Raw genomic sequence first — 43,648 nt, forward strand, 5'->3', positions numbered from 1 at the left:
GATATTAAAAAAGAAAAGTAAAATATATAAAAATATTAAAAAATGAAATAAAATTTCTATTATAAAAACTAAAAATTAAAAAATAAAGAAAATTTGAAAAAAAGACTTTTAAATTGCAGGTTTTGTTGAAAATTTATTAACATATTGCTATAATTTAGTAAAAATACAATTAGATAGGGTGGGTATATATATGGATAATATAGACAAAGTAAGAGCAAAAATAAGTATGTATGATGATGAAATTATAAAAATTTTGTCAAAAAGAATGGATTGTATAGATGAAATAATGGAATACAAAAAAGAAAAAGGTATGCCTATACTACAACCAGAATATGAAGGTAAAAAAGAAATAGCACTATGTAAAAAATTAAAAGATAATAAATATCAAGATGAAATTATGAACATATTTAGATATGTTGTAAAGAATGCAAAAAAATATCAAGCTAAAAATTTATTTCCATATAATATAATGTTGATTGGATTTATGGGATCTGGGAAATCTACTATAGCAAAATATTTAAGCCATATACTTGAAATGCAGGACTTAGAAACTGATGAGTTTATAGTTAAAAGAGAAGATATGACTATAAATGAAATATTCCAAAGAAAAGGAGAAGAGTATTTTAGAAGATGTGAAAATAATGCATTGAGAGAATTAGAAACTAGACAGGGAATTATAATTTCTTGTGGAGGTGGAATGCCTATGAAAGATGAAAATGTCGAATTAATGAAAAAAAACGGAAAAATAGTACTACTTACAGCATCACCAGAGACTATATATGAAAGAGTAAAATATAGTAATGAAAGACCCCTATTAAATGGGAATATGAATGTTGAATATATAAAAGATTTAATGGAAAAACGCAAAGATAGATATGAATCTATAGCAGATATAGTAGTAGATACAAATAATAAGCCTATACATGTTATAGCAGAAGAAGTAGTAAGCAAATTGACGACTTTATAAAAAGAAAAAATAAATAATTAATACAAAAAATCCTTCCTTTTATATATATAATTTGGGAAGGATTTTATTTATTGTAAATTTTAAGGAAATATGTGTTTTGAAAGAATTTTGACTAAAGATTTTATTGTAAACGTTGAATAAATATTATATAGAAAGTCAAAATTATAATATAGAAACAAAATATAATAAACTAAAGACAGTTAAAACCTTGTTTACTCGAGATAATTTATGATATTATAGTATATGAGATTGTTAATTTATATAAAAACTTGACAATCTGAATAACATATATATAATAAAACTGATAAAACATTAGAAATTTATTTAGATGGAGGAATAACAATGGTAACAGCAGGAGATTTTAGAAAAGGTGTAACTTTCGAAAAGGATGGTCAACCATGTTTAGTAGTTGATTTCCAACACGTTAAACCAGGTAAAGGTGCAGCTTTCGTAAGAACTAAATACAAAAACTTAAAAACAGGAGCTATAAGAGAAGAAGCTTTCAACCCAAGTGATAAATTCCCAAAAGCAATAATAGAAACAAAACAAATGCAATATTTATACAATGATGGTGAATTATACTACTTCATGGACGAAGAAACTTTCGACCAAATACCACTAAACTATGAGCAAGTTGAAGATGCTATAAAATTCTTAAAAGAAAATGAAGCAGCTACAATAAGATTCTACCAAGGACAACCATTCCAAGTAGAAGCACCAAACTTTGCAGAATTAGAAGTAACTGAAACTGAACCAGGTATAAAAGGTGATACAGCAAGTAACGTTACTAAATCAGCTACAGTAGAAACTGGAGCAGTAGTTCAAGTACCTTTATTCATAAATGAAGGAGATAAAATAAAAATAGATACTAGAACTGGAGAATATTTATCAAGAGTTTAATATTTTAGCATAAAAAAAGCTTATATATCCAATATTAATGGTATATGAGCTTTTTTATAACACATACTAAAGATAAATAATGCTTAATAAATAAGAAAAATACAATTTACTTACTTTAATAAGCACAAAATAAAATTTTTTAAAGGAATTAAATTGTATTCCTTAGAAATTATAATACATACGATTTTTGGTAACGTGTTAAAAATCTATCTTAATGAAAATCTACTTTAAAAAATTTTAATAATGATTTTCTACAAGATATAAAAAATGCAAAAGGAGAGGTTTATCATGAAAAAACTAGGTGAAGAAGTTGCATATTTAAAAGGTTTAGCTGAAGGATTAGATATCGATGATAAGAGTAAAGAAGGCAAAATGATTAGCAAAATAGTAGAGATATTAGGAAGTTTTGCCGATACTGTAGAAGAATTAGAATATTCAGTAGTAGACTTAGAAGATCAAGTAGAAGAATTACAATACGAAGTAGAAGAATTACAACAAGACGTAGAAGATTTAGAAGAGTGGCTTTATGACGAAGATGAAGACTACGATGATGAAGACGACTACGATGAATACGATGACGAAGAAGAAGAGGACGACGAAGAATTAAGTTTCATAGAAATGGAGTGTCCAAATTGTTCTGAAATCGTAGAAATTGATGAAGAATTATTATTTGACGACTCAGTAGATGTTGTTTGCCCAAGTTGTCACGCAGTTATATTATCATCTGAAGATGATGAGTGTGGTGATTGTGATGATGAAGGTGGATGCTGTGGTTGTGGTGTAGAAATACACGAAGAAGATAATGAATAACAGTTGTAATTTTTAACAATGAATGTTTGGTTTAAAAAGCGCCTATGAAGTTTAAATCTTCATAGGTTTTTTAAAGTAAATATGTTTTAATTATATTGAGATTGATCTAACAAAACAATTAATTTGGAGGATGTTTAATGAAAATTAATAAAAGGATATTAAATAACATATCGTTATTTGAAGAAAATATAAATTATGAATTTACAAATAAAGAATATATATTAGAAGCTTTAACACATAGTTCTTATTCAAATGAAAATAAAAACTATGCTTTTAATGAAAGATTAGAGTTTTTAGGAGACTCTGTCTTAAGTATAGTAATAAGTGATTACTTATTCAAAAAAGAAACAAAACTTCCAGAAGGGGAGCTTACAAAAATAAGAGCCAATATAGTTTGTGAAGAATCTTTAAGTGAAGTATCTAAAGATATACACCTAGGTAAATATATGCTTTTAGGTAAAGGAGAAGAAGCTACAGGTGGTAGAGAGAGAATATCTATACTTGCAGATGCTCTAGAGGCAGTTATAGCAGCTATTTATTTAGATGGTGGATTAGATAAAGCTAGAGAATTCATATTAACTTATATGGATAAAATAATAAATGACTCTATAAAAGGAAAAATATTTAGAGATTATAAAACTTGCCTTCAAGAAGTACTTCAAAGCAACGGCGAAAATAATATCTGGTATAAATTAATCGAAGAAAAAGGACCAGATCACAACAAACGATTTGTTATGGAAGTCGGCATAAATGATACAGTATTAGGCGTAGGAGAAGGTAAAAGTAAAAAAGACGCAGAGCAAGTTGCTGCAAAATGCGCACTAGACAAAAAAATGTAAGGTGGTCTATTTAAATGAAAAAAAGAATAATACCTATATTTGTTCCACACAGAGGATGCCCTCATGATTGTATATTTTGCAATCAAAAGAAAATAACAGGAGTAAGTACTGAAGTTACAGCACAAGATGCTAGAAATATAATAGAAGAATGTCTAGAAACTATAGATAAAGATACAAATGTAGAGATAGCATTTTTCGGAGGAAGCTTTACTGCAATCGAAGAAGAATGTCAAAATGAATTATTATCAGTTGCAAAAGAATATGTAGATAAGGGGTTAGTCCACGAAATAAGAATGTCTACAAGACCTGACTGTATAAGTGACCCTATATTAGAAAGACTTAAAAAATATGATGCAAGCATTATAGAGCTAGGTGTTCAATCTATGGACGCTAAAGTACTTATAGACAGTGTAAGGGGACATGATATAGAATCAGTAATAAAAAGTGCAAAATTAATTAAAAAACACGATATAAAATTAGGTCTACAGATGATGGTAGGACTTCCTTCTGACACAGAAGAAAAATGTATAGAAACTGCGAGAAAGTTTATATCATTACAACCTGATTGTGTAAGAATATACCCTACATTAGTAGTTAAAGATACGGGGCTTGAAACTCTTTTAGAAAGAGGAGAATACACTCCATTTTCTTTAGAAGAATGTGTAAATATAGTTAAAAAATTATTAGTTTTATTTTATATTAACGATATAAACGTAATAAGAGTTGGTCTTCAAGCTACTGACGATATACAACTTGGAAAAGGTGTTGTCGCAGGGCCATACCATCCTGCATTTAGAGAGTTAGCAGAAGCTGAGATGATAAAAGACTACTTAGACTATATCGTAAAAGAAAATAATATAGAAAAAGAGCTTATAGTAAATACAAATAACAAAAATATTTCTAAAATAGTAGGAAATAAAAAATCAAATAAAATATATATGAAAGAAAAACACAATATAAACCTTAAAACAATGCCTACAGATTTACAAATAGATGAGTTAGTAATATCATCATCAAAAGGCAGCTTTAGTGTAAATATGAATGAAGTTTATGCTAAATTATTAGAGATATATAACCTTTAGTTTTGAAGGGAGATGAAACAGTGCATTTAAAGAGATTAGAATTAAAGGGATTTAAATCCTTTCCAACAAAGACAGAGATAAATTTTAACGAAGGAATAACAGCGATTGTAGGACCAAATGGTAGTGGAAAAAGTAATATATCTGATGCAGTTAGATGGGTTTTAGGAGAGCAAAGTATAAAAAGTCTTAGAGGAGATAAGCTAGAAGACGTTATATTTGCTGGTACAGTAGATAAAAAACCTATGAATTACTGTGAAGTAGCTTTAACTATAGATAATAGCGATCAAAAGTTAAATATCGACTTTAGTGAAGTTACTATAAAGAGAAGGGCCTATAGAAATGGAGAGAGTGGATTCTTTTTAAATGACAAAGCTTGTAGATTAAAAGATATAAAGGAATTACTACTAGATACAGGAATAGGTAAAGATGGATACTCTATTATAGAGCAGGGGAAAGTAGATGAAATATTAAGCAATAACCCAGCTAATAGAAGAAAAGTCTTTGATGAAGCATGCGGTATATCAAAATACAGATATAAAAAAATTGAAGCTGAAAAAAATCTAAAAAATACTAAAGAAAATTTAGAGAGAATAGAAGATATATATATAGAAATTGAAAATAGGATAAAACCTCTTTTCACTCAACAAAAAAAGGCTCTTAAATATTTAGAACTTAGAGAAAGTCTAAAAAAACTAGAAGTAAATAACTATATAAGAGAAATTAAAAAAATAGATTTAGAGTTATCAGAAATAACAAAGCAAAAGACAATACTTGCAAAAGAGTTAAATGAAAAAGAAGAATTAAGAGAAAAAATGGACAAAAATGTAGAACTAGCTAATGAGGAGATAGAAAAACTAGAACAAAATATATCAAAACTTGGCGAATACATAGACTCTATAAAAGATGTAATAAATCAAAATGATTCTCACATCTCTCTTATAAATGAAAGAATAATTAACTCAAAAGTTAATATAGAAAATAATAATAAGACTTTAGAAGAATTTGAACTTAAGTTAAAACAAGACAATGAAAAATTAGCTTCATTACAAAGTAAAAGACAAGTAGATAAAGAAGCTATATCTATATTAGAAAAAGATATTTACGATATAGAACAAAAGACTAGTCAAAAAGAAGCTAAATTAAATGACTTAACTAAAAATTTAGAGAACTTAAAAGATAATATAATAACTTATTTAAATGAAAAAAGAGATTTAAGTAATAGTTTATCTATGTTAGGTGCAAATATTGAAAATATAAATTCTAGAAATGAAGCAATAGAAAATAATATTTTAGATATAAATACTTCATTAGAAGAAAAGAAATCTATTTATATAGAAAAAGAAGAAAAAATAAGTGAGATTAGAAAAGATCTAAAAGATAAAACTATATCTTTAAATAATTTAAAAAATAATTTAGAAAATTATAGACTTAAAAATAAAGATATAGATTTAAAAATACAAAACAACAACTATTCTCACAAAGAATACTCTTCTAAACTACAAATATACATAGACATGGAAAAACACAATGAAGGCTTCAATAGAGGTGTTAAAGAAGTATTAAAAAATAAAAACTTATCCGGTATATGTGGAGCATTAGGACAAGTTATAACTACTGAAGAAGCTTATGAAAAGGCAATAGAAGCTGCCCTAGGAGCTTATATGCAAAATATTATAACTACAGATCAATATGCAGCGAAAAATGCAATAAATTATCTGAAGAAAAATAATATGGGTAGAGTAACTTTTCTTCCTATGAATGTTATAAAATCTAAGAGAATAGATGAAAAAACTATAAATGCAAAGACAAAATATATAAAAGTAGCAAGTGATTTAGTTTCTTTTGATGAAAAATATAGAGATATAATTGAAAGTATATTAGGTAGAACTATAGTAATTGATAATATGGATGAAGGTATAAAGTTTGCAAATGAAACTAACCATAGATTTAAAGTAGTCACTTTAGATGGAGATATATTAAATCCAGGTGGGTCTTTAACAGGAGGAAGTTTAAAAACTACTACAAACATATTATCTAGAAAAAGACTTATAAATGACTTTGAGGAAAAGATACAAAGTATAAAAATAGAAAATGAAAAACATCTAGAAAATAAACAAAGAGTTATTGAATCTATTTCAAATACTAAAAAAGAAATAGAAAAATATGAAATTGATATAAATAATTTAGAAAAAGAAATCGTAAGACAAAATACTAAATTAAAATCAATGGAATATGAAATAGACTCATTAAATCAAAATATTGAAAAGCTTCAAAAAGAAAAAAATGGTCTAAAATCAAATTTAGACTATACATCTAATAAAATAGAAAATATAGAACAAAATATAAAACAAATAGAATTAAAAGAAATTGAAAATAAAAAGCAAATTGAAGAACTTAGCAAAATGCAAGAGTCTCAAAATGAAGATTTCGATAAAGATAAAAAGCAAATTGAAAGTTTAAAATTAGATTTTGTTCAAAAAAGCGAAATATTTAAATCTACAGATGCTGAGATAAATAGAATTAAAGAAGAGGTAGATGATACTAATAAGAAAATTATCGAAAATAAAAATTCTATAGAAAATCTACAAAAAGATATAGAAAGTCTAGGCAATGAAGCTCAAATCCAAAAAAGAGAGAGCGAAAATTTAAATAAAGAACTTTTAAAGAAAAATAAAGAGATGGATAATGCTCAACAAGCTAAAAATAAATTTAAAGAAAATATAAATGATTTAAATAAAAAATTAAAGGCTTTTGAAAGAGAGAGCATGGAGCTTAGACAAAGTGAATTTAAAATAGAATCAAAAATGGAGAGATTATCGGCAAATAAAGAAAGTTATACAACTAGATTATTTGAAGATTATGACTTAAGCTATGTAAAAGCTTTAGAATTTAGAGATGATTCTATTGAAATAAATAAAAAAATACTTGAATCTATAAAAAGAGAAATTGCAAGTCTTGGAAATATAAATATAGATTCTATAAATGAATACAAAGAAACTAAAGAGAGATATGATTTCTATAGCGAGCAAAAAACAGATTTAGAAGAATCTATAAATGCAATAGAAAAAATCATAGAGGAGCTTGAAGTGAATATGAAAGTTCAATTTAAAGAACAATTTACTCAAGTAAACGAAAACTTCAAATACGTATATAAAAGACTATTTGGAGGTGGAGAAGGAGAGCTTACAATATTAGACGAAGATAATATACTTGAAAGTGATATTCAAATAACTGCTAAGCCACCAGGTAAAAAGATGAAAAATCTAAACTTACTATCAGGTGGAGAAAAGGCATTAACAGCTATAAGTATCTTATTTGCAATAATATTAGCTAAACCTACGCCGTTTTGTATCTTAGATGAAATTGAGGCGCCACTAGATGATGCCAATATATTTAGATTTGGAGAGTATTTAAAAGAATTATCAGAAGATACTCAGTTTATAGCAGTAACACATAGAAGAGGTACAATGGAAGCAGCCGATTATATTTATGGTGTTACAATGGAGCAAAAAGCTATATCAAAAGTAATTAGCTTAGACCTTCATGAAGCACATAAAATGACAGATATAGTATAAAATGGAGGAAATAGTATGTTTAAAAAACTTTTTGGTTTTGGGAAAAAGAAAAAAGAAGAAATACAAGAAGAATCAGTAGAAGAAATACAAGTTGAAGAAGATGATAATTCTGAATTAGAAGAAGCTCAAAATGACTCTGATGATTTAAAAGAAGAAATTGAAGAACAAGCAGAAGATATTGAAGTTCAAAGTGCAGATGAAGACGAAATATCTACAGAATATGAAAAACAAGAAGAAATAATTAATGAAAAATCACAAGATGAAGAAAAAGCTGTAGATGTTGTCGCAGAAGAAAAAGAATTAGAAACTTCAGATGAAGAAATTGAAGAAATAAAAGAAGAATTAGCTCAAGAAATAGAAGAATCTGAAGAAGTAGAAGAAGCTGAAGAAGCTCAACAATCTCAAGAAATAGAAGAAGATATAGAACAAGAAGATGAGTTTGTAGAGGAAATTGAAGAAACAGAAACAATAGAAGAAAAGCCTAAAAAAGTAAGTCTGTTTGACAGATTAAAACAAGGTTTAACAAAAGCTAAACAAGGTATAACAGATAGAGTAGATGAAGTATTAAAAGCATACACAAAAGTAGATGAAGAACTTTTAGAAGACTTAGAAGAAGTTTTAATAACTGCTGATGTTGGCGTTAATACTACTATGGATATAATCAAAAAATTAGAAGATGCTATAAGACGTAAGAAGATAACAGATCCACAAGACGTAAGAGAAGAATTAAAATTAATAATAGAAGATATTTTATCTAAAGATGATACTAAGTTAGATGCATCACACAGTCCAACTATAATATTAATGGTAGGGGTAAATGGTGTAGGAAAAACTACAACAATAGGTAAATTAGCTCATAGATATAAGTCAGAAGGTAAAAAAGTATTACTTGCTGCAGGAGATACATTCAGAGCAGCTGCTATAGACCAATTAGAAGTATGGGCAAATAGATGTAATGTAGATATAATAAAACATCAAGAAGGTGCAGACCCAGGAGCTGTAATATTTGATGCTATAAAAGCATCTAAATCAAGAGGGGTAGACGTATTAATCTGTGATACAGCAGGACGTCTTCACAATAAATCAAACTTAATGAATGAATTAGGTAAAGTATTTAAAATAGTAGATAGAGAATATCCAGAAGCTAAAAAAGAAGTTTTACTAGTAGTTGATGCGACTACTGGACAAAATGCAGTATCACAAGCTAAAAGCTTTAAAGAAGTATGTGATATAACAGGATTAGTTCTGACGAAACTAGACGGAACAGCAAAAGGTGGAGTTGTTTTAGCTGTTAAATCAGAAGTAGATGTACCTGTTAAATTGATAGGTGTAGGGGAACAAATGGAAGATTTACAAGATTTTGACTCTAAATCGTTTGTAGATGCTCTATTCGGTTAAACTTAGCATAAAATAAATGTTGACAAGAGTATTTATTTGATATAAAATACAATGTGTAAAGTAAAGAACCTTTACAGTAAGGTCTTGGAAGTGATTGTTATGAACATAGAAAAAATGGTTGAGATTGGATTGTTGTTTGAGCAATACAAAGAGCTATTGACTGACAAACAACGAGAAATGGTATCTCTTTACTATGAAGAAGATTATTCATTAGGAGAGATAAGTGAAAACTTAGGTGTATCACGACAAGGAGTTTACGACACATTGAAGCGTTCAGAGAAAATACTTAGAGAATACGAAAGTAAACTACATTTAGTAGCTAAGTTAAAAGACCAAGAAAAATTCCTTAAATCTATTAGGGAGAAAATTATTGACATAAAAGAAGATTTATTGCACAATAGAGATTGTGCTGATTTAATCCCTAAGCTAGAAAATATAGAAGAAATATGTAGGGAGTTGTTAAAATGATATTTGAAGGTTTATCTGATAAATTGCAAGGTGCCTTTAGTAAGTTAAAATCAAAAGGAAAACTTACTGAAAAAGATGTAAAGGCTGCTATGAGAGAAGTAAAACTTGCATTACTTGAAGCCGATGTAAACTTTAAAGTCGTAAAAGATTTTGTAAAAAAAGTGCAAGAAAGATGTGTTGGACAAGAAGTTATGGAAAGTTTAACTCCAGCACAACATGTTATAAAGATAGTAAATGAAGAACTTACTGCTTTAATGGGAGATGTTCAAAGTAAAATAACAATATCTTCAAAACCACCAACAATAATCATGATGGTAGGTTTACAAGGGGCAGGTAAGACGACAACATCAGGAAAGCTTGGCGGATATTTCAAGAAACAAGGAAAGAAACCATTACTTGTAGCTTGTGACGTTTATAGACCAGCAGCGATAAAACAATTAGAAGTTGTAGGTTCAAGCTTAGGCATAGAAGTATTTAACATGGGCGATAAAGAAAACCCAGTTAATATAGCAAAAGCAGGACTTAGTCATGCTATGAAAAACAACAACGATTTAGTTATAATAGATACAGCAGGTAGACTTCATATAGATGAAGAATTAATGGATGAATTAAAATCTATTAAATCAGAAGTCAAACCACATGAAATACTTTTAGTAGTCGACTCAATGACAGGTCAAGATGCAGTTAACGTAGCTGAAAGTTTTGACAATGCTTTAGGTATAGATGGAGTTGTACTTACTAAACTAGATGGTGACACTAGAGGTGGGGCAGCACTTTCGATAAGAGCTGTAACACAAAAACCTATAAAATTCATAGGTATGGGTGAAAAATTATATGATTTAGAACCTTTCCATCCAGACAGAATGGCTTCTAGAATTTTAGGAATGGGTGATGTCTTAAGTTTAATTGAAAAAGCTCAAGAAACTATGGACATGGAAAAAGCAAAAGCACTAGGTGCTAAGCTTAAAAAACAAGAATTTGATTTTGAAGATTTCTTAGATCAAATGGAACAAATCCAAAAGATGGGTTCTATGGACAAGATTCTTGGAATGATTCCAGGAATGGGAGATATAAAAAATCAATTAGGCGACGTAGATATGAATGGCAAAGAAATGAACAGAGTAAAAGCCATAATACAATCTATGACGATTGAAGAAAGAAGAAATCCACAAATACTTAATGCATCTAGAAAAAGAAGAATAGCAAAAGGTAGTGGGACAAGTGTACAAGAAGTAAATAAACTAATAAAACAATTAAATGAAATGAAAAAAATGATGAAGATGTTTACTTCTAATAGTAAAGGTATGAAGAAAAGAGGCGGTTTTCCCGGACTTCCTTTCTTTAAATAAATAAATTAAAAACTAAAATAGAAAAAAATTTCGGAGGTGGCCAAATGGCAGTTAAAATAAGATTAAAAAGAATGGGTTCAAATAAAAAACCTTTCTACAGAATAGTGGTAGCAGATTCAAGAGCTCCAAGAGATGGTAGATTCATAGAAGAAATAGGATACTACAATCCAGTTTCTGAACCAAAACAAATAAAAATAAACGATGAAAAAGCTAAAAAATGGTTAGGTGTTGGTGCACAACCTACTGAAACTGTTAAAAAATTATTACAAAGCCAAGAAATAATAGCAAAATAAGAAACGTAACTTATTTTATTGAAACATTTTAGGAGATGGAAAATATGAAAGAGCTAGTTATCGATATAGTTAAGGCTCTAGTTGATAATCCTGATGAGGTGACAGTTGAGGAAACAAGAAAAAAAGGTGAAATAATCCTTAAACTTTCAGTTTCTCAAGAAGATATGGGCAAGGTTATAGGAAAACAAGGGAGAATAGCTAAAGCTATTAGAACTGTATTAAAATCTGCTGGAAATAAAGAGCACCTTAAGGTTTCTCTTGAGATAGTATAAAAAGGATTAGGTATATGCCTAATCCTTTTTGTATATACTAAAAATGTAAAAAGAGGTGACAAAATGACTGAAAAATTAACTGTCTTTAGAATAGGACAAATAGTAAATACACAAGGTTTAAAGGGTGAAGTTCGTGTTTACCCATATACTGACGATATAAACCGTTTTGATGAATTAGAGTATTTTTATATAGATAAAAATTTAAATAATAAATACGAAGTTGAAAGAGTTAGATACAAAGGTAACATGGTCATAATGAAAATAAAAGATATCGACTCTATAGAATTAGCGGAAAAATTAAAAACTAAAAATATGTATATCGGAAGAGAACAAGGTAGAGAATTAGAAGAGGGTGAATTTTTCGTATCTGATTTAATTGGATTAGATGTTTTCACTGTGGACGGAGAAAAAGTAGGTGTTCTTAAAGATGTATTGCAACATGCTATAAATGATGTATATGTAGTTTCATCTGGAGAAAAAGAATACTTAATACCATCAATTGAAAAATTCGTACCAACTATTGATTTAGATCAAAATAAAATGATAATAGATCCTATAAAAGGAATGCTTGATTAGGTGGCAAGATGAGATTTCATATAATGACACTTTTTCCAGAGATATTTAATTCATACTTTGGAGAAAGTATAATGAAAAGAGCTATAGAAAAGGGAATTATTGAAGTGTTTGTATACAATATAAGAGATTTCTCTACTAACAAACATAAAAAAGTAGATGATTATCCTTTTGGAGGTGGGGCAGGTATGCTTATGACTCCTCAACCTATTTATGATACATATAAGCACATAGTAGATACTCATAATATAGAAAATCCAAGAGTTATATACTTAACTCCTAAAGGAAAAACATTGAGACAAGGTATTGTAAAAGGATTCTCAAAAGAAGAAGACATTATACTGCTTTGTGGACATTATGAAGGTATAGACCAAAGAATAATAGATTTAATAGTTACAGACGAAATATCAATAGGAGATTATGTACTTACTGGAGGAGAATTGCCAGCTCTTATACTTGTAGATGCTATAGCTAGGCTTATTCCAGGAGTATTAAATCAAAATGAGTCATTTGAAGATGAATCATTCGAAAATGACCTGCTTGAATATCCACACTATACTAGACCGAGAGAATTTATGGGACTAAGTGTACCAGATGTATTATTATCTGGAAACCATCAAAAAATAGAGGCGTGGAGAAAAGAACAATCTATTGAAATTACCAAAAAAAGAAGAAAAGATTTATATAAAAAGTATTGTAAGAAATAATTTTTTATAGTATAATATGAAAAGTCGAGACTACGGGCATTCCTCTGTTACACTGGTCAGTAATTAAGAATGTCTATGAATACTAGGAGGAAAAAAATGAACGAATTAATAAAATCATTAGAACAAGAACAATTAAAAAACGAAGTTCCTAACTTTGGACCTGGGGACACTGTAAAAGTACACGTTAGAATAGTAGAAGGAAAAAGAGAAAGAGTACAAGTATTTGAAGGTGTTGTAATAAAAAGACAAGGTGGAGGAAACAGAGAAACTTTCACTGTTAGAAAAATATCTTTCAACGTAGGTGTAGAAAGAACATTCCCAGTTCATTCACCAAAAATAGAAAAAATAGAAGTTACTAGAAAAGGTAAAGTAAGAAGAGCTAAAATCAATTACTTAAGAACTAGAACTGGTAAAGCTGCTAAAGTTAAAGAAGCTAGAACTAAAAGATAATAAATCTTTATTAAAATAAAAGGAAATCTCGAAAGAGCTTTCCTTTTTGTCTTATATGGAGAAATAAACTAATAAATACATAAATTATTAGAGATAATATAAATAAAAATATACATCTTTAAAAATGTTAAAATAAAGAGAGTTTTATAAAATATAACTAATAAAAAGGAAGTGAGAACATGACAAGAGATTACGAAGAATATTTAAAAGATGATAATCTACATATAAACTGGTATCCAGGACATATGAAAAAAACTAAAGAAATGGTACAAAATAACTTAAAGCTTGTAGACGTTGTTATAGAGCTTTTAGATGCTAGAATACCACTTAGTAGTAAAAACCCTGAGATAGATAAATTAGCACAAAATAAACCTAGAGTAGTAGTTTTAAATAAAAGTGATTTATCTGACAAAGCTAAATTAAATAAATGGATAAGCTACTATCAAAGTAAAGGTATAAAAGCTATACCAGTAGACACTCTAAAAGGTAACGGAGTAAATAAAATTGTAGAAGAATGTAAAAATGCTACAAAAGAAAAAATGGATGCATTAAAAGAAAAGGGAAGAAAAGAAAGAGCGATAAGAGTTATGATCGTTGGTGTTCCAAATGTAGGGAAATCTTCTCTTATAAATAAATTAACAGGAAGAAAAAGTACTCAAACAGGAGATAGACCAGGTGTAACAAAAGGTAAACAATGGGTTAGACTTAAAGGAAACTTAGAGTTATTAGATACACCAGGTATATTATGGCCTAAATTTGAAGATCAAAAAATAGCTTTAAATTTAGCATTTACAAGAGCTATAAAAGACGAAATACTAGATATAGATACTTTAGGACTAAAATTCATAGAAAAAATGTCTGAGATAGAGCCAGAGAAGTTAAAAGCTAGATATAAATTAGATTCTCTAGGTGAAGAACCACTAGAAACTATGGAGATGATAGGAAGAAAAAGAGGATTCATCTTAGGAAGAAATGAATTAGACTATACAAGAATAGCAAAAACAGTTCTAAATGAGTTTAGAGAAGGTAAATTAGGTCAAATAACTCTAGAAGTGCCTGAAGATATAGAAGAAGCATAAATTAATTGATTAAATATATAAAGCTGGTCTTGAATACTTAAACTTAAATATTCAAGACCAGCTTTTTTATATATTATAGAAAAGAAAAAGTAATAATACTATGCTTTAAAAAAGTAATTCTTATGATATTTTAAAGCTGTATTATGATAATTATATGTATTTAGATGTATAAAAATAAAATAAAAATTACTCTGAATTGTCTGTATAATTTAAATTTTAAATATATTTAAATTATATTGACTATTAAAGCTAATGTATGTATAATAGAGTAATCAGTAAGACAACAATATTAGGAGGAATAATTATGAATACAAAAAATAAAGACATAATTGTAACTGGTTTTGCCCTGTTCGCTATGTTCTTCGGAGCAGGAAACTTAATATTCCCGCCTTACTTAGGGGTTATAACAGGAGATAAATTCTTAATAGGATTTTTAGGGTTTATACTAGCTGACGTAGGTTTATCACTACTTGCTATATTAGCATCAGCTAAATCTGATGGAGATACGGGAAGAGTATTTGGTAGAGCGGGTAAATTATTTGCGATAATTTTAGGTTCTGCTATAATGATATGCTTAGGGCCACTTCTTGCAATACCAAGAACAGCTGCTACAACTTTTGAAATGGGGATAATACCACTTATACCGGGATTCAATGCAGTATTATTTTCGACAATATTCTTTGCTATAACATTGGCTTTAACAATAAAGCCATCTAAAGTGGTAGATATAATTGGTTCGTATTTAACACCAGCATTATTAGTTTGCTTATTAGCTTTAATAGTAATTGGTATAATAAATCCAATAGGAAATTTAAATGATGCTGCCATAGAAAATGTATTTAGTGAAGGAATATTACAAGGATACCAAACGTTAGATGCATTAGGAGCGATATGTTTATCGGCTGTATTAATAAAAAGTTTAGTACAAAAAGGATATAAAAAAGAAAAAGATAGAGTTAATATTTTATTAAAAGCAGGATTTATAGCTGCGTTAGGTCTAGCGCTTGTATACGGAGGTCTTACTTATCTTGGAGCGACAGTATCAACTCAATATGGAGTAGATGTATCGCAATCAGCATTAATAGTTGCTATAACAGTTGCTTTACTTGGTACTCCAGGAAAAGTAGTTTTATCTTTAATAGTAACGCTAGCATGTTTAACTACAGCTATTGGTTTAACATCTGCTACAGCAGAGTATTTTTCAGGCTTAACTAAAAATAAATTAAAATATGAACATATAGTAATAACTGTATGCTTATTAAGTTTAGTAATATCAACTTTAGGAGTTGGAACTATAATAAAAATATCTGCTCCAATACTTAGTTTAATATATCCAGCAACAATAGTATTAATAGTAGTAACTATATTTAATAAATACTTTAAAAATGATAATGTAGTTAAAGGTGCTACTTACGTTGCGCTATTAATGGGTATACTTATGGCAGGTAATGATTTAGGTATGAACTTTGACTTTATAAATTTATTACCTTTTGCAAACTTAGGTTTCTGTTGGGTAGTGCCAGCAATAATAGGTGGACTTATAGGATTCTTTATAAAATCATCTAAAAAAGTTCAAGATAAAGATTCAGAAGAAATTGCAGTTTAATATATAAAAATATATAAACTATTTATATAAATCGCCGAGGAATTTAATGTATATTGAGTTCCTTGGCGATTTTTTGTATTATACTAAGTATAATAAAATAATAATTAATTAAAAATTACATAATAACTATAAAAATATTAATATATAAAAAAAGAGGTGTATTATGAAAAATAAAAGTGTAAAAGAAATAAAAGAGATAGTAGATAATTTAAATGAAGATCAATATGTAGAATATATACAATTATTGAATCAAGATGATAGAAAATCAGTTCAGAATATAGCTAAGAGCTTAGGTAAAAAATTAGAAAAAATAAAAAAAGAAGAAGAGAGACTTGAGTTTATAAATACATTTGAAAATGAAGGATATGCAAATGGATATTTATATATAGGAGGAGTTGATGAAGCTGGAAGAGGGCCTTTAGCAGGACCAGTAGTAGCCAGTGTAGTAGTATTTGAAAAAGGAACAAAAATTCCGTACATAAATGACTCTAAAAAGCTTTCTGAAGCAAAAAGGGATGAATTATTCGACATAATAAAAGAACAGGCATTAGATTATGGAATAGGCATTGTAGAAAATGATGAAATAGATGAATATAATATCTTAAATGCTACATATATGGCTATGAATAAAGCGATAAATGCCTTAAGTAAAAAGCCAGATTATTTACTTTTAGATGCAGTTACAATACCTGATTTAGATATAAAACAATTTCCGATAATAAAAGGGGATTCTAAATCAATATCTATAGCAGGCGCTAGTATACTTGCCAAAGTTACAAGAGATAGACTTATGTATAAATATGATGAAATATATCCACAATACGGATTTAAACATCATAAAGGATATGGAACAAAAGAGCATTATGAGGCTATTGAAAAATATGGTATAACTCCTATTCATAGAAAGAGTTTCTTAAAGAATGTGTTATAATTACTATGAGAATTAGAAGATAAATTAACTAAAAATTTAAAAATACTATTTGGGAGGATTAAATATGGATTACAAAAGTGTCTTAAAGAGTGCAAGAGAAAACTTAAATGGAAGTTGTAAAGTATGTAAAGTATGTAATGGTATAGCATGTTCAGGTGAGGTCCCAGGAATGGGTGGAAAAGGAACAGGTGTAGCATTTACTGAAAATATAAAAAGTCTAGAAAAAGTCAAAATAAATATGAGGGTTTTACACAATGTTAAAAATCCAGATACATCAGTAGAAATGTTTGGCAAAAAAATGAAAGCTCCTATATTTGCAGCTCCAGTATCAGGAACTACTTTAAATATGGGTGGAAAATATACTGAAAAAGAATATATATCATGGGTAATAGAAGGATGTTTAAAAGCTGGAATATATCCAATGGTAGGAGATACTGCAATAGAAACTTTCTTGACTGATAATTTAGAAGTATTAAAAGAAAAAAATGCAGATGGTATAGCATTTATAAAACCATGGGAAAATGATGCTATAATTTCAAAAATGAAATTAGCAGAAGATGCAGGTGTATTTGCGCTTGGTGTAGATGTAGATGCATGTGGATTAGTTACTTTATCGCTTCACGGTAAAAATGTAGAACCAAAAACTTTAGATAAAATAAAAGAATTAAAAAAAGCTACAAAACTACCTTTTATACTAAAAGGACTTATGACAGTAGATGAAGCTATATTAGCGGCAGAAGCTGGTGTAGATGCAATAGTTGTATCTAATCATGGTGGTAGAGTACTAGACTGTACTCCAGGAGCAGCTGATGTACTTCCTGCTATAGCAAAAGCTGTAAAAGGGAAAACTATAATACTTGCTGACGGTGGAGTTAGAACAGGTGTTGATGTATTAAAATTAATAGCTTTAGGAGCAGATGGTGTATTAATCGGTAGACCATTTGTAACAGCATCTTTTGGTGGCGGTACTGAAGGTGTAGAGATTTATGTAAATAAAATAATATCTGAGCTTGAGGCGACTATGAGACTTACTGGATGTGCTACTATAGCTGATATAGATGAAAGAGTAATATTTAGTAAATAAAAATTAAAAAATATCAATATATGTAAAAAGAGGCGTTATTTAGCCTCTTTTTTAAATAATATTAAAAATAAAACAATATCAATTTAAGTAATATGATAATATAAATAATATATAGGGATTAATCTATATTTTGGCAATTCTATAAAAAGCGGGTGAAAAGGGTGAGAATGGAGAGAATATTAGACTTAGAGCTTTTGAAAATAAAAGATAGTATTGAAGATTATACTTATTTTGGAGGAAATCAAGAGTGGTTTGAAACAAAATGGAGAAGAATGTCAGGATGTGGTCCTACAACTGCTTCAACGATTATTATGTATGAGGATATAAAAAATAATATAGACAAATTTCAACATTATAGTAAATCAGAATTTTTAGTATTAATGAATGATGTTTGGGAGTTTATAACACCTCAGATTGGAAGAGGAGTAAATACAATTGAATTATTTTTAGAAGGATTTGAAAAATATATAAACTCGAGACAACATAAAAATATAAAATCCAATTTTTTAAAAATACCGAAAAAAGTTGAGGAAAGACCTTCAAATAAAGAAGTATTTAAATTTTTAGATGAAGCATTAGAAAAAGGCCATCCAATCGCATTTTTAAATTTAGACAATGGCAAAGAAAAAAACTTAGATGCATGGCATTGGGTTACGGTAGTAGGTGTTTTATATTGCAACTTGGATGATAAATTAGAAATTACAATTTGTGATGAAGGAATATTAAAAAAAATAAATCTAAGTTTATGGATTGAAACTACTAAAAATGAAGGTGGATTTGTTTATTTTGAATAAATTTATTATTTAAAACTTATTATCATAAGCAATAGATAAAGTCGGTGGATAAATAAATGAAGTGAATTTTGTAGAAATTAAAAAAGCTAAGTAGAATATGAATCTACCTAGCTTTTATTTAGTTTATTTAATTTTCAAATGGACTCTTTACAATGCTTATTTTATCATCTGTTTTTATAAGTTCAGATGTATTTTTATAAGATTGTTTTAGATAACTTTGATCTATATATGTTGTTTTTTCTAATATATTATCGGCAACAGGTATTATTTCATAAACGCTTTTGCCACTAGATTCGTATTTATTTACCCAAGTTGGTATACAAGTAACTTTTTTAACTTTAGCTTCATTATTACCTTGTTTTTCGATATTTATATCTACCATAAGACCATCTTCTGTATACATGCTTATATATTCTCTTCTTTGGTTAGATATATAATTTCCTAAAGAATAAATAACAAGTGTTTCATTTTTACCATCAGTTGATTTTATTGTCTCTACAGGTTCTACAACATGAGGATGAGATCCTATTATAATATCGACTCCAGCATCACATAACTTTTGAGCTAATTTCTTTTGAAAATTATTAGGTGTTCTGCTATATTCATCTCCCCAGTGAATTATAACTATTTGCATATCTGTATCATCTTGATATTTTTTAACAGTAGAATAAATTGTATCAAATGCCTTATTTACATCAGAAGTATCAAATACATTCATTAAATCAGTTTTATCACTAGAAACTTTTATACCATTTAAATATTTTGTTCCATTTTTAATTTCTCCATAAGTATAAGATGTAATGCCAAGTTTTATATTGTTTACATTTTCTATTATGTAATCATCATCTGATGTTTTTTGACGAGTACCTACAGTATCAAATCCTTTTGATTTTAATGTAGATAAAGTACGTTCAACACCTAAGCTAGACATATCAAAACTATGATTATTGATAGTTGATAATAAGTCAAATCCAGTATCTTTTAATGCATCTGCAAGTGAATCTGGCGTATTAAATGTTGGATAAGAACTGTAATTATATACATCATTACCAGCAAGTGTAGTTTCTAAGTTAGCTATTGCTAAATCTGCTTTTTGGACATATTCTTTTACGTATTTATAATTATTTTCAAAAGAATATTGTTTTGTGCTCGGATTATATTGTGCATCAAGTTGAGGTGAATGAGCCATTACATCACCACATGCAATTAGAGATGCGCTGTAAGTTTCATTATTTTGTGATTAAGTTAATTCAGTAGTTTTATTTACTTTAGCAACATTATCCCCTTTATTAAATGATTTAACTCCAGCAACAATAGCAACTAAAAATACTACTAAAGCTGCTAATACAATTGTTAGATTTTTACGATTAATTTTTGATTTTTTTTTCTTTTTATTTCTGTTACTTCCCATTTTTACCCTCCAATAGAAATGTTTATAATATTTATCGTATAATTATTTGTAAAATTTTTCAATTAAAACTTGTAAAAGTGTATATATTGTAACCTTTATGACTAAAATACAAAAAAGATTTTGGGTGGTATATATGGAAATTTATAAAATGATTAAAAATTTAGATAATGTTAAAAAAGGTAAAATAGGGGAAAATATAGCAAAAAAATATTTAATATCACTAGGAATGACTATAATCTGTAGCAATTATAGAACTAAATTTGGTGAAATTGATATTATCGCAAAATTAGAAAACAAAATAATATTTGTGGAAGTAAAGTCTAGAATGTCTAAAGATTATGGACTTGCATGTGAAGCAGTTGATTATAAAAAGGCATCAAAAATAACTTCTGTTGCAAAATATTATATTTCCACAAATAATTTAAAAAACTATGAAATAAGATTTGATGTGATTGAGATTTATTTTATTGAAGAAAAAATAAATCATATAGAAAATGCATTTTAAGAAAGGATAGTTATGTTAAGTATAGTGAATTCATGTAATCTAATTGGAATAGATGGCTTTATTGTAAATGTAGAAGTCGACATTACTAGAGGGATGCCTTGTTTTAATATAGTAGGCTTAGCTAGTATTGAAATAAAAGAAGCAAAAGAACGAGTAAAATCAGCAATTATAAATAGCGACTTTGAATTTCCAACAAAGAGAATAGTGGTGAATTTATCACCAGCAGATATAAAAAAAGAAGGGTCTTTATTAGATTTACCTATATCTATTGGACTTCTTATAAATTATATAAAAAGAGAAAAATCATATTTTGACGAGACAATATTTGTAGGTGAATTATCTTTAGATGGAACATTAAAAAAAGTCAGAGGTATTTTGCCTATAGTTTTGAGTGCAAAACAAAATGGATATAAAAGAATATTTATTCCATATGATAATTTAAAAGAAAGTTCATATGTAGATGGTATAGAGATAATACCAATAAAAAATCTGAAAGAATGTATATCATATATAAATAGTAGAGAAAAATTTGATTTAACTTCTATATTAAAAATTTATGATATCGATACAGAAAATGAAGGCTATGAAGAAGATTTTTCTGATGTAAGAGGTAATTATTTTGTAAAAAGGGGGCTTGAAATTGCAGCAGCGGGAAATCATAATGTTATCTTAATGGGACCACCAGGGTGTGGCAAAACAATGATGGCGAGAAGAATAAGAACTATAATGCCGGATTTAGATAAAGATGAAATGATGGAAATAAGCAAAATATACAGTATAGCGGGACTTATAAATAACGATATAGGAATTATAAATAAAAGACCATTTAGAGCTCCACATCACAGTGCAACAAATATTTCGCTGCTTGGAGGAGGGGCAAAAGCTACCCCAGGGGAAATAGTATTAGCTCATAGGGGTGTATTGTTTTTAGATGAATTAGCTGAATTTAATAGAAAAACTTTAGACATGCTAAGGCAACCGATAGAAGACGGAACAATAAGTATATCTAGATTAAAGTTTCACATTAAATATCCATGCAATACCTTGATTGTAGCAGCTATGAATCCTTGTCCATGTGGGTATTTTATGTCTAACACAGAATGTAAATGTAGTGCTAGTGAAATAATGAGATATAAAAATAAAATATCAGGACCACTATTAGATAGATTTGATATATTTTTAGATGTAGATCGAATTGAAATAGGAGAATTTAATGAAAATAATCTAAATGAGACATCTGAAACAATAAAAAATAGAGTACAAAAAGCTAAAGATATACAAATAGAGCGTTTTAAAAATAGCAATATAAAAAACAATGATGAAATAAGCTCATATCAAATTAACAACTACTGCAAGTTAAATAAAGAAGGTAAAAATACAGCAAATAAAATATTTAATAAATATAAATTGAGCAATAGGAGTTATACAAAATTACTTAAAACTGCTAGAACAATAGCAGACTTAGAAGTATGTGAAGAAATACAAAAAAATCATATATTAGAAGCTTTTTCATATAGAAAAGGATATTATAAATATTTTAAATGAGGTGATAATATGGAAGAGAGGGAAATGTATTTATTCTTAAGTTCGATATATAGAATTACCCAAGAAGACATAATTTCTTTAAAAAATGAATTTGAAAAATTAATAAATTTAATGTATTTAGAAAAAGATAAGATTTTGAAAAATAAAAAAATAAATTTAAAATTATCACGAAATATAGTAAAATATAGAAGTCCTGAAAGAATAGAAAAAATAAAAGCGGTTTTACAACAACAGCAAATACATTACATATGTATTGAAGATGATGATTATCCAGAGAGATTAAAACATATTTCTAAGCCACCGCCTATATTATTTTATAAAGGGGATATTTCTTTTTTACAAGGGGGAAACGTTATATCAGTTATTGGATCTAGGACTCCGACTAAATACGGTCTTAAATATGTAAGAAAATTTACAAAAGAATTATCTGATTGTGGTATGCATGTTGTAAGTGGACTTGCTATAGGGATAGACTGTGAATCTCATCTTGCATGTATGGAAGGTAAATATGGAAAAACAGCTGCGATATTGGGAAGTCCTCTTGATAATATAAGGCCTGCCGTAAATTTAAAAACAGCAAATAAGATTTTAGAAAATGGTGGAGCAATAATATCAGAGTTTTTTTTAGGCACAGATGTAACTCCATTAAATTTTATTATGAGAAATAGAATTATAAGCGGTATAAGTGAAGCTACTTTTATAATAGAAGCTGCTGAAAAGAGTGGCGCTTTATCAACTGCTAGATACTCAAATAATGAAGGAAGGGAAGTATTTGTAATACCTGGAAGAATAGATGACCCTAAAAGTAGAGGTTGTTTAGATTTACTTTTTGAAGGTGCATTAATAGTAAGAGAGTTAAAGGATATAACACAACATCGCGTATATTATGACCATATGAAAAAATTTTGTACTTTAAATAATTGCAAAGATAGTATAGAATATGATATTAAGAGTTTAAATTATGAAAAACAGGAAATTTTAAACTCAATACGACAAAATGGTAATATAAAAATAGATGATATTTGTGATTATACTGGAATTGATATAAAAACAATAAACTCAAATATAAATGAACTATTAATAGATGACTATATTATTGAAATGGAAAATAAGACTTATGGATTTAATGTTTAACATAAAAAGTGGGGGTGTAAAAACATGGCGAAAGCATTAGTAATTGTCGAATCGCCAGCTAAGGCTAAAACAATAGAAAAGTTTTTGGGAAAAAGTCACTACACAGTTAAGGCTTCAGTAGGACATGTAAGAGACCTACCAAAGAGCCAACTAGGTGTTGATATAGAAAATAATTTTGAACCAAAATATATAAATATAAGAGGTAAGGGTGATGTGATTAAAGAGCTAAAAAAGGAAGCTAAAAAAGCTAAAAAAGTTTATCTAGCTACCGACCCTGATAGAGAAGGGGAAGCTATATCATGGCACTTATCTTATATTTTAAATATAGATGAAGATGAAAAATGTAGGATAGAATTTAATGAAATAACAAAAGGCGCTATTAAAAATGCAATAAAAAATCCTAGAAATATAGACTTAAACTTAGTAGATGCACAACAAGCGAGAAGGGTTTTAGATAGATTACTAGGATATCAAATAAGTCCTATATTATGGCAAAAGGTGAGAAAAGGTTTAAGTGCAGGTAGAGTTCAATCTGTCACAACTAAATTAATATGTGAAAGAGAAGAAGAAATTAAATCTTTTATACCTAAAGAATATTGGACTATAGAATTAGTTGTCTTAAATAAAGACGGAGAAGAATTTACATTAAAATTCTATGGAGAAGACGGCAAGAAAATAGATTTAGAAAATGAAGCTCAAGTAAATAAAATATTAGATATTATAAACAACGCAGAATTGACTGTAAGCAAAATAGAATCTAAAAGTCGTAGAAAATCAGCTCCAAAGCCATTTACAACAAGTGTGCTTCAACAAGATGCTGCAAATAAACTAAACTTTACGACTAAAAAGACTATGATGGTTGCCCAAGAACTTTATGAAGGTATAGATATAAAGGGAGAAGGCACAGTAGGTCTTATATCTTATATAAGAACAGACTCTAAGAGAATATCTGAAGAAGCGAGAGAAAAAGCAAAAGATTATATAGTAGATTCAATAGGTCAAAACTACTACAAAGACCACACAAAAGACAGTAAAGGCAAAAAAGAAAAGAAAGTTCAAGATGCCCATGAGGCTATAAGACCTACTTCTGTAGAGAGAACTCCAGATAGTATCAAAGATTCTTTAAGCAAAGATCAATATAAATTATACAATTTAATTTGGAGAAGATTTGTTGCAAGTCAAATGGAAGATTCTATATTTGATGTATTAAATGTAGAATGTAATATTGAAAATCTAGTATTTAAAGCTACTGGGTCTAAACTTAAATTTGACGGATATACGAAAATTTATAATTTTACAGATAGAGAAGATAAAATACTTCCAAGTTTAAGTGAAGGAGAGAGTTTAAAAATACAAAAACAAGACCCTCAACAACACTTTACATCTCCTCCACCAAGATATACTGAAGCTAGTTTAGTAAAAACTTTAGAGGAGCTTGGAATAGGAAGACCAAGTACTTATGCACCTACAATAACAACTATACTAAATAGAGAATATGTTGAAAAGGAAGGTACAAGTTTACTTCCAACAGAGTTAGGTATAATAGTGACAAAAATACTAGATGAGAATTTCCACAAATTTATGGAAGTTGACTTTACAGCTGATATGGAATCACAGTTAGACCAAATTGAAGAAGGCAATGCTGAGTGGAAACACGTAGTTGAGGAATTTTATTCACCACTAGAAGAAGCGATTAAAACAGCCTTAGAAAATATAGAAAAAGTAAATATGGATGAAGAAACTGACGAGATTTGTGAACTTTGTGGCTCAAATATGGTAATAAAATACGGTAGATTTGGAAAGTTTATGGCTTGCAAAAATTATCCTGAATGTAAAAATACAAAACCTATAGTAAATAAAATAGGTGTTAAATGTCCAAAATGTAAAGAAGGGGACATTATAATGAGAAAAAGTAAAAAGAAAAAGGTATTTTACGGATGTTCAAACTATCCTGAGTGTGATTTTGTCGCTTGGAACAAACCTGTAGAAGAACCTTGTGAAGAATGTGGATCTTATATGTATGAGAAATACTCTAAATCTGGTACTAAAATAGTATGTTCAAATAAGGATTGTAAACATGAACGTATTGTTAAAGAAGAATAGAGGTATTATCAAACAATCATATTGCTAAAATGAGTGAAAATTTGAAATATTTAATTATATTATTGAATTGATTACAGAAATATGTTAAGATTACATTGTATAAATGTTATTATGAACATTATTATATTTTGATTTATATTTAGATTGACTTAAATTAAGGAGAGGATTAAATGGCAAGCGAAGTACTACAAAAAACGAGAAGAATTAATAAAACTCTACAAACTAGCAGCGGAAGCAAAGTATCTTTTGACAGATTAGCAGAAACATTAGGCGAAGTTTTAGATGCCAATGTTTATGTTTTAAATACAAAGGGGAAAGTATTAGGATTACATTTAACAGATATACAAGATAGTTCAGTTGTAATAGATGAAGATACTAAACAAAAAAGATTCCCAACTGAATACAACGAAAGCTTACTTAAAATATCAGAAACACTAGATAACTTAACTGGAGAAAAATTAGTTCAATTATTCCCAGATGAACATAGTAGAAGTGAAAAATATCTTACAATAGTTCCTATACTTGGAAGTGGACAAAGATTAGGATCACTAGTATTATCTAGATATGACAAAGTGTTTAACGATGATGACTTAGTTATATCAGAATACAGTGCTACTGTAATAGGTATGGAAATATTAAAATCTTTAAGTGAAGAATTAGAAGTTGAAATGCGTAAAAAAGCTGTAGTTCAAATGGCAATAGGTACGCTTTCTTACTCTGAACTTGAAGCTGTAGAGCATATATTTAATGAATTAAACGGAAATGAAGGTCTATTAGTAGCTAGTAAAATAGCTGATAGAGTTGGAATAACAAGATCAGTAATAGTAAATGCTTTAAGAAAATTCGAGAGTGCAGGGGTTATAGAATCTAGATCATTAGGTATGAAGGGAACTCATATAAAAATACTTAACGATAAATTAATACCTGAATTAAAAAAAGTAAGAAATAATTATTAATTAAAAATTAATTTTAGGAATCCTTCTTTATATAAAGAAGGATTTTTTGATATAAAAAATTTATACTATTTAGTAGATAAGGAGGCAACATGCAACCTTTAGCAGATAAATTAAGACCAGAGACTATAGAAGATATGGTAGGACAATCTCATATTATTGGAAAGGGAAAGATAATAAATAGATTAATTGAAAATAAAACTATTCCAAATATGATTTTATATGGACCACCAGGAACAGGAAAGACGACATTGGCAAATATAATAGCTAATGTTACAGGTAAAAAATATATAAAATTAAATGCAGTAAATTGTGGTGTAAAAGAAATAAAAGAAGTTATAGATAATAGTAAAAGAGATTTATTTTCATATAACGGCATTATATTAATGCTAGATGAGATACAAGCACTAAATAAAAAACAACAGCAGGCATTGTTGGAGGTAATTGAAGAAGGTTCTGTTACTTTAATTGCTAGCACAGCAGACAATCCTTATTTTGTTGTCTATAAAGCTATACTAAGTCGAAGTACTATATTTGAATTTAAGCCTATACAAAAACAAGATATATACTTAGGTTTAAAGAGAGCTGTAAATAGATTAAAACCAATGTATACATATGAAAATATAAATGTAGAAGATGAAGCTCTTAGATATATAGCAGAGACTTGTAATGGCGATATGAGAAGTGCATTAAATAAATTAGAGTTAGTTTTTAATATTGGAATTGATGTAGGGACAAATAGCGTGAATATAACATTAGAAGATACTATAAATTGTTCTAGTGTCAAAATATTAAACTATGATAATAAAGGTGACGATAGCTACTCTGTATTATCAGCTTTTCATAAATCTCTCAGAGGTTCTGATGAAAATGCGGCACTACATTATTTAGCTAGACTTATAAAGTCACAAGATATCCAATCTATAATTAGAAGGTTGTTGTGTGTTGCAAGTGAAGATGTAGGTTTAGCTGTGCCACAAGCTATAACAATAACTAATGCATGTGTTGAAGCTGCACTAAAACTAGGATTTCCAGAGGCAAGATTGCCATTAGCACAAGCTACTGTATATTTAGCAAGATGCCCGAAATCAAATTCAGTAGCAGAGGCTATCGATATGGCATTATACGATTTAGACAATATAGAAACAGGTGAGATACCGAATCATCTAAAAGATGCACATTATGCAGGGGCGGCGAAATTAGGAAGAGGTGTTGAATATAAATATCCTCACAATTATCTTAATAACTATATAAAACAACAATACCTCCCAGATGCTATCAAAGATAAAAAATACTATAAAGCTGGAAATAATAAAAATGAAATGGCATATGAACAATATTGGAACAATTTAAAAAAATAAATTAAAAGACAAACATAACGTTTGTCTTTTTTAATTCTAAGGAAATTATACATTATCTGGTTTGTGGATAATGTATAATTTCCAACCTATTAATTAAAGCAACGGACGGAGTTGTTGGCGATATGAACGCAGTGAATTTTTATTTATTTTTTATTAGAGAATTTATTGATAAAAAAAATGGTAATATTTATAATTAGGTTAGAAAACTTTATTTATAATACATAAAATGAAACGACAGGGGTTGGAGATAGTCGTATTTGGGGGATTCATATGATTAAAATATTAGACAAAAAATATGAAAAGAAGGTTATTGAATATTTAAATCTTGAAAAAGAGATTAATACATTTAACCTACAAGAAATACAGAATTATGGATTTGAAAATGTATTTTATAAGATATATTCAGACATAGATGAATTTGGGAACATAAAAGGGATATTGTTTAAATGTTTTGAATATCTTACTTTTTATGCTTATAAAGACTTTGATGTTGATGGATTTTGTGAATTTATATCTGATATGGAATTTAGCGAGATAAGTGGAAAATCCAGTTGTGTCGATATAATTGCAGAAAAATTAGGATTATTAAAATATAGAAAAGTACATCTATGTGAGCTTGAAGAGATAAATGAAGAGGATAAGGATCTTGATTGTAATTTGAAATTAAAAAAAATAAATGTATTTAATATAAAGAGAGTAGTGAATTTATATGAGCAAATAACTGAATTTCAAAATACGACTTTAGAAGGTTTAAGATCAAATTTAAAAAGCGGTAGAGGTTATTGCATTGAGTATAGAAAAAAAATAATATCAATGGCAAAATCTACTGCAGAAAATAAAAATACAGCTATGATTATAGGTGTTGGAACACATCCCAAATATAGAAATCAAGGCCTAGCAACAAAATGTCTTATTAAATTATGCGAAGAACTCTTAAAAGAAGGGATAAAGCCATGTTTATTTTATGACAATGAGGAAGCTGGAAAACTATATCGAAAATTGGGGTTTAAAAGAATAGATGAGTGGACAGTATATTATAAAGATTAAAAAAATAGTACTTCAAATACAGTAATTTCAATAGATTGAAAAAATAATTTAATTCTGACTAAAATAGTCTAAATTAATGTTGACAAAATTACTCGAGTATAATACAATTATAACAGTAAGATAAATCCTACTAAAAAAGTAGGAATAAAAAGGGTGATAAAATGAAACTATCAACTAAAGGTAGATATGGGCTCAAGGCTATGTTTGAATTATCACTTAATCATAGTAAGGGGCCAGTATCTATAAAAAATATTGCTGCCAAACAAAATATACCAGAGCAATACTTAGAACAGATTTTTTCAAAACTAAAAAAAGCAAATTTAATAAAAAGTGTAAGAGGTGCCCAAGGAGGGTATCTATTATCTAGAAAAGCAAGTGAAATAACAGTATATGACATATTGACTGTACTTGAAGGGCCTGTATCAATATCTGATTGTTTGCTAGATAAAGACTCATGTCAAAACTCAGACAGTTGTGTAACAAAATTAGTCTGGGAAAAGATGAGAGATGCCATGGACAATGTTATGAAATCTATTACACTTTGTGATATGGTAAACAATTATAATGAAACTCATAATATAAATAGGTTAGAGAATGATATTTATTGTTTAATGAATAATGAAATAAAAAAATAGGAGATGACAATCATGGAAAAAAGAAGAATATATATGGACTATGCAGCAACTACTCCAGTTAAGTCTGAAGTATTAGAGGCTATGATGCCTTATTACACTACTTACTTTGGAAATGCTTCAAGTTTCCATCAATTCGGTAGAGAAGCAAAAGAAGGTTTAGATAAAGGGAGAGCTCAAGTAGCTTCATTAATAAATGCAGACCCAAGAGAAGTATATTTCACTAACGGTGGATCTGAAAGTGATAACTGGGCTTTAGAAGGAACTGCTTTTGCTAGAAGAAATAAAGGAAATCATATAATAACTAGTAAAATAGAACATCATGCAGTACTACATACTTGTGAATACTTAGAAAAAGTTCACGGATTTGAAGTAACATACTTAGATGTAGATGCTGATGGTAAAGTAGATTTAGAACAATTAAAAAACGTTATAACTGACAAAACAATACTTGTAAGTGTAATGTATGCTAATAACGAAATAGGTACTATACAACCTATAAAAGAAATAACAGAAATAGCTCATGCACATGGCGCTTTAATGCATACAGATGCTGTTCAAGCATGTGGTAATATACCAGTTGATGTTAAAGATTTAGGTGTAGACTTAATGAGTATGTCTGGACATAAAATATACGGACCTAAAGGGATCGGAGCTTTATACATCAAAAAAGGTGTAAAAATCCATAATTTCATGCACGGTGGAGCTCAAGAAAGAAGAAAAAGAGCTGGTACTGAAAATGTTCCTGCAATAGTAGGATATGGAAAAGCTGCTGAAATGGCTAAAAACAACATGGAAAACCATGTTAGAGAACTTACAAGACTTAGAGATAAATTAATGTATGGTTTACAAGAAAGAATACCTCATACAAGAATAAACGGTCATAAAACAGATAGATTACCAGGTACTGCAAATGTATCATTCCAATTTATAGAAGGTGAAGGTATATTATTACTTCTTGACCAAGCTGGAATAGCTGGTTCTTCAGGTTCTGCTTGTACATCAGGTTCATTAGATCCATCACATGTACTTATGGCTTTAGGTTTACCACATGAATTAGCTCATGGATCTTTAAGACTTGTAGTTGGTGACTTTACAACTGAAGAAGATGTAGACTATGTATTAGAAACATTACCACCAATCATAGCTAGACTTAGAGAATTATCTCCATTATATCAAACATATATAAAAGAACATCCAGAAGAAAAAAAATAAGTGATTAATGTATAGATATAATGGGTAAAAAATAAATATACAAAAGAAATAAATGACATTAAAATAAATACACAAAATAGGGCTTAAATTGAAATTAACTTATATTAACTCATAGATAAAAATAAAAAATTAGTAAAATTAGGAGGATTAAGATTATGCAATATAGTGATAAAGTAATGGACCATTTCTTACATCCAAGAAATGTTGGAGAAATAGAAGATGCAAGTGGTGTAGGTGAAGTAGGAAACGCAAAATGTGGGGATATAATGAAAATATTCTTAGACGTAGAAGATGATATAATAAAAGACGTTAAATTCCAAACATTTGGATGCGGTTCTGCAATAGCAAGTTCATCAATGGCTACAGAACTTATAAAAGGTAAAAGTATACATGAAGCTTTAGCTTTAACTAACAAAGCAGTAGCAGAAGCTTTAGATGGACTTCCACCAGTAAAAATGCACTGTTCAGTTTTAGCAGAACAAGCTATAAAAGCTGCACTTGTAGACTACGCTCAAAAAAATAACATAGATATACCAGAATTAGAAGGATTCGAACCAGACCATGACCATGATCATGACCACGGAGTAGAAGACGAAGACTAAGAAAATTTTTAAAATAAATATAAGAAAAATCTTTGGGATAATCTCAAAGATTTTTTCTTGTTTATAGATTTTTTAATAATTAATGTTTTAATGCTTTTAAAATTATTGCAAAATAGATATAATATAAAAACGAGGTGATAAACAAATATGAAAAAGAAAGTAATGATAGGTATGAGTGGTGGAGTAGATAGTTCTGTTGCTGCCTATTTATTAAAAGAACAAGGATATGATGTAATCGGTGTAACTATGAAGTTATGGCAAGATGATGAAGAGTACGAATTAATAGAAAATGATGGCGGATGTTGCTCTTTAGAAGCCGTAGAAGATGCTAGAAGCGTTGCGCAAAAGTTAGGCATACCGTTTTATGTATTAAACTTCAAAGAAGTATTTAAAGAGAAAGTAATCGATTATTTTATAGATGAATATATAAATGGTAGAACTCCAAATCCATGTATAGCATGTAATAAACATATAAAATTTGACGATTTATATAGAAGAGCTAGACAAATAGGATGTGATTATGTAGCAACAGGTCACTACGCTAGAATAGAAAAAGACGAAGAAACAGGAAGATATCTTCTTACTAAATCTGTTACAGATAAAAAAGACCAAACATATGCGCTATATAATCTAACACAAGATCAATTAGAACATACACTACTGCCAATAGGTGAGTTCGAAAAAGAAAAAGTAAGAGAAATGGCTAAAGAACTTGGCTTAGTAGTTCACAATAAACCAGATAGTCAAGAAATATGTTTCGTAAAAGACAACGACTATGCAAACTACGTAAAAAGACATTCAAACACAAGTATAAAAGAAGGTAATTTTGTAGATACTAAAGGTAATGTTTTAGGAAGACATAAAGGAATAGTAAACTACACAATAGGCCAAAGAAAAGGTCTAGGAATAGCATTTGGTAAGCCTATGTTTGTAATAGACATAAATGCTAAAAACAACACAGTTATCCTAGGTGATAACTCAGACTTATTCCAATACAACTTAATCGCAAAAGACGTTAACTTTATATCAATAGAAGATATAAAAGAACCTATAAGAGTAAAAGCAAAAGTAAGATATGCAGCAAAACCAGCTGATGCGACAGTTTATAAAGTTGCTGAAGATAAAATAAAAATCGTATTTGACGAAGCTCAAAGAGCGATAACAAAAGGACAATCTGTTGTTATGTATGACGGAGATAAAGTTGTCGGTGGAGGAATTATAGAAAGTAGTTTCTAACATAAAAAGACATAAATAATTATTTATGATGACAAATTTATTAAGACAAATTTAAAAGTAAATTATTTATTGACAAAATATGATTTATACTTTAAATTAGTATTAGTAATTTATAAAATAAAAATACAATGAAGAGAAGTAGTAAAATATTTATATGACTTTACAGAGAAAAGGAAATGGTGAGAACCTTTAAGTACAGGATATTTGAAGCAGTCTTGGAGTAGCAATTCGGAGCTTAGTATGAATTGCCGGTAGTTACGTTATAGCTAAGGTTTTCCGAAGATGCCACTTTTTAGTGGTAATTAGGGTGGTACCGCGAATATACCTCGACCCTATAATTTAGTTATAGGCGTGAGGTTTTTTTTATGAAAATAATATTTGAAAATTTTAGGAGGTAATGCAATATGAAAAAAATGGGTTGCAACGAGATTAGAAAATCTTTTACAGATTTCTTCGAATCTAAAGGACATTATGTAGGTAAGAGTTCATCTTTAATACCAAAAAACGATAAAAGTTTATTATTAATAAACTCAGGGATGGCTCCACTTAAAAACTATTTCTCAGGAGTTGAAGTTCCACCAAGAAATAGAATGAGTACAGTTCAAAAATGTATAAGAACGGGAGATATAGAAAACGTAGGTAAAACTGCAAGACACGGTACATTCTTCGAAATGATGGGTAACTTCTCATTTGGAGATTACTTCAAAGAAGATGCTATAAAATGGGCTTGGGAATTCGTAACTAAACATTTAGAAATACCAGAAGAAAAAATATGGGCTACAGTATACTTAAATGACGATGAAGCTCGTGACTTATGGTTAAAATACTCAACTATACCACAAGAAAGAATAGTTAGATTAGGAAAAGACGATAACTTCTGGGAAATAGGATTAGGACCATGTGGACCTTGTTCAGAATTATACTATGACAGAGGTGAAGAATACGGATGTGATAATCCAGATTGTAAACCAGGATGTGACTGTGATAGATACTTAGAATTCTGGAACTTAGTTTTCACTCAATTTGATAGACAAGAAGATGGAAGTTATCCAGAACTTACTCATAAAAATATAGATACAGGTATGGGTCTTGAAAGAATAGGTTGTATAATGCAAGGTGTTGACAATATATTCGAAGTTGACACTATAAGAGCTATAATAGATGAAATAGAAAAAATATCAGGTGTTAAATACGGTTCAGATGCTAAAAGTGATGTATCAATAAGAATAATAACTGACCACATAAGAGCAACAAGCTTTATGATAGCTGATGGAATACTTCCATCAAACGAAGGTCGTGGATATGTTCTTAGAAGATTATTAAGAAGAGCTGCAAGACACGGTAAATTATTAGGAATAAAAGAAGATTACTTATACAACTTATTTGATGTAGTTAAAGAAGTAAGTGGAGAAGCTTATCCAGAACTTATAGAAAAAGAAGGTTACATCAAAAAAGTTATAAAAATAGAAGAAGAAAAATTCAATGAAACTATAGACCAAGGTAGTGAAATACTAAACGGATATATAGAAGAATTAAAAGCAAACAACGAAAGTACATTAGCTGGAGAAAAAGTATTCAAATTATACGATACTTATGGATTCCCAATGGACTTAACTCAAGAAATATTAGAAGAAGTTGGATTTGATTTAGATGAAGAAGGATTCAACGCAGAAATGGATAAACAAAGAGAAAGAGCTAGAAGTGCAAGAGGAAATATGGAAGGTGAAAGCTGGAAAGAAGATCCACTTTCTACATTAGACGCTTCAGTAGCATCTACTTTTGAAGGATATAAACATTTATCTACTACAGGAGTTGTAACTGCTATAGTTAAAGGTGACGAAATAGTAGACACTATAACTGAAGGTGATGAAGCAGTAATAGTACTTGATAGAACTACTTTCTATGCTGAAGGTGGGGGACAAGTAGGTGACTCTGGTATATTAGAAAACGAAAATGCATTATTTGAAGTAATAACTACTAAAAAAGGTGCAAACAATACAATAAAACACATAGGTGTTGTTAAAAAAGGTAGCATAAATACTAAAGATGCATTAAAATCATTAGTAAATAGAGAAATAAGAATGGCATCAGCTAGAAACCATTCAGCTACACACTTATTACACAAAGCTTTAAAAGAAACTTTAGGAGAACATGTTAACCAAGCTGGTTCATTAGTAACTCCAGATAGATTAAGATTCGATATAACTCACTTTGAGCCAATATCAAAAGAAGAGTTAGATATAATAGAAAGAAAAGTAAATGACGTTATTTTACAATCTCTTGATATAGAATGTGAAGTAATGGGAATAAACGAAGCTAAAGAAAAAGGGGCAATGGCTCTATTTGGTGAAAAATATGGAAATGAAGTAAGAGTTGTATCTATGGGAGATTATTCTATAGAACTTTGTGGTGGTACTCACTTAACAAACACTTCTCAAGTAGGATTATTTAAAATATTATCTGAAGGTGGAGTAGCAGCTGGAGTAAGAAGAATAGAAGCTATTACAGGAAGAAGCGTATATGAATACTTAAATTCAAGAGATGAATTAATCGAAGAAGCATGCTCTGCATTAAAAACTAAAGAAGATAACTTAGTAAATAGAGCACAAGCTATAGTAGAAGAAAATAAATCTTTAGCAAAAGAACTTCATGAAGTAAAAGCTAAAATGAGTTTACAATCAGCTGACAAACTTATGGATTCAAAAGTTGATATAAATGGAGTAAGCTTACTTACTGCAAAATTTGAAGATATGGATATGAATTCATTAAAAGAAATGGCAGATAATTTAAGAGATAAATTACAAAGCGGTGTAGTAGCTATCTCTAATGTTAGTGATTCTAAAGTTAACTTCGTAGTTACAGCAACTAAAGATGTTATAGAAAAAGGAATTCACAGTGGAAACATAGTAAAAGAAATAGCACAAATTGCAGGCGGTAAAGGTGGCGGAAGACCTAACATGGCTCAAGCTGGAGCAACTGACGCTACAAAAATAGATGAAGCTCTAAGCTATGCTTGTGAGGTTATAAAAAGCCAAATAAAATAATAGTCTATAAATAACCAAAAGCTCTTATATAATTTGAGCTTTTGGGGATTTTAACTAATGGAGGGCTTTAAGTATGGATAGAAATTTAGATTACACAATGAAATTTGAGGGTATATCAGAAGAAAAACTGAGCATAAAAGAAACTTTACAATATGTTTATGAAGCATTAGAAGAAAAGAAACGTTATGACCCTATTGACCAAATTATAGGATATATACTTTCTGGGGACTCAAGCTATATAACAAGCAATAGAAATGCAAGAAGCATAATAAAAAAATACGAAAGAGATGAGTTATTAAAAGAACTATTAAAAAGCTATCTATCAAAAGAATAGAACAGCTTACCTTACAAGGTAGGATAGAAAGAGGTTGACTTAATGAAGAAAAAATTAATATCACTTTTATTATCACTAATGGTAATTTTAAGTTTTTCTATGTCTAGTGTATATGCTGACACCAACCAACAAGGAAAAATAATATATATTAGTTTAAATAGAACAAGCTTAGAACATTTACTTGAGATACCTATAATACAAAAAAAGACATCTGATAGTGGTTATGTTGCCCTTATGACTACTCGTGGTGATGGATCAAATAGTGATCAAAAATCTTTTGCAAGTATAGGTGCAGGTGTAAGAGCTAATGTTTTAGACCAAGATTATACAATATTTGAATCTTTAGATAAGGATGGAAAGGAACAATTTAAAGCTGTAACAGGCGCAACTCCTTGGGCTATCAATAATCTAAGAATAAATAGAGATTTAAATCAAAACTCTGATTATGGAAGTTATGGTGCAACTCTTGGTACTTTAGGAACAACATTAAACGAAAATGGTTTAAAAGTTGCGCTTCTTGGAAATAGTGATATAATCAAAAACGGTGAACTTAAAAAGATAAGAAATCTAGCTTTAACATGTATGGATAAGTATGGTAGAGTTAAATCTGGAAATGTCGACGACATAAATAAAAATGATAATACTATGCCATATGGTATCTCAACTGACTATGAAAAACTAAAAAAAGAGACAAAAAAATATTATGAAAACAGTGATATTACTTTTGTTGAACTTGGAGATACATACAGATTAGATGAGTTTAGAAAAAATCTAAACGAAAATACTTACAAATCTATGCAAGACGAAATATATAAAAGAGTTAGCGATTACTTGACAGAAGTCTTTGATATGGTAGGTGAAAATGATACTGTATATATAGTAAGTGAATTCCAAAGTAACTTAGATAATCTAAATAAAAGAAGATTAGCGCCAGTTATGAAGTTTACAAAAGACGGATATGGCCTGTTAGAATCAGCTACAACTAGAAATAACGGTATAGTGAGTAATATCGATATAGGTGTAGATATTTTAAATGAATTTGGAATAAAAAATGAGTTAATGATAGGAAAACCATTTAAAACTGTACAAGCTGAAAATGGAATCGAAAAACTGACAAATGACTTTAAGAGAATTGTCTCAATAAACAGCATAAGAGCATCAGTTGTAAACACTTATGTAGGAATAGTATCTGCATCATGGGTTATAGCTATGATAGCATTATTATTTAAAAATAAAATACCTAAAAAAGAAAAAGGTCTAGGTAGAGACCAAATATTTAAAATTCTAAAAGAGTTTATAAAATTAGGACTTATAATGCCGTTAGCATTTTTAACTGCACCAATATTCCAATTTAAAACTCAAACTGGATTAGTAACAGGAGTATTAATAGCAACAATTATCTACTACGTAATAGGATCTACAGTATTTAAAAAGGATGATATTAAACAAATGGGATTCTATGCGTTTTTAACAATAGGATTGATTATACTTGACTGTATAATAGGAACTCCACTTATGAAGAGCAATATAATGAGTTATGATGCTATAAATGGAGCTAGATATTATGGCGTAGGTAACGAATATGAAGGTGTTACTATCGCAAGTGCTGTATTTGCATTAGCTGTTTTATTAAACTACAAAAAAATACCTAAATGGTTAGCAGTCGTATTATCTATAATTATACTAGTTACTAGTGCGATGCCTTCAATGGGAGCAAATGTTGGAGGGGCTATATCAGAATGTGTAGCTTATTTATTATTTATACTTCTTATATTTGATGTTAAGTTAGACTTAAAGAAAATAATTATGATAGGAGTAGCTACAGTATTAGTTGTTGTAGCATTTGCAGGATTAGATTTCTTAATGGGAAGTGAATCTCATTTATCAGTATTTACTAATCAAATAATTCAAGAAGGTCCAGCAGCTATAATCAATACATTTGGAAGAAAAATACAAATGAATATGAAGTTAGCTAAATCAAGTGTATGGGTAAATATACTAATTGTAAGTATTGTTATAATTGGAGCTCTTATATTTAAACCATCTGGATACTTCAAAAAAATCCATGACAGATATCCTATGATATTTAAAGGATTTATGGCTTCATTTGTAGGATGTATAGTAACATTACTAGTAAATGATTCAGGAATAGTAGCTGCATCTACAGCGGCGATTTATATACTAATTCCTCTTATAATAATTAGTATTAATATGAGTTTATTTGATAAAAATAAAGATACAGAATAAATTTTTCTGAAAATCAAAAATTAGTCAGGATTAACCTGACTAATTTTTTTAAGACAAAGCTAAACTAAATATACGAATAATTAATTGATTAAGGAGAACAATATGTTAGATGGAAGAATAATGGGCCTAGATATAGGTGACAAGACAATAGGAGTTGCTGTAAGTGATATAATGGGTATAACAGCACAAGGTGTAAAAACTATAAGAAGAGAGTCTAAGAAAAAAGACATCGAAGAATTAAAAAACATAATAAAAGAAAGACAAGTAAATAAAATTGTATCAGGTCTTCCAAAAAATATGAATGGTACTTTAGGACCACAAGGAGAAAAAGTTTTAAAATTCTGTGATTTAATAAAAGAAGAAACAGGATTAGAAATTGATTTTTGGGATGAAAGATTGACAACAGTAGCAGCAGAAAGATCTCTTATAGAAGGTGATGTAAGCCGTAAAAAGAGAAAAAAAGTAATAGATATGTTAGCTGCAGTAATAATATTACAAGGTTATTTAGATAGCAAGTCAAAATTTTAAATTATATTAAATAAAATATGTTAAAATTTCTATTTATGATATATAATTATATATCATGATAAAAAATGAAAAATTATATCAATAAATTTATTTATAAAAGGAGAAAGACATGAACGAAATGAACGAAAATATAATAACATTATTAGATGAAGATGGCCAAGAGGTTCAATTTGAAGTATGCTTAACTTTAGAAGCAGAAGGGAAAGAATACGCTATATTGTTACAGAAATACCAATAAATAATTTTAAATTAATCACGGTGCCAACGTAGTCGTAAAGATATTATTACCATTAGATGAAGAATCTTATGACGATGATGAAGATGTAGCATTAGTATTTAGAATTGATTCTGATGAAAATGGAGATATATTAGTTCCATTAGAAGATGAAGAAGAATATCAAATAGTTGTTGATGTTTACAATACATTAATGGACGAAGAAGGATTAAATGACGACCAATTCTAATTGAGAATTGATTACAAATGGGGGGCTTATGCTCCTCATTTTTTGTTTTAAATAAGATTTAATATCAAAAAATAAATATCTTCAATAGTTGAAATTACTTGAATTATCAGAAGTTAAAATCAAATGAAACGTTGACAAAATAAATAAAATATCGTAAAATAATTAAAAGAGATTATCAGTTGAAAATAGGTGAGTTTATGAAAGAATCAATAGAAAGCATAAAAGGTAGACTTAAGGAAACTGGTTTTAAAATTACACCACAGAGAAGGGCTATATTAGAAATACTATTAGAAAATGACGATAAACATTTAAGTAGTGAAGAGATATATGACATGGTAAGAGTTTCTTGTCCAGAAATAGGACTAGCAACCGTTTATAGAACAATACAACTTTTAAGTGAAGTAGGGTTACTTTCTAAATTAAATTTAGATGATGGATGCATAAGATATGAAATACGTCTTAATAAAGACGAAAAACATAATCATCATCACTTAATATGCGAAAAATGTGGTAGGATTATAGAAACAAAAGAGGATTTATTAGATGGAATAGAAGAGTTAATCCGTCAACAATATAAATTCAATGTTACAGACCATGATATTAAGTTTTTCGGAATATGTGAAGATTGTCAAAAAATATAAGTCCTGAACGGGGCTTATATTTTTTGAAAATAAAATATAAACTAATAAATTAAAAACATACAACTTAAAAATTTTTTAGAGTAATTTTAGAATAAATAATTTTTTATTTTTATAGATTAAAGATTTTATTGATTGAAATTTAAATGATTATAAGTCTTGTCATAATAATTAGAGAAATGTATTACGATTATGGGTTAAAATATCTTCGAATTTATGATACAATAAAATCAGTTGGTAAAAGTGTACGTGATTTAATATTATTTTTTTTTGTAAATTTAAAATTGAATAGACAGAGGAGAGGATGCAATTGTTTAAGAAAAACACCAACAAGATAAAGGTGATGGCTTTAGGTGGTCTTAACGAGATAGGTAAAAACATGACTTTAATCGAATACAAAGACGAGATAATTGTAATCGATGCAGGTCTTAGTTTCCCAGAAGACGAGATGCTAGGGGTGGATATCGTTATACCAGATATCACTTACCTACTTCAAAACCGCGACAAGATTAAAGGTATTTTTATAACACACGGTCATGAGGATCATATAGGAGCTCTTCCATACATCCTAAAGAAAATCGATGTACCTGTATATGGGACGATGCTTAGTATAGGATTAATACAAGTTAAATTAAAGGAGCATAAATTAAGTACAGCTAAATTAAATGTAGTTACTCCTAGACAAATAATTAAACTTGCAAATATGAGCGTTGAGTTTATTAAAAACAACCATAGTATACCAGGGGCATGTTCTATAGCAGTTCATACAGACCAAGGTATTATATACCATACAGGGGATTTCAAAATAGATTTAACTCCAATCGATGGAGATATTATGGACTTACATAGAATATGCGAATTAGGTCAAGAAGGAGTACTTTTATTACTAGCAGATAGTACTAATGTTGAAAGACCTGGATATACTATGTCAGAGAGAACAGTAGGAGCTGGACTAGATGATTTATTTAGAAGAGCTGGTGATAGTAGAATAATAGTAGCAACATTCTCTTCTAATATACACAGACTACAACAAATAATAGATATGGCTAAAAAATGCAACAGAAAAGTAGCTATATCAGGTAGATCTATGGTTAACGTGATAGGTGTTGCTAGAGAATTGGGGTATTTAGATATAGAAGATGAAATGTTAGTTGATTTAAACGATATATCTAAATATAATGATAGTGAGCTTGTAATTATAACTACAGGGACTCAAGGAGAGCCTATGTCTGCACTTGCGAGAATGGCAAGTAGCGAACACAAAAAAGTAGAAATTAAAGCTGGGGATTTAGTAATAATATCAGCTCATCCAATACCAGGAAATGAAAAATTAATTTCAAAAGTTATAAATTTATTATTCGAAAAAGGTGCAAGAGTAGTATACAACGATATCGCTGATATACACGTTTCTGGTCATGCATCTCAAGAAGAATTAAAATTAATAAATGTTATGGCAAAACCTAAATTCTTTATGCCAGTGCATGGTGAGTACAGAATGTTAAAAAGACATTCTGAGCTAGCTCAAGAAGTGGGAATGCCAGCAGAAAATATATTTGTAATGCAAACAGGCCAAGTTCTAGAATTAGATAAAAATTCTGCGAAAGTTACTACTACAGTTCCAATAGGAAATGTTTTAGTAGATGGTTTAGGTGTTGGAGATGTTGGAAATATAGTTTTAAGAGATAGAAAACATCTATCAGAAGATGGATTAATGATAGTTGTTGTAACTATTTCAAAAGAAGACGGAAAAGTTTTAGCAGGTCCAGATATAATCTCAAGAGGATTTGTATATGTTAGAGAATCAGAAGATCTAATGGATGGAGCAAAAACTGTAATAAAAGACGTCTTAAATGAATGTGAAGAAAAAAATATAAAAGAATGGGCTTATTTAAAAAATAATATAAAAGAAAATCTTAAAGAATATCTGTACACAAAAACTAAGAGAAATCCAATGATATTACCGATCATAATGGAAGTATAGAAATAGATTAAAGGGATGCTAATTTTTAGCATCCCTTTTTGCTTGCCAATAATACACTAATTATAAATTTCTGATTTTGGAAAATATACTATATATAGAATAATCATTTGAAGAGGTGACATTATGAAGAAATTTATAGGCGTATTTTTAGCAATAATACTTATTATTAGCCAAAGTACTCTAGTATTTGCAGATAACAATTCAGCCAACTTAAATCTAAAGTGTAAATCTGCTGTCCTTATGGATGTTACAAGTGGACAAGTCTTATATGAAAAAGATTGTCACGAAAAACTACCTCCTGCTAGTGTAACAAAAGTTATGACTATGCTACTTATATGTGAAGCTATAGAAAGTGGAAAAATAAAATTGACAGATGAGGTTACAATAAGCGAGACTGCATCTTCAATGGGCGGAAGTCAAATTTTCTTAGAACCAAATGAAACTCAAACTGTAGATACACTTTTAAAAGGAATAGCTGTAGCGTCAGCAAACGATGCTTGTGTAGCTATGGCTGAATATATAGGTGGCAGTGTAGAAGAATTTGTGGATATGATGAATAATAAAGCAAAAGAACTTGGAATGAAGGATACAAATTTCGTTAACACAAATGGATTGCCAGTAGATAACCACTATACATCAGCATATGATATAGCACTTATGTCGAGAGAGTTATTAAAACATCAAATGATAGAAAAATATTTAACTACATGGATGGATAGCGTTGTTGTAGGTAAAAAACAAGCGAAAATAGGTCTTGCTAATACAAATAAGATGATAAAATACTACAATGGTGCAACAGGAGTAAAAACTGGATTTACAGGGGCTGCAAAATACTGTGTATCAGCATCTGCAAAACGAGGCAAAACTCACCTTGTTGCAGTCGTATTGAGAGGAGAAACTTCTCAAGAGCGATTTAAAGATGCATCTACACTTTTAGATTATGGATTTGCAAATTATGAAAGTATAAAAATATGCTCTAAAGATGAAAAACTATATACATTAAAAATGAGAAAAGCAGATGAAGAAAATATCGATTTAGTGGCAAAAGATGATTTAGGAATATTAATTAAAAAAGGAGATTCTAAAGAATTTACTAAAAAGATAAAAATAAACGACGATATAAAACTTCCTATAAAAAAAGGAACTGTATTAGGAAAAGCTATGATTTATCAAGATAATAAATTAGTAGATGAAGTAGAACTTGTAAACAATAAGCCTATAGAAAAAGCAAGTTACTTACAAATGTTAAAACGACTAGCAGAAAATATACTTTAATAAAAAATAAATATATTTTAAAAGAATAAAAAATCCTCTTTATGATAAAAATCTATTTTAGATAAATATCACAGAGAGGATTTTTTAATTCTGATGAAATTATATAGTATCTGTTGTGTGAATAATATATAATTTCCAAGTTATTAACTAAAGCAACCTAATCTCTAATTCGTTGGCGCCATGAACGTAGTGAATTTTTTTATAATGTATATATAT

At 28.8% G+C, this 43,648-nt stretch carries 39 protein-coding genes, 1 pseudogene and 1 other annotated feature; of the genes and pseudogenes, 38 read left to right on the top strand and 2 right to left on the bottom strand.

What is annotated here, in order from left to right; genetic code table 11:
- Positions 1 to 190 precede the first annotated feature (190 nt).
- The 19 genes from RDX53_RS04560 (at position 191) to RDX53_RS04650 (ending at position 19,177) form a co-directional block, all read left to right on the top strand.
- Entirely contained in the window at positions 191 to 967 is a 777-nt protein-coding gene (locus tag RDX53_RS04560) for a shikimate kinase (protein ID WP_195929038.1), read from the top strand.
- Between the two features lie 342 nt (positions 968 to 1,309).
- The gene (gene efp / locus RDX53_RS04565; RefSeq protein WP_195929040.1) at positions 1,310 to 1,867 is read left to right on the top strand and encodes an elongation factor P; all 558 of its coding nucleotides are present in this window, start codon (positions 1,310 to 1,312) and stop codon (positions 1,865 to 1,867) included.
- 288 nt (positions 1,868 to 2,155) lie between these two features.
- Entirely contained in the window at positions 2,156 to 2,677 is a 522-nt protein-coding gene (locus RDX53_RS04570) for a CD1247 N-terminal domain-containing protein (protein ID WP_195929042.1), read from the top strand.
- 137 nt (positions 2,678 to 2,814) lie between these two features.
- Complete coding sequence (rnc, locus tag RDX53_RS04575; protein ID WP_195929043.1) at positions 2,815 to 3,516, top strand: ribonuclease III; 702 nt, start codon at positions 2,815 to 2,817, stop codon at positions 3,514 to 3,516.
- 14 nt (positions 3,517 to 3,530) lie between these two features.
- Positions 3,531 to 4,598, top strand: coding sequence for an elongator complex protein 3 (locus RDX53_RS04580; protein ID WP_195929045.1), 1,068 nt, complete (start codon positions 3,531 to 3,533; stop codon positions 4,596 to 4,598).
- A gap of 20 nt (positions 4,599 to 4,618) precedes the next feature.
- A complete protein-coding gene (gene smc / locus RDX53_RS04585) occupies positions 4,619 to 8,173 on the top strand; it encodes a chromosome segregation protein SMC (protein ID WP_295572588.1) in 3,555 nt (1,184 codons plus the stop codon).
- 15 nt (positions 8,174 to 8,188) lie between these two features.
- Complete coding sequence (gene ftsY, locus RDX53_RS04590; protein WP_195929049.1) at positions 8,189 to 9,571, top strand: signal recognition particle-docking protein FtsY; 1,383 nt, start codon at positions 8,189 to 8,191, stop codon at positions 9,569 to 9,571.
- Between the two features lie 99 nt (positions 9,572 to 9,670).
- Complete coding sequence (gene ylxM, locus RDX53_RS04595) at positions 9,671 to 10,039, top strand: YlxM family DNA-binding protein (protein ID WP_195929050.1); 369 nt, start codon at positions 9,671 to 9,673, stop codon at positions 10,037 to 10,039.
- Positions 10,036 to 11,388 carry a signal recognition particle protein gene (ffh, locus tag RDX53_RS04600; protein ID WP_195929052.1) on the top strand — a complete coding sequence of 451 codons (1,353 nt, stop codon included), beginning with the start codon at positions 10,036 to 10,038 and terminating at the stop codon, positions 11,386 to 11,388. The genes ylxM and ffh overlap by 4 nt, the downstream gene beginning before the upstream one ends.
- Positions 11,389 to 11,432: 44 nt before the next feature.
- The gene (rpsP, locus tag RDX53_RS04605) at positions 11,433 to 11,681 is read left to right on the top strand and encodes a 30S ribosomal protein S16 (protein WP_195929054.1); all 249 of its coding nucleotides are present in this window, start codon (positions 11,433 to 11,435) and stop codon (positions 11,679 to 11,681) included.
- 44 nt (positions 11,682 to 11,725) lie between these two features.
- Entirely contained in the window at positions 11,726 to 11,953 is a 228-nt protein-coding gene (locus RDX53_RS04610) for a KH domain-containing protein (protein WP_195929056.1), read from the top strand.
- 63 nt (positions 11,954 to 12,016) lie between these two features.
- Positions 12,017 to 12,529 (top strand): ribosome maturation factor RimM, encoded by a 513-nt coding sequence (rimM, locus tag RDX53_RS04615; RefSeq protein WP_195929058.1) that lies wholly within the window; start codon positions 12,017 to 12,019, stop codon positions 12,527 to 12,529.
- A gap of 8 nt (positions 12,530 to 12,537) precedes the next feature.
- On the top strand, positions 12,538 to 13,233 hold the full coding sequence (trmD, locus tag RDX53_RS04620; protein WP_195929060.1) for a tRNA (guanosine(37)-N1)-methyltransferase TrmD: 696 nt from the start codon (positions 12,538 to 12,540) through the stop codon (positions 13,231 to 13,233).
- 96 nt (positions 13,234 to 13,329) lie between these two features.
- The gene (rplS, locus tag RDX53_RS04625; protein WP_195929062.1) at positions 13,330 to 13,683 is read left to right on the top strand and encodes a 50S ribosomal protein L19; all 354 of its coding nucleotides are present in this window, start codon (positions 13,330 to 13,332) and stop codon (positions 13,681 to 13,683) included.
- Between the two features lie 179 nt (positions 13,684 to 13,862).
- The gene (ylqF, locus tag RDX53_RS04630) at positions 13,863 to 14,762 is read left to right on the top strand and encodes a ribosome biogenesis GTPase YlqF (protein ID WP_195929064.1); all 900 of its coding nucleotides are present in this window, start codon (positions 13,863 to 13,865) and stop codon (positions 14,760 to 14,762) included.
- 304 nt (positions 14,763 to 15,066) lie between these two features.
- Positions 15,067 to 16,368 (top strand): branched-chain amino acid transport system II carrier protein, encoded by a 1,302-nt coding sequence (brnQ, locus tag RDX53_RS04635; protein WP_195929066.1) that lies wholly within the window; start codon positions 15,067 to 15,069, stop codon positions 16,366 to 16,368.
- 163 nt (positions 16,369 to 16,531) lie between these two features.
- The gene (locus tag RDX53_RS04640; protein ID WP_195929068.1) at positions 16,532 to 17,299 is read left to right on the top strand and encodes a ribonuclease HII; all 768 of its coding nucleotides are present in this window, start codon (positions 16,532 to 16,534) and stop codon (positions 17,297 to 17,299) included.
- 64 nt (positions 17,300 to 17,363) lie between these two features.
- Positions 17,364 to 18,383: an alpha-hydroxy-acid oxidizing protein gene (locus RDX53_RS04645; RefSeq protein ID WP_195929070.1), complete on the top strand. Its 1,020-nt coding sequence runs from the start codon at positions 17,364 to 17,366 to the stop codon at positions 18,381 to 18,383.
- A gap of 167 nt (positions 18,384 to 18,550) precedes the next feature.
- On the top strand, positions 18,551 to 19,177 hold the full coding sequence (locus RDX53_RS04650; protein WP_195929072.1) for a hypothetical protein: 627 nt from the start codon (positions 18,551 to 18,553) through the stop codon (positions 19,175 to 19,177).
- Positions 19,178 to 19,304: 127 nt separating this feature from the next.
- Here RDX53_RS04650 and RDX53_RS04655 read toward each other — a convergent pair whose 3' ends face one another.
- Both RDX53_RS04655 and RDX53_RS04660 read right to left on the bottom strand, forming a co-directional pair.
- Positions 19,305 to 20,384: a CapA family protein gene (locus RDX53_RS04655; RefSeq protein WP_307993770.1), complete on the bottom strand. Its 1,080-nt coding sequence runs from the start codon at positions 20,382 to 20,384 to the stop codon at positions 19,305 to 19,307.
- Positions 20,385 to 20,417: 33 nt separating this feature from the next.
- Complete coding sequence (locus RDX53_RS04660) at positions 20,418 to 20,588, bottom strand: hypothetical protein (protein WP_243269525.1); 171 nt, start codon at positions 20,586 to 20,588, stop codon at positions 20,418 to 20,420.
- Positions 20,589 to 20,721: 133 nt separating this feature from the next.
- On the opposite strand from RDX53_RS04660, the gene RDX53_RS04665 reads away from it, so the two are divergent.
- The 19 genes and pseudogenes from RDX53_RS04665 to RDX53_RS04760 all read left to right on the top strand — a co-directional run bounded on the left by RDX53_RS04665 (position 20,722) and on the right by RDX53_RS04760 (position 43,432).
- Positions 20,722 to 21,093: a YraN family protein gene (locus RDX53_RS04665; protein WP_195929074.1), complete on the top strand. Its 372-nt coding sequence runs from the start codon at positions 20,722 to 20,724 to the stop codon at positions 21,091 to 21,093.
- Between the two features lie 12 nt (positions 21,094 to 21,105).
- Positions 21,106 to 22,638 carry a YifB family Mg chelatase-like AAA ATPase gene (locus tag RDX53_RS04670; RefSeq protein ID WP_295572607.1) on the top strand — a complete coding sequence of 511 codons (1,533 nt, stop codon included), beginning with the start codon at positions 21,106 to 21,108 and terminating at the stop codon, positions 22,636 to 22,638.
- Positions 22,639 to 22,647: 9 nt separating this feature from the next.
- Positions 22,648 to 23,772: a DNA-processing protein DprA gene (gene dprA, locus RDX53_RS04675; protein WP_195929078.1), complete on the top strand. Its 1,125-nt coding sequence runs from the start codon at positions 22,648 to 22,650 to the stop codon at positions 23,770 to 23,772.
- A gap of 24 nt (positions 23,773 to 23,796) precedes the next feature.
- A complete protein-coding gene (topA, locus tag RDX53_RS04680) occupies positions 23,797 to 25,875 on the top strand; it encodes a type I DNA topoisomerase (protein WP_195929080.1) in 2,079 nt (692 codons plus the stop codon).
- A 170-nt stretch (positions 25,876 to 26,045) separates the two neighbouring features.
- Positions 26,046 to 26,831 (top strand): GTP-sensing pleiotropic transcriptional regulator CodY, encoded by a 786-nt coding sequence (gene codY, locus RDX53_RS04685; protein ID WP_195929082.1) that lies wholly within the window; start codon positions 26,046 to 26,048, stop codon positions 26,829 to 26,831.
- Between the two features lie 89 nt (positions 26,832 to 26,920).
- Positions 26,921 to 28,189, top strand: coding sequence for a replication-associated recombination protein A (locus RDX53_RS04690; protein ID WP_195929084.1), 1,269 nt, complete (start codon positions 26,921 to 26,923; stop codon positions 28,187 to 28,189).
- Positions 28,190 to 28,459: 270 nt separating this feature from the next.
- Complete coding sequence (locus tag RDX53_RS04695) at positions 28,460 to 29,236, top strand: GNAT family N-acetyltransferase (protein WP_195929086.1); 777 nt, start codon at positions 28,460 to 28,462, stop codon at positions 29,234 to 29,236.
- 161 nt (positions 29,237 to 29,397) lie between these two features.
- Positions 29,398 to 29,871 (top strand): Rrf2 family transcriptional regulator, encoded by a 474-nt coding sequence (locus RDX53_RS04700; RefSeq protein ID WP_195929088.1) that lies wholly within the window; start codon positions 29,398 to 29,400, stop codon positions 29,869 to 29,871.
- A gap of 12 nt (positions 29,872 to 29,883) precedes the next feature.
- Positions 29,884 to 31,083, top strand: coding sequence for a cysteine desulfurase NifS (gene nifS / locus RDX53_RS04705; protein WP_195929090.1), 1,200 nt, complete (start codon positions 29,884 to 29,886; stop codon positions 31,081 to 31,083).
- A gap of 155 nt (positions 31,084 to 31,238) precedes the next feature.
- Positions 31,239 to 31,685, top strand: a complete 447-nt coding sequence (nifU, locus tag RDX53_RS04710; RefSeq protein ID WP_195929092.1) for a Fe-S cluster assembly scaffold protein NifU — start codon at positions 31,239 to 31,241, stop codon at positions 31,683 to 31,685.
- Between the two features lie 147 nt (positions 31,686 to 31,832).
- Entirely contained in the window at positions 31,833 to 32,921 is a 1,089-nt protein-coding gene (gene mnmA / locus RDX53_RS04715) for a tRNA 2-thiouridine(34) synthase MnmA (protein WP_295572632.1), read from the top strand.
- 119 nt (positions 32,922 to 33,040) lie between these two features.
- Positions 33,041 to 33,258 (top strand) — a binding site (T-box leader).
- Positions 33,259 to 33,325: 67 nt separating this feature from the next.
- Positions 33,326 to 35,965 carry an alanine--tRNA ligase gene (gene alaS, locus RDX53_RS04720; RefSeq protein ID WP_195929096.1) on the top strand — a complete coding sequence of 880 codons (2,640 nt, stop codon included), beginning with the start codon at positions 33,326 to 33,328 and terminating at the stop codon, positions 35,963 to 35,965.
- Positions 35,966 to 36,038: 73 nt separating this feature from the next.
- Positions 36,039 to 36,299, top strand: a complete 261-nt coding sequence (locus RDX53_RS04725) for an IreB family regulatory phosphoprotein (RefSeq protein ID WP_195929098.1) — start codon at positions 36,039 to 36,041, stop codon at positions 36,297 to 36,299.
- Positions 36,300 to 36,341: 42 nt separating this feature from the next.
- Positions 36,342 to 38,546 (top strand): hypothetical protein, encoded by a 2,205-nt coding sequence (locus RDX53_RS04730; RefSeq protein ID WP_195929100.1) that lies wholly within the window; start codon positions 36,342 to 36,344, stop codon positions 38,544 to 38,546.
- A gap of 102 nt (positions 38,547 to 38,648) precedes the next feature.
- Entirely contained in the window at positions 38,649 to 39,074 is a 426-nt protein-coding gene (gene ruvX / locus RDX53_RS04735; RefSeq protein WP_195929102.1) for a Holliday junction resolvase RuvX, read from the top strand.
- Between the two features lie 118 nt (positions 39,075 to 39,192).
- Positions 39,193 to 39,538 (top strand): annotated as a pseudogene (locus RDX53_RS14105) (DUF1292 domain-containing protein).
- Positions 39,539 to 39,735: 197 nt separating this feature from the next.
- Positions 39,736 to 40,179, top strand: a complete 444-nt coding sequence (locus tag RDX53_RS04750; RefSeq protein ID WP_195929104.1) for a Fur family transcriptional regulator — start codon at positions 39,736 to 39,738, stop codon at positions 40,177 to 40,179.
- 301 nt (positions 40,180 to 40,480) lie between these two features.
- Entirely contained in the window at positions 40,481 to 42,157 is a 1,677-nt protein-coding gene (locus RDX53_RS04755) for a ribonuclease J (protein WP_195929106.1), read from the top strand.
- A gap of 123 nt (positions 42,158 to 42,280) precedes the next feature.
- Entirely contained in the window at positions 42,281 to 43,432 is a 1,152-nt protein-coding gene (locus tag RDX53_RS04760; RefSeq protein WP_195929108.1) for a D-alanyl-D-alanine carboxypeptidase family protein, read from the top strand.
- Positions 43,433 to 43,648 lie beyond the last annotated feature (216 nt).

It is taken from the genome of uncultured Intestinibacter sp. (assembly GCF_902468165.1).
GTDB lineage: Bacteria > Bacillota > Clostridia > Peptostreptococcales > Peptostreptococcaceae > Intestinibacter.

Coding starts and splice junctions, on each gene's coding strand:
- RDX53_RS04560 (WP_195929038.1), top strand. CDS start 191: ATGGATAATATAGACAAAGTAAGAGCAAAAATAAGTATGTATGATGAT.
- efp (WP_195929040.1), top strand. CDS start 1,310: ATGGTAACAGCAGGAGATTTTAGAAAAGGTGTAACTTTCGAAAAGGAT.
- RDX53_RS04570 (WP_195929042.1), top strand. CDS start 2,156: ATGAAAAAACTAGGTGAAGAAGTTGCATATTTAAAAGGTTTAGCTGAA.
- rnc (WP_195929043.1), top strand. CDS start 2,815: ATGAAAATTAATAAAAGGATATTAAATAACATATCGTTATTTGAAGAA.
- RDX53_RS04580 (WP_195929045.1), top strand. CDS start 3,531: ATGAAAAAAAGAATAATACCTATATTTGTTCCACACAGAGGATGCCCT.
- ftsY (WP_195929049.1), top strand. CDS start 8,189: ATGTTTAAAAAACTTTTTGGTTTTGGGAAAAAGAAAAAAGAAGAAATA.
- ylxM (WP_195929050.1), top strand. CDS start 9,671: ATGAACATAGAAAAAATGGTTGAGATTGGATTGTTGTTTGAGCAATAC.
- ffh (WP_195929052.1), top strand. CDS start 10,036: ATGATATTTGAAGGTTTATCTGATAAATTGCAAGGTGCCTTTAGTAAG.
- rpsP (WP_195929054.1), top strand. CDS start 11,433: ATGGCAGTTAAAATAAGATTAAAAAGAATGGGTTCAAATAAAAAACCT.
- RDX53_RS04610 (WP_195929056.1), top strand. CDS start 11,726: ATGAAAGAGCTAGTTATCGATATAGTTAAGGCTCTAGTTGATAATCCT.
- rimM (WP_195929058.1), top strand. CDS start 12,017: ATGACTGAAAAATTAACTGTCTTTAGAATAGGACAAATAGTAAATACA.
- trmD (WP_195929060.1), top strand. CDS start 12,538: ATGAGATTTCATATAATGACACTTTTTCCAGAGATATTTAATTCATAC.
- rplS (WP_195929062.1), top strand. CDS start 13,330: ATGAACGAATTAATAAAATCATTAGAACAAGAACAATTAAAAAACGAA.
- ylqF (WP_195929064.1), top strand. CDS start 13,863: ATGACAAGAGATTACGAAGAATATTTAAAAGATGATAATCTACATATA.
- brnQ (WP_195929066.1), top strand. CDS start 15,067: ATGAATACAAAAAATAAAGACATAATTGTAACTGGTTTTGCCCTGTTC.
- RDX53_RS04640 (WP_195929068.1), top strand. CDS start 16,532: ATGAAAAATAAAAGTGTAAAAGAAATAAAAGAGATAGTAGATAATTTA.
- RDX53_RS04645 (WP_195929070.1), top strand. CDS start 17,364: ATGGATTACAAAAGTGTCTTAAAGAGTGCAAGAGAAAACTTAAATGGA.
- RDX53_RS04650 (WP_195929072.1), top strand. CDS start 18,551: ATGGAGAGAATATTAGACTTAGAGCTTTTGAAAATAAAAGATAGTATT.
- RDX53_RS04660 (WP_243269525.1), bottom strand. CDS start 20,588: ATGGGAAGTAACAGAAATAAAAAGAAAAAAAAATCAAAAATTAATCGT.
- RDX53_RS04665 (WP_195929074.1), top strand. CDS start 20,722: ATGGAAATTTATAAAATGATTAAAAATTTAGATAATGTTAAAAAAGGT.
- RDX53_RS04670 (WP_295572607.1), top strand. CDS start 21,106: ATGTTAAGTATAGTGAATTCATGTAATCTAATTGGAATAGATGGCTTT.
- dprA (WP_195929078.1), top strand. CDS start 22,648: ATGGAAGAGAGGGAAATGTATTTATTCTTAAGTTCGATATATAGAATT.
- topA (WP_195929080.1), top strand. CDS start 23,797: ATGGCGAAAGCATTAGTAATTGTCGAATCGCCAGCTAAGGCTAAAACA.
- codY (WP_195929082.1), top strand. CDS start 26,046: ATGGCAAGCGAAGTACTACAAAAAACGAGAAGAATTAATAAAACTCTA.
- RDX53_RS04690 (WP_195929084.1), top strand. CDS start 26,921: ATGCAACCTTTAGCAGATAAATTAAGACCAGAGACTATAGAAGATATG.
- RDX53_RS04695 (WP_195929086.1), top strand. CDS start 28,460: ATGATTAAAATATTAGACAAAAAATATGAAAAGAAGGTTATTGAATAT.
- RDX53_RS04700 (WP_195929088.1), top strand. CDS start 29,398: ATGAAACTATCAACTAAAGGTAGATATGGGCTCAAGGCTATGTTTGAA.
- nifS (WP_195929090.1), top strand. CDS start 29,884: ATGGAAAAAAGAAGAATATATATGGACTATGCAGCAACTACTCCAGTT.
- nifU (WP_195929092.1), top strand. CDS start 31,239: ATGCAATATAGTGATAAAGTAATGGACCATTTCTTACATCCAAGAAAT.
- mnmA (WP_295572632.1), top strand. CDS start 31,833: ATGAAAAAGAAAGTAATGATAGGTATGAGTGGTGGAGTAGATAGTTCT.
- alaS (WP_195929096.1), top strand. CDS start 33,326: ATGAAAAAAATGGGTTGCAACGAGATTAGAAAATCTTTTACAGATTTC.
- RDX53_RS04725 (WP_195929098.1), top strand. CDS start 36,039: ATGGATAGAAATTTAGATTACACAATGAAATTTGAGGGTATATCAGAA.
- RDX53_RS04730 (WP_195929100.1), top strand. CDS start 36,342: ATGAAGAAAAAATTAATATCACTTTTATTATCACTAATGGTAATTTTA.
- ruvX (WP_195929102.1), top strand. CDS start 38,649: ATGTTAGATGGAAGAATAATGGGCCTAGATATAGGTGACAAGACAATA.
- RDX53_RS04750 (WP_195929104.1), top strand. CDS start 39,736: ATGAAAGAATCAATAGAAAGCATAAAAGGTAGACTTAAGGAAACTGGT.
- RDX53_RS04755 (WP_195929106.1), top strand. CDS start 40,481: ATGCAATTGTTTAAGAAAAACACCAACAAGATAAAGGTGATGGCTTTA.
- RDX53_RS04760 (WP_195929108.1), top strand. CDS start 42,281: ATGAAGAAATTTATAGGCGTATTTTTAGCAATAATACTTATTATTAGC.